The organism is Bacillus sp. UNC125MFCrub1.1, assembly GCF_000701305.1.
In the GTDB taxonomy this organism is placed as follows: Bacteria; Bacillota; Bacilli; order Bacillales; family Bacillaceae; genus Bacillus; species Bacillus altitudinis.
Genome location: NZ_KL370769.1, coordinates 717,657 through 775,327, shown reverse-complemented (window position 1 = coordinate 775,327; position 57,671 = coordinate 717,657). Strand labels below are relative to the sequence as shown.

Sequence of the window (57,671 nt, the reverse complement as noted above, 5' to 3'; positions counted from 1 at the left end):
TTGCCTCAATTATGCCAGCAGCTCTTTCACTCATCTCAAACGGTGCAAGAAACGGTATGCTTGTAAAAGGAAGTGTTTTTTTAGAAAAACTGGGCACAAGTACGATGATTGCATTTGATAAAACGGGTACGATTACAAGTGGAAAACCAGCTGTTGAAAAAGTGGTCTTGGCAAAAGGGCAGGATGAATCGACCTTTTATCAAACGCTCTATCAAATTGAAAGTCAGTCAAACCATCCATTAGCTAAAGCCATTTCTGATATGGCAAAAGAGCATCATACAGGGCGGTCAGCCCACGTAACCATTGAAGAAACATCAGGTTTTGGTGTGGAAGCACAATTAAATGAGGACACATGGCGGATTGGGAAGAAAGATTTTGCCGGAAAAGCTTCAATGGATCGTGACATTGAAGAGAATGGTGATGTTCTTTCATCCAAAGGATATACAGTTGTCTATGTTCAAAAAAATCAAGAAGTTGTCGGCTGTCTCGGTTTGAAGGATCAAATCAGACCTGAAGCCAAAAAAATGATTCAGGAGCTGAATGATTTAGGCATCCAAACCGTCATGCTCACAGGGGATCAGCAAAAAACAGCTGAAGCGATTGCAGAGGAAGCAGGCATCCAAACCGTTGTCGCTGAATGTCTTCCAGATGAAAAGGTACATGAAGTCAATCAACTGAAAAAACAAGGTGATTCGATCATTATGGTCGGAGATGGAATCAATGATGCACCTGCACTCGCCACAGCAGATGTTGGCGTCGCAATGGGCGGAGGCACAGATGTTGCTTTAGAAACAGCAGATCTCATTTTAATGAAAAATAACTTAAACAACTTGACAAAGATGATCCGTCTTTCAAGAAAGATGAACCGAATCATTAAACAAAACATCATCTTTTCATTAACTGTTATTTGTTTGTTAATCTGTGCGAATTTCTTACAAGTTCTTGATTTACCTTTTGGTGTCATTGGACATGAAGGCAGTACGATTTTGGTTATTTTAAACGGACTTCGTTTGCTTCGTGCTTCTTAAGCAAATCACAAAAGCGCACTGGCTTTAGGTCAGTGTGCTTTTGTGCGAAATACAGTGAAAACTGATACAATAGATCAGTAGTCAAACGTGTGAGGAGGATCACGATGAATCGAATGAAAAACTTGTCTTCTTGGCTTAAGAAAAAAGACATTCAAGGTGCATTTATACATACAAAGGAGAATGTATTCTATCTATCTGGATACTTCACAGAGCCGCATGAAAGAGTGATGGGGCTGTTTGTTTTTCAGGAAGCAGATCCATTTTTCATTTTGCCTAAGATGGAAGTTGAGCAAGCAAAAAATGCGGGATGGGCTGGAGACCTCATTGGATATGAAGACCATGAAAACCCCTTTGATTTCATACAAAAGGCACTAGAAAAACGAGGAGTAAAAGCGACTCGCCTAGCGATTGAAAAAGAATCCATTCCTTTGCAAAGAGCAGAGCAGCTTCAAGCTATCACTGGGGCAGAAACATTCGTCCGGGCAGAAGATGTGCTCAATCAGCTAAGACTAATTAAAGACGAAGCTGAAATTGAAACATTGAAAAAAGCTGCTCAATTGGCAGACGAAGGCGTCAAAATTGGGGTTCATGCTTTAAAAGAAGGGGTGACGGAAACCGAAGTTCTTGCTGTCATCGAATATGAACTGAAGAAAAAAGGCATTCAGGGCATGTCCTTTTCAACCATGGTACTATTTGGAGAAAAATCAGGAGAACCTCATGGGAATCCGGGACAGGCAGCCTTGAAAAAAGGTGATTTTGTTTTATTTGACCTTGGCGTGATTGTGGATGGCTACTGTTCAGATATTACAAGAACCTTCATCTATCAAGAAGCGTCTGAACAACAAAAGGATATTTACAACACCGTCTTGAAAGCCGAATTGGCAGCACTTGATATGAGCCAGCCGGGTGTGAGAATTGGTGACCTTGACTTAAAAGCAAGAGGGCTGATCGCAGAAGCAGGATATGGCGAATACTTCCCTCACCGTCTAGGGCATGGACTCGGGGTTTCTGTTCATGAGTTCCCTTCTATGAGTCAAGCAAATGATGACCTTCTAAAAGAAGGGATGGTCTATACAATCGAGCCGGGTATTTATGTACCAGGAGTCGGCGGGGTTAGAATTGAAGACGATGTTCTCATTACAAAAGATGGCCCAGTCACCTTAACCAATTATCCAAAAGAGTTGACGATCATCAAGTAATGAAAAAAATCACGATGAACGTCCAAGTATTGGGAGCGTCATCGTGATTTTTTTGTCACTCTTTGCGATCCTTATCAACAAAAAAATCATCAATTGATTGAAACGGCTTGATTTTATGTTCTTTTCCTAAAGGATGTAGTGCGAATCGAGCAGAAAACAAAATAGTCAAACATAATATGATCCATATGATAATACCCATCTTGAATTCCCCTTTCCACCCAGTGATTTGTTCAGCTCACATACATCTTAAAGTATGAAACGCTTACCATATCAAGAGAAAGTAGGAGAAAAAATGCCTAACATAAGGGATATTGCGAAAAGAGCGGGTGTATCTGTTACCACCGTATCACGAGTGATGAATGATCATCCTTATGTCAAAGAAGAAAAGCGAGAGCGCGTACTTAGTGCGATGAAAGAGCTCAAATATACACGGAATATTCAGGCAGTACATTTAGCAAAGGGATATTCCAATATGCTTGGAATTGTACTTCCGACAATTGATCACTCCTATTTCAGCGGAATTGTCACAGGGATTGCAGAGAAAGCACAGGAGTGCGGAATGCATTTTGCCTTGTTTCAAACAGGATATGACCCAGTAAAGGAAAAAGAAGCATTAATGAGCTTAAAAGAGCAACGTGTGGATGGTTTAATCTTTTGCTCAAATGCGTTAAGTGATCGAGACATTTTAAAGTGGCAGGAATCTGGTCCTATTATCTTTTGTCATCCTACTCCGCATGATCCATGTTCATCGGTATCGATTGCGCATGATCAGGCTTTTAAGGAAGGGCTTGAACACTTAGCGGCATGCGGTCATGAGCGAATCGCAATCGTTCTTGCTAGAACAGAAGGGGAGAATAGCCAAGTTCGCATTCAGACTTATCAAGAAATGATGCGGTCGCTTGGGCAGGAGATTGATGAGGAATGGATCATTGAAGGAAAACTGACCATTTTTGATGGCAAGCAATTATTTACAGAATGGAAAGAGATGAAAAATCGTCCGACAGCCTTACTGATTACAAACGATGATGTCTCAGCAGGTTTTTTACTAGAAGCACAGCGTCACCAAATAAACGTTGGAGAATCACCAGCCATACTTGGCTTTCAAAACGATCAATTGAGTGAAGCATTGGGGATTTCTAGTATAGACATTCCTCTTAAACAAATGGGGCAGGAAGCATTTGACTTGTTCAAGCAAGCATTACAAGGTGAGGCACCAGAAAAAAGAGTGCTGTCATATCGACTCGTTGAGCGCACAACGACTATTTTGAAAAACAATCGTTGACGCACGTTTCATCTGTTTTGTACGATAAGAAGGATTGAATAAGAAGGAGGTGGGGATGTTCATGGAATCCTTCACCGTTGATAAAGCGTTAAATAATAATGTCATCATCGCAAAACACCCTTCTTTAGGCGAAGTGGTCCTGATTGATAAAGGGATCGGCTTTGGGAAAAAATCGGGTGACGTTCTCGATCAAGCGGCATTTGAGAAAATGTTTGTGTTAAAGAACACAAAAGAGCAAACAGAATACAAACAATTGCTGCACCACATAAATGAGGACATGATTGAGCTTGCCAATGACGTCATTTATCATATACGAGAAAAAATGGGGCATCGTTTAAATGAGCATATTCATATTGCACTGACAGATCATATTGCCTTTAGCTTTAAGCGAGTTAAGCAAGGCTATGATATCACCAATCCTTTTATGCTTGAAACGAAATCCTTATACCCGAAAGAATACGAGGTCGCAAAGGAAGTCGTGGAACTGATAAATGCGCGGCCAGATGTTGAAACAAAGCTGCCCGAAGGAGAAATTGGGTTTATTGCGCTCCACATTCACTCTGCTTTAACGAACCGGCCTTTATCCGAGGTCAACCGTCATTCGCAGCTCATGACACAAATGGTCCAAGTCATAGAAGATGCATTTCATATGAAAGTAGATAGAGAAAGTATTCATTATTTACGCTTACTGCGCCATATTACGTTTTCGATTGAGCGTATTAAAAGGGAAGAATCATTAGAGGAGCCAGAAAAGTTGCTTCATCTATTGAAAAATGAATATCCTTTATGCTACAATACTGCTTGGAAAATGATCAAAATTTTGCAACATGCATTGAAAAAGCCTGTACAAGATGCCGAAGCTGTCTACTTGACACTACACCTGTACAGATTGACGAATAAAATTTCATAGTTTCCTTGAAACGTGTAACTGATTCGATCAGGCATGAGTGACTTAAGGTAAATACAGGATAAGATCCTGTTATTTGCGCAACCTTATATCACCATGCCTTTTTTGTGTTCTGAAAGTGAAATGTAAACGGTTAATTATGAAATGTACGTCAATATGTGATTGGAATGTATGTTGTAAGCGAAAACAAAAGGAGGTTCAACCAGTGTTTAAATCACTTTTTGGTGTGTTGCAAAAAATTGGACGAGCACTTATGCTTCCAGTTGCGATCCTTCCTGCTGCTGGTATTTTACTAGCACTCGGAAATGCGATGCAAAATCCGCAGCTGATTGATGTCGCTCAATTTTTAAGCAATGATACAATTCAGCTTGTTGCTAGTGTTATGGAGAATGCGGGGAATATTGTCTTCTCGAATCTTCCGCTCCTATTTGCTGTAGGGGTTGCCATCGGTCTTGCCAATGGAGACGGTGTGGCAGGGATTGCCGCGATCATCGGTTACCTTGTCATGAACGTAACGATGAGTGCCGTATTAATGGCCAACGGTTCCATTCCATCCGATTCAATCAAATTGGCTAAGTTCTTTAAGGAAAGTCATCCAGCATATGTGAATATGCTCGGCATACCGACCTTGTCTACCGGCGTGTTTGGCGGGATTATTGTCGGGGTATTAGCGGCTTATATGTTTAATAAATTTTACAAAATTGAGCTCCCGCAATATCTTGGCTTCTTTGCTGGTAAGCGTTTTGTTCCAATCGTTACGTCGATTTCAGCACTTATTTTAGGGCTTTTGATGCTCGTCATTTGGCCGCCAATCCAAGGTGCATTGAACTCATTTTCAACAGGATTGCTTGCAGCGAATGAGCCGCTAGCTGCCTTTGTATTTGGTGTCATTGAACGCTCATTAATTCCGTTTGGTCTACACCACATATTCTACGCACCATTCTGGTATGAATTTTTTAGCTATAAGAGCTTATCAGGAGATATTATCCGTGGTGACCAGCGTATTTTCATGGCGCAAATCAAAGATGGTGTTCAGCTGACAGCCGGGACATTCATGACAGGGAAATATCCGTTCATGATGTTTGGACTTCCAGCAGCAGCACTTGCGATTTACCATGAAGCAAAACCTAAGAATAAAAAACTTGTAGCAGGAATTATGGGGTCAGCGGCCCTTACTTCTTTCCTAACAGGGATCACTGAACCGCTTGAATTCTCATTCTTGTTTGTTGCACCGATATTATTTGCGATTCACTGTGTATTTGCTGGATTATCCTTTATGATAATGGATATTCTAAACGTGAAAATCGGGATGACCTTCTCAGGAGGGTTAATCGACTTCTTCCTATTTGGTATCCTGCCGAATAGAACCGCTTGGTGGCTTGTTATTCCAGTCGGTCTCGTACTGGCTGTCATTTACTACTTCGGATTCAGATTTGCGATTCGCAAGTTTAATCTGAAAACGCCAGGACGAGAAGATGAAGCAGCTGACGGTGCAAGCAGCGCTCAATCTGGAAAAGGCGATGACTTACCTTATGAAATTCTTGAAGCAATGGGTGACCAAGAAAACATTAAACACCTAGATGCTTGTATTACGCGTTTACGTGTCACTGTAAATGATCAGAAAAAAGTGGATAAAGACCGCTTGAAAAAGCTTGGCGCTTCAGGTGTCCTTGAAGTCGGGAATAACATCCAGGCCATCTTTGGACCACGCTCTGATAATTTAAAAACACAAATGCAGGACATTATTGCAGGGCGCACACCTCGACCAGCGAAAGACCCTTCTGCAAAAGAAGAAGTCAGTCAGCAGGTTGAAGAAGTTATTGCAAAACCGCTTCAAAACGAACAAGGGGAAGAAATGTTTGCTTCACCAATTACAGGGGAGCTGCATCCAATTACAGATGTGCCAGATCAAGTATTCTCAGGGAAAATGATGGGTGACGGGTTTGCTATCTTGCCAAAAGAGGGAACAGTGGTTTCACCAGTAAGAGGAAAAATCTTAAATGTGTTCCCAACAAAACACGCCATCGGCCTCCAGTCTGATGGTGGACTTGAAATCTTGATTCACTTCGGGATTGATACAGTCAGCCTCAAAGGAGAAGGATTTGAAGCATTTGTACAAGAGGGAGATCAAGTAGAAATCGGTCAAAAACTTTTAGAGGTTGATATTGATAAAATTAAGTCAGAAGTACCATCTTTAATGACACCAATTGTATTTACAAACTTAAGTGAAGGACAATTTATTGACCTTCAAGAATCCGGTGAAATCAAAGCTGGCCAAGAAAACATCATGAAAATTTCAAAATAATTTTCATAACTGCCGTTCTTGTTAGATGACAAGCTCGGCAGTATGATATAATATTGTGGATGTATGAAATGTATAAAAAGGAGATTGATAAAAATGGCTCAACAAACATTCAAAGTAACTGCAGATTCTGGAATTCACGCACGTCCTGCAACAGTTCTTGTACAAACTGCTAGTAAATATGATGCTGATATCAACTTAGAATATAATGGTAAAACAGTGAACCTGAAATCTATTATGGGTGTAATGTCTCTAGGAATTGCGAAAGGTGCTACAATCACAATCTCTGCTTCTGGTTCTGATGAAAATGATGCACTTGCTGCGCTAAAAGACACAATGAAAAGTGAAGGCCTAGGCGAGTAATGCAACAACTGAAAGGAATCGGTGCTTCAGCAGGCGTTGCGATTGCAAAAGCATATCGTCTAGAAGAACCAGATTTAACAGTTCACCAAAAAGACATCAATGATCCAGAGACAGAAGTGAAACGCTTTGAAGAAGCAATTCATGTTTCAAAGCAAGAACTTGAAGCAATTAAAGAACATGCGCTAAAAGAACTTGGCCAAGATAAAGCGGATATTTTTTCTGCACACCTTCTTGTGTTAAGTGATCCAGAGCTGCTCAACCCAGTGAAGGATAAAATCACATCGGATAAAGTAAATGCTGAATTTGCTTTAAAAGAAACAGCAACAATGTTTGTTACAATGTTTGAAGCAATGGACAATGAATACATGAAAGAACGTGCAGCGGATATTCGCGACGTTACAAAACGTGTCACTGGTCATTTGCTAGGCGTTGACATTCCAAACCCAAGTATGATTTCTGAAGAAGTCATTATCATTGCTGAAGATTTAACACCTTCTGATACAGCTCAGCTGAACAGACAATTCGTCAAAGGTTTTGCGACAGATATCGGTGGTCGTACTTCTCACTCAGCGATTATGGCTAGATCAATGGAAATCCCAGCAGTTGTTGGAACAAAAGAAGCAACAAAAACGGTGAAAAACAATGATCTGATCATTGTTGATGGTATTAGTGGAGACGTCATCATTCAGCCTTCTGAAGATGAAGTGAAAGCGTATCAAAAAAAGCATGAAGACTACTTAGCTCAAAAAGCGGAATGGGCGAAACTTGTTGACCAGCCAACGGTCACAAAAGACGGCGTTCACGTAGAGTTAGCTGCGAATATTGGAACACCTGAAGATGTGAAAGGTGTACTTGAAAATGGCGGCGAAGCAGTTGGATTGTACCGTACAGAATTTTTATACATGGGCAGAGATCAGCTCCCAACAGAAGAAGAGCAGTTCGATGCGTATAAAACCGTTTTAGAGAAGATGGAAGGCAAAGCTGTGGTTGTCCGCACACTAGATATTGGTGGCGATAAAGAACTTCCTTACTTGCAGCTTCCAAAAGAAATGAACCCGTTCCTTGGCTATAGAGCGATCCGCCTTTGCCTTGAAGAGCAGGAGATTTTCAGAACACAGTTACGCGCGTTACTTCGTGCAAGTACATACGGAAACTTGAAAATCATGTTCCCTATGATCGCGACGTTATCAGAATTTAGAGAAGCAAAAGCTATTTTACTTGAAGAAAAAGAAGCATTGGTTGCTGCTGGTACAGAAGTATCTGATTCCATTGAAATCGGAATGATGGTAGAAATTCCATCAACAGCTGTTATCGCAGATCAATTTGCAAAAGAAGTAGATTTCTTCAGTATTGGAACAAATGATTTGATTCAATACACAATGGCTGCTGATCGAATGAACGAACGAGTGTCTTATCTTTACCAGCCATACAATCCAGCTATTTTACGCCTCATAACGCTTGTGATTGAAGCAGCGCATAAAGAAGGTAAATGGGTTGGCATGTGCGGTGAGATGGCAGGAGATGAAATCGCAATCCCGCTCCTACTTGGATTAGGATTAGATGAATTTTCAATGAGCGCAACATCGATTCTTCCAGCAAGAACGCAGTTAAGCAAGATTTCTAAGGAAGAAGCTGCATCATTTAAAGAGCATATTTTATCACTGAGCACAACTGAAGAAGTGGTTGATTTCGTGAAAAAAACGTTTCAACATAACTAGGTGATGTAAACCAGACAGGTCAAACTGTCTGGTTTTTTTGTCGAATTTTATCATAATCAGTCATATCGCTTGCAGAGAAGGGCATCCTAACATAAAAAATGGAGGTGACCAGTTTGTCTTTCTCTGACTATAAGCCAGGTGATCAAGTATATGTGATTTATCGAAATCCACATGCAGCCAATGTCGCACAAATTAAAGAAGCGGAAATCGTTTCACACCCTTACAATGAACAAGAGCTTGCGCTATTTCTACTTGAAACATATCACCCATTAGCCCCTGATGATGCCGTATTTCCAACATACGAAGAAGCAGAAGCTCTTTATCAAGATCTGTTTGAATAAGGGAGATTTTAGAAAGGATAGAAGCCATCCTGAGAGGTTAAAGTAACGGTATGAACCTATAAGGTAAGGATGTGCTAATTATGATCAAACCGTTCGTTCCCCAGCTTGTGTATATTGAACCTCGGGCGCTAGAGTACCCATTAGGACAAGAGCTGAAAGAAAAGTTTGAAGGTATGGGAATTGAAATTAGAGAAACAACCTCACACAACCAAGTGAGAAATATTCCGGGGAAAAATGATTTGCAAAAGTACCGTAATGCAAAGTCGACGCTCGTTATCGGCGTGAGAAAAACCTTAAAATTTGATACATCTAAACCATCTGCAGAGTATGCCATTCCGTTTGCGACAGGATGCATGGGGCATTGCCATTATTGCTACCTGCAAACGACTATGGGGAGTAAGCCGTACATTCGCACATATGTCAATGTAGAAGAGATCTTAGATCAGGCTGAACAGTACATGAACGAGCGTGCGCCTGATATCACGCGATTTGAAGCCTCGTGTACATCTGATATCGTAGGAATTGACCATTTGACTCACACACTCAAACGAGCGATTGAATACTTTGGTCAAACCGATCTTGGCAAACTACGCTTTGTTACGAAATTTCATCATGTAGACCATTTGTTAGATGCAAAACACAATGGACGAACAAGATTCCGTTTTAGTATCAATGCCGATTATGTCATTAAATATTTCGAACCTGGCACATCACCACTCGATCAGCGGATTGAAGCGGCTGTAAAGGTAGCAAAAGCAGGCTATCCACTTGGCTTTATTATTGCCCCTATTTACATTCATGAAGGGTGGCAAGAGGGCTATAAAGTCTTATTTGAAAAACTCGATGCAGCTCTCCCTGAAGAAGTGAGACAAGATATCACCTTTGAAATGATTCAGCACCGTTTTACAAAACCGGCGAAGCGTGTCATCCAAAAAAACTATCCGAAAACAAAACTAGAACTAGATGAAGAAAAGAGAAGATATAAGTGGGGTAGATATGGAATTGGAAAATATATCTATCAAAAAGATGAAGAACAAGAACTTAGACAGACATTAGAATCATATATCGAACAGTACTTTCCGTCTGCAAAAATTGAATATTTTACTTAAAACAAGTCATTATGGCTTGTTTTTTCTATTTAAATTTTCTTACAACTATTGAATGCGGTACCAATTTTGCCGATATACACATTAAGATGCGAAAGTAGGATGTAGGGGTGATGAGATGTTTAAGAAACTTCAAGTGAGAATAGCTGTTTTCATCTCAGTTATTTTAATTTTAACCGTTGTCGCAGTTCAAGTGGGTTCCAATTTAGTATTAAGACCATTGATTGAACGAGATGCGAAAACAACGACAGCAGCAACGGCAGAAAGCATGAGAGACATCATAGCACTAAAGCTTGAGAATTACGGTGATACGATTAACAAATTGGCAACAAGTACACTTACTGAAGATTTTGCACAAAAACAAACAAAGCAGACATTGGCATTTGAAAACGATGAATTAAAAGGATTGCAGGAGCAGGATGAACTCATCTCGCTTGCCTATATAGGAACAAGTGATGGTAAAATGTTCGCTTTCCCGGAGTCCGATTTTGGTGAAGGGTATGATCCGTCTAAACGAGACTGGTATATTCAAGCAGCTGAAAAGCCTGACGAAGTCCTATGGACAGATCCGTACATTGATAAAGCAACAAATGAAATGGTCGTTTCAGCCACGAAGGCGATCGTACGAAATGGGAAAGTAGTCGGTGTCGCTGGACTTGACTTGAAACTGGCTTCCATTCAGTCTTATATAAAAGAACAAAAGATTCCTTATATGGGAACGGCTTTCTTAGTTGACGGCACAGGGACCATTTTGGCACATCCAACAGAGCAAGGAAAAAATATCTCAAAAGTCGCTTCTGTGAAAAAAGCGATCGACAACTCGGGTATTGATGATGACAAACAGCTGACCGTCATCTCAAAAATTAAAGAGGCAAACTGGACGATCGGTGTGAGCTTCGAGAAAAAGAAACTTCTTTGGATCACTGAACAAATGAATCAGACAAGTATCATTATTTCTGTCATTGCCATTATACTTGCCATGATTCTAAGCTACTTATTGGCTAGAAGCATTACAACACCAATTAAACGCCTCATCGAGCATGTTCGTAAAGTGTCTGAAGGCGATTTAACCAGCTCGCTTGAGTCGAAGTCTCAGGATGAGATAGGTTTCCTCACGAAAAGCTTTAATCAAATGACTGAAGGTATCAGGGATTTAATTGAAAAAGTGAAAGAGTCTTCAGATCAGGTTGTGAAATCAACGGATGAAGTGACACAAATTTCAAACGAGACCTTGCTATCTAGTGAACAGATTGCAACGGCTATTCAAGAGGTCGCTGTAGGAGCGACGAAACAAGCATCAGAAGCGGAAACCATTAATGAAAAATCAGAGCATTTGTATGAAAAAGTTCGTCATATGGGTGAGCTTGCCACGCAAATGCAAACCAACTCAAAATCATCGGAAGATGCAAGCTATAGAGGGCTTGATGCTCTTGGTCTGCTCGTCCAAAAATCAACACAAGCGAATGAAGAATCGAAGAAGGTAGAGCAAATGCTGCTTGACCTTGAGCATAAAACGAAAAATATTGAAAACGTCGTAACAGCGATCTCTGAAATCTCAGATCAAACGAATTTACTCGCACTGAATGCAAGTATTGAAGCAGCGAGAGCAGGAGAAAGCGGAAGAGGATTTGCTGTTGTTGCAGAAGAAGTCAGAAAGCTGGCTGAACAATCTGCAGAATCAACGAAACATATTAGTGAAACCGTAAAACTCATTCAAGATGAGTCGAAAAAGGCAGCTGAAGCGATGACAGCAGCAAGCAAAATGAATGAAGAACAAGGTGATGCCATCAATTCAACAGGAGAGGCACTCAGCAGTATCACAATGGAAATGCAGGCACTTGTCGGCTCCATTGACAGCATTCATACACAAATCAATGAAATGACTGAAGAACAGCAGAAAATGAATGATTCCATTCAAAGTATTGCGGCCATTTCACAAGAATCCGCAGCTTCAGCTGAGGAAGTACATGCTTCCACAGACGAACAAGTACAAGCTTTAGAAAGAACGAAAACTTCAACAGAAATGTTGAACGAATCAAGTCAGGCACTGCGTCAGGCAGTCAATCGGTTTAAACTATAATCTTGCAGAAAAGAACCTTGCCATGTGAGCAAGGTTCTTTTTGTATGATAAAATATGAACAGAGGAGGGTGCCAACATGCATGTTAATCTATCTGGAAAAAAAGCATTGGTCGCTGCAAGCAGTCAAGGTATCGGTAAAGCCATTGCCTTTCATCTTGCAAAAGAGGGAGCAGATGTGATGCTCTCGGGAAGACATGAGCACACGCTGCAAGAAGCGGTCAAAGAATTATCCCCGCTTGTAAAAGGGAAGCTGACGTATCAAGTATGTGATGTATCTGACGCCGAGCAAATTAAAGCGCTTGTCGTCGCAGCAGCAGGTGATGAAAAACGTCTTGATATACTCGTGAACAATACAGGCGGTCCTCAAACAGGAACACTTGAAACCTTAACAGATGAAGATTGGATGGAATCATTTCAGCTTCATTTACTCAGCTATATTCGGTTATTAAAAGAAGCCTTGCCGTATTTAAAAAAACAAGGTGCACGTGTGTTAAATATTGCATCTATGTCGGTCAAAGAACCGATCCCAGGCTTGATGCTGTCGAATACATTTAGACCGGCCATTACCGGCTGGACAAAAACAGCTGCCCAGGAGCTTGCCAAAGATGGCATTTTGATCAATACCTTAGCCCCGGGGAAAATTGAAACAGAGCGCGTGAAACAGTTGGACAAACACCGTGCACAAGAGGAGCAACAATCGGTTGAAGAGATCAAAGCTCAAGCTGAACGTATGATTCCGCTGGGCCGTTACGGACAGCCAGAGGAATTTGCAGCATATGCGGCTTTTCTTTTATCTGAAGCCAATACATATATGACAGGTCAAACCCTCATCATTGATGGTGGATTGACAAAGTCTCTATAAGGAGGAATTCTTGATGGCACAAATCAAAACAGTTGGTTTTATTGGAATCGGTGTAATGGGACGTAGTATGGCAGGACATTTAATGGATGCTGGCTACGAAGTTCTCGTTTATACAAGAACAAAAGCAAAGGCAGACACATTGATTCAAAAAGGTGCTCTTTGGAAATCGACCGTAAAGGAGATCGCAGAGGAGGCAGATGCCGTCATCACAATGGTCGGGTATCCATCAGATGTAGAAGAAGTCTATTTAGGAGAAGATGGACTCGTGGCACATGCTGCGCCTGGTACATACCTCATTGATATGACCACATCGAAACCTCAGCTGGCAAAAGAAATTGAAGCGAAAGCGAAGGAAAAAGGACTATTTGCATTAGATGCGCCGGTCTCTGGCGGAGACGTAGGAGCCAAAAATGGCACGCTTGCCATTATGATTGGTGGAGAAAAAGCAGCCTATGAAGCGTGCCTGCCGCTATTTCAGCAAATGGGAGAAAATATTCAATATCAAGGACCTGCAGGAAGTGGTCAGCATACAAAAATGTGTAACCAAATCGCTATCGCAGCAGGGATGGTAGGTGTGGCAGAGGCAATGGCTTATGCGGAAAAATCAGGACTTGATCCAGAGCAGGTACTTAAAAGCATCACAACAGGAGCAGCCGGCAGCTGGTCTTTGTCAAACCTTGCGCCAAGAATGCTGAAAGGTGATTTCGAGCCAGGATTTTATGTGAAGCATTTTATTAAGGATATGGGCATTGCACTTGAAGAAGCAGAGCTGATGGGAGAAGAGATGCCAGGCCTTTCACTAGCGAAGTCATTATATGAAAAGCTCAGCGAACAGGGCGAAGAAAACAGCGGAACACAAAGCATCTATAAATTATGGGTGAAATAAAAAAACTGCCCCGCCTAGGTGGAACAGTTTGTAGCGTGTAAACAAGCCCTCACATGGCTGAAAAAAGAAGACAAACTAAAAACCTGTCCCAAATAGAGACAGGTTTTTTTGATCTTATTTTCCGATGAATTGCTGCGTCCAGTAGTTACCAGATTTCACATAACCTACACCGATATGTGTATAGTTTTTGTTTAAAATGTTCGCTCTGTGACCTTCACTGTTCATCCAAGCTGTTACTACTTCTTGAGGTGATCTTTGACCTTGAGCAATGTTTTCACCTGCTGTTTTGTACGTGATACCAAATTGCTTCATTTGATCAAATGGAGATCCGTAAGTTGGGCTTGTATGAGAGAAATAGTTTTTATCTTTCATATCTTGTGATTTAGCGCGAGCAGATTTGCTTAATTTAGAATCAACGGAAAGAGCTTTTAAGCCTTGTTTTGCACGCTCTTTATTTGTCAACTCAACCACTTCTTGTTCAAATGCATTTAAGCTGCTGTCTGCTTTTGTTGCAGTTGTGTCTTTTTGATCAGATTTTGAGCTGTTATTCGTTGTGTTTTCTTTTGCTGGTGTGCTTGGTTTAGAAGTAGCTGGTTTTTTCACTGATTCTTGTTTTTGCTCATTTTTTGCTTTGTTTACTTCTTTCACCACTTTTGTACCAGTAACAGGTTGACCACTTTTGATCAGCTTGTTTAATAGAGCTTCGATCTCTTTTTGATTTGAAGTGCTTAGCTTGTTTACATCTGAAGAGATATGTAATTTTGCAGCTAATGTATGAAGATCAATGGCTTGATGCTGTACGTTTATGACTTGTTTCAGGTTAAGCTCTTTCGCATCAGCTGAATGCCCTCCAGTGAACGTGATCAATGCAGCAGCTGTCAGCGCTGAAAAAATGAATGATTTCTTTTTCATTTTGTAACTCCTCCTAAAATCTTTGTTTTGTTTTCTCACAGAAAATCATAACATGGACTTTTTGTTATAAACGTACCAGCATCCTCCATTGACAACGCCCATTTGTCATTTTTGTTAAAGTCATAGAAAGAATCTCCTCATATCAATGAATGGAGAATCTTTCTATTTAAAGAAAACGACATAAACATACCAATATTTTAAAGTGTTAGTATATTTTTTTGCAGAATAGGGATTGACAGCTTTTTTTCACTTGTTTCGCTGTAACAACTATTACAAAAGTGTTACAATAATGAGTGGTAATTGTAAAAGATTGAAAGGATGAGAGGAGCTACATAAGTGGGAGAGAAACAGCATCAAGGTGCTGCCGAGCAGAAAAAAATGAAGCGCCGGAACGCCTGGAGAATTAATCTCTTTTTCTTCGCTGTATTTAGTTTATTTGCTGGACTTGTCATCAAGCTCGGCGTGCTGCAAATCGTCAATGGTGAGGATTATAAAAAGCAAGCCAACCGAACTGAGGTCAAAACAGCATCATACCCGTCTCCAAGAGGAAAAATGTATGACGCGAGAGGAAGAGTCGTTGTTGATAACGAAAGTGTACCTGCCATCGTTTATACATCAGAAAGCGGTGTGAAAGCGGAGGATAAGATTAAAGTAGCAAGAAAACTTGCGACTTATATAAAAATGGATACAGATTTTTTGAGAGAGCGTGACATTCGAGATTTTTGGCTGGCAAGCCATCCGGAAGAAGCGGATAAGCTCATTTCAAAAACAGAGCAAAAGAATCTTAAATCAAAAGATGTCTATCCACTTCAAGTAGAGCGTGTGCCTAAGAAAGAAGTCAAGGCGATCGAAAAAGATGCAGAGGAAAAAGCAGTTGCAGCGATCTATCGCAGGTTTACAGGCGGATATGCCTTTGAACCTCAAATCGTGAAAGCGATGGACCCGAACGAAGAGAAAAAAGGGGACGAAAAAGTTGCGCTGCTTGATGAAACAAAAGAATCAAAACAGACATCATCCGTAAGTTTGACATACGAAGAGATCTCACTTGTATCAGAGCATCTTGATGAACTGCCTGGTGTAAATGTCATCAATGACTGGACAAGGAAATATCCGTATGAAAAAACCCTTTATAATGTTCTTGGCGGTGTCACCACCCCAGAGCAAGGCATTATAAAAGAGCGTGAAGATTACTATATGGCAAGAGGTTACTCGAGAAATGACCGAGTAGGAAAAAGTTATTTAGAATATCAATATGAGGATTTTCTCAATCCAGAAAAAGCAACTGTTCAATATACACAGGTCGGTGGAAAACTGCTTGATGAAATCAAGCGGACAGAAGGACGAAGAGGACTTGACCTTGCACTCACATTTGATATGGAGCTGCAAAAGGAAGTCGACAAAATCGTTGAATCAGAGCTAAGATCCGCTAGTGCAAGAAACTATATGATGGACCGTGCCTTTGTTGTGATGATGGACCCAAACACAGGTGATGTTCTCGCGATGTCAGGGAAGAAAATGGACGGCAGAGACGTCACAGATTATGCGATCGGAACATTTACGACACAGTATGAAATGGGCTCTGTTGTCAAAGGAGCTACTGTCCTCTCTGGTTATCAAGATGGCATGTCACACAACCAATCCTATACGGATACACCGCTGTATTTTGCGGGAAGTGGAAAACCGAAGAGGTCTTACAAAGATCTTGGATGGGTTAACGACCTTCAGGCACTCCAAAAAAGTTCCAACGTTTACATGTTCCAAGTGGCGATGAGAATGGCAGGAATCACCTACCAAAAGAATGGCCCGTTACCGGCAAGACCTGAACACTTACAAAAAATGAGAAACTACTATGCGCAATTCGGACTTGGCGTAAAAACAGGGATCGACTTGCCGCAGGAATCAAGCGGAATGCAGACGCATCCTAAGACAGTCGGCGGACTCTTGCTTGATGAAGCGATTGGCCAGTATGACACGTATACACCGCTTCAAGTCGCACAATACATGTCGACCATCGCAAATGGAGGTAACCGTATTCAGCCAAGAGTGGTGAAAAGTGTTCACTTTCCAACGAATAAGGAAGAAGTAGGCCCTGTTGTGAAGAAATATGAGCCAAAGGTGCTGAACACCATTAACAACTCGAAAGCAGATATCGACCGCGTCAAAATGGGACTAAAAATGGTCACATCAACAGGCGGGACTGCCGCTGGCCGGTTCGGTCAGCATGATGTCGCAGGGAAAACGGGTACAGCCCAAACCTTCTACTATGGTGCCAACCGGAGCTGGTGGGGGAATGCCACGTACAATTTAACCTTTGGAGGATATTATCCTTCTTCCAATCCGAAAGTGGCATTTAGTGTCGTCACACCGTATGTATCAGATAAAGATCCTGTCATTAAAACCATTCCAAGTAAAATTGTTGATAAGTACGTTGAATTACAAAAGAAATATGAAAAGCAATAAACAGCAGGGAGCACAGCAAGAGAAAGTGCTCCCTTTTTGCTGAAAATATGGACGTTTCACACGAGATTGGGAGGAAAATACGGTTTTTCTAGCGAATCCTTTTTATACATCAAACTAAGGACAACCCTAAAAAAATTAAAGGAGGGTCGGACGACGATGGAACAAAAAATGAAAGATTCGAATCAGCTGTACTCGAATATTGATTTACATGCCGTTCTTTCTTCTAATGGCCGCTTTCTCTACATTTCTTCCAATTGTAAGCAGCTTTTGCTCTATGAACAAAAGGATTTACTAGGGTGTTTTTTGAAAGACTTTGTTCATACCGAAGATCAATTTCTCGTCGAAAGTTATTTCTATAATCAGCACATGCTAGAGATTTGCCACTTTAGACTGCTTAGAAGTGATCTTACAGCTGTATGGGTAGAAGCAAGCATTGATTTTGTTGCTTGTGATGGGTTAGACAACGATTTGAGTAGAGAAATGATCCTGAAAATGAGGGTAATGAATACAGAGCCTCAAAAAGCAGTATTTCAACCAACAGAAGTGTCAGAACAGTCGTTAGGCAGTCTACCGGCTTTCCAAGATGTCAGTGAAGCTGAAAATCTGATTGCCATGCTGCCAAATCCGTTATGTATTACGGCACTTGGGAAAATTGTGTATGCCAACGATGCGATGCTGCAATTAATGGGTGTATGTACAAAAGATGAAATGATCGGCAAGTCTGCGTTTGATTTTATTGCCGAGGAGTACCATGACATTGTGAGAAGCCGAATCAACAGACTGCAGCAAGGCCTTCCAGTCGGAATGATTGAACAAATATGGAAAAGGAAAGACGGGAGCATGATTCATATTGAAGTGAAGTCATCTCCGGCAATTTATCAAAATCAACGGGCAGAACTTTTACTATTAGTGGACATCTCTTCCCGTAAAAAATTTCAAACCGTTCTTCAAAAAAGTAGAGAGCGGTATCAGCTGCTTATCCAAAATTCCATTGATACCATCGCCGTCATCCACGATCATAAATGGGTATTTATGAATGAATCAGGTATTAAATTATTTGAAGCCGAACATTACGATAAATTAATCGGAAAAGATATCTTTCATCAAATCCATTCATGTGATCAGCAAAAAGTCAAAAAGAGCATATCACGTATTATCGAAAGAGCATCAGATTCTGAGATTGTGACGATGAGCTGCCATACGTTTAAACACCGGTTGATTTATACAGAAATGGTTTGTATCCCTACCACATTTTTTGGTGAAACAGCCGTTCAAATTATTTTAAGAGATATATCTGAACGAAAACAAACAGAAGAACTCATGCTGCGCTCTGAAAAATTATCAATCGCAGGTCAATTGGCAGCAGGCATTGCACATGAAATAAGGAATCCACTGACGGCGATTAAGGGCTTTTTACAGCTCATTAAACCAAAAACAAAAGACCGTGATCAATATTTTGAAATTGTCTTCTCTGAGCTGAGCCGGATTGAAATCATCTTAAGTGAGCTACTAATGCTTGCAAAGCCGCAGCAAACGGCATCCATGCAGACGCTTGATTTGAAAAAAATCATTAGCGAAGTCACCGCTCTGCTAGAAACACAGGCCAACTTAAATGGAATTTTGATGAACACAAGTGATATTGAGGAGGATCTCCTGATGAATGGGGATCAAAACCAGCTGAAGCAGGTGTTTATCAATTTAATCAAAAATGCCGTCGAATCCATGCCAGACGGAGGGAAGGTAGACATTACCGCCAAAGCCGAAAAAGAAGGGATACTTGTCACGATTAGAGATGAAGGAATTGGTATTCCTGAATCGGTCATGAAGCGGATCGGTGAACCTTTTTTAACGACAAAAGAAAAGGGAACAGGGCTTGGGCTCATGGTGACATTTAATATTTTAGAAAATCACAACGGAACCATCCGGGTAGATAGCCACCCAGAGAAAGGGACTGTGTTTCACATCATGTTTCCCGCAAAATAAAAACAACGGCAAGAGAGCCGTTGTTTCATCCGTCTGTTGATTGTATGGAACGCTTTTCAAGAACAAATTGTTCGAGACGGTCAAGTCCTTCTTTTAACGTTTCAAGTGAATATGCATAGGAAAGGCGCACATATCCTTCTCCGAGTGAAGAGAAAGCAGAACCAGGTACGACCGCAAGTTTTGTACTTTCTAACAACTCCATGCAAAAATCAAATGAACTCATCCCAAACGATTCAATGGAAGGGAAAATATAAAAAGCGCCGGAAGGCTTAATGACCGGAAGCCCCATAGAAATGAGTCGATCATATACATAGTCGAGTCTTTTCTTATATTGCTCTCTCATGATCAGTGCATCATCCACACCATTTGTCACTGCTTCAAGTGCCGCCTTTTGTGAGATAGCCGAGGCACAAGACACGTTATATTGATGTACTTTTAATACATGTTTAGCAATAGGAGCGGAAGCAAATAAAAAGCCGATTCTCCATCCGGTCATGCTATGAGATTTTGACAGTCCATTGATGACAATCGTCTGTTCCTTTAAGAAAGAAGCAATGGAATGATGTGGACGATCAAATGTCAGCTCACTATAAATTTCATCAGATAGAATAAAAATATCCTTTCCTTCAAGAAGCTGTGCAATTTCTTTCAATTCTTCTTCTGATAGCGTGACCCCAGTTGGATTTGAAGGGTATGGAAGGACAACACACTTTGTCTTTTCCGTTAATGCATCTTCAATCAGCTTGGCATTTAATTTAAAACCGGCATTTGTTGTGTCAATATGCACGGGCACCGCACCGCACATCCGAATGATCGGTTCATAGCCAGGGTACACAGGGCCGGGCAGGATGACCTCATCGCCTTCAGTCAAAATGGTTCGAAACGCAGCATCAATTGCTTGACTCGCACCTGTTGTCACAATGATTTCTGTCTCTGCATCATAATCAAGATGGACTTTCTTTTTGATGTATTGCTGGATCGCTTGTCTTAGCTCTAGAAACCCAGCGTTATGAGTATACGAGGTGAAATTCTCGTCAATGGCTGTTTTGGCAGCTGTTTTGACATGATGCGGCGTATAAAAATCGGGCTGACCTATGGTCAATGAAACGACATCCTCATATGAAGATACGAGATTTGAAAATGTTCGAATGCCTGAAATTTCAATATCCTTTACTCTTGGATTCAGCAAATGCTCCATTTCTCATCACCTTAAAAATTTATGTTTTTATCCTATTTTACCATTCACTGCATAAATGTCACCTGCGGAAAGGCTTCGGATATCGTTATATGTAGTCTATTCTCCTATCCATCACAGCATGAGTGATAGATGAAGAAAGAGCAACATTTATTATAGCGTAACCTGCTCGGAAAATACAGCTCTGCTTAAGATGATTAGAATAAGGCAAAACGGTATAAACTGAAAGAACGAGAGAATCGAGTCATGGGAATTGCTTTCACAGGCATACGATCTCCTGAAGGAGGACGATAATAGATGGATCAATCAGCAAAGACATCGAAAATAGCCTTTTTATCCGTCATGAGTAATACGTTTGTTGTGGTCCTTAAAATCATTGTAGGGGTGTTAACTGGATCTGTTGCGGTTTTATCAGAAGCCATTCACTCTTTTCTCGATTTAATGGCCTCTTTTATTGCATTTATCTCTGTTCGTATTTCAAGAAAGCCGGCAGATTCAAAACATCCTTATGGACATGGGAAAGTTGAGAATATTTCTGGAACGATTGAAACTTTGTTGATTTTTGTTGCTGGGATTTGGATCATTTATGAATGTGTTCATAAATTAATGCATCCAGAGCCTGTTAAACTGCCGGTACTTGGTATTGTGGTCATGCTGATCGGGGCACTTATCAATTTTGTTGTGTCGAGAGTTGTGAACAAAGAGGCAGAGCGAGTACATTCTGTTGCCATGAAATCGAATGCGCTGCATCTTTTAACAGATGTGTTTACGTCACTAGGGGTCGCTATTAGTTTATTGCTTGTTGCATTAACGGACTGGTATTTCCTCGATCCGATTATTGGAATGGTGCTAGCGCTCTATATTATGCGTGAAGCGTTTAAACTCATGAAGGAAGCCTTCCCGCCGCTTGTTGACGCCCGGTTAACCGCGGAAGAAGAACAAGCAATAGAGGCCATCATTCAAACATTCAGCCAAGAATTCATTGAATATCATGACTTTCGAACAAGACGATCCGGTGCTGAAGAATATATTGACTTCCATTTGATTGTTCATGGAAAAACAACCATTGAAGATGTTCACCAATTATGTGATCGAATTGAAGAGAACATCCAGCAGGCGTTTCCGCATGCACAAATCTTTATTCATGTAGAACCTGAAAGTGAAAGAAGCACGCAAACGTAAAAAGGCGATACCACCTCTTTGAAGGTTGTATCGCCTTTTTTTACGCTTCATCTATGAAATGAAATCAATATCCATAAGCAGTATCGTAATCTTCATACCAAGAGATATAAGCAGCATCTTCATTTGATAAACCATGTTTCATATCTAAAAAATCAGCTTCGCAAATATCTTCAATCACAGTCATTTCGTTGTTCTTTAATAGTACGACAGTTCCCATCATGAACACCTTTCTTTAAAAAATCCTTGACTATTGTACCATGTGAAACGTGATTGTCAACAGAAGAATCGAAATGAGAGGAAAATATCACAAAATGTTAAAAAATCAGGCGTTGAAAGAACTAGATGTGCCATAATTTTCGTGAATTTTCAGTATTTATTCACATAAATCATCATTTAAAAATGATCTAAAATTCATGTAAAAATGTAAAGCTCCATTGATCTTGCGATATTCATAAGATATAATAACGAATGATTATAAGAAATTTATAGAAAACATACATAATAAAGGAGAAATAGGATGGAAACAAACATGTCAGAAGCACCTATTCAAGAAGAAAAACATCCTGAACTAGCTGGAGTAGGTTACCGTTTTCTTGCTCATCTTTTAGACGGTGTCATTATTAGTGTACCATTTTCAATCATTGTATTTATTCTCGCAACACTCTTTTTTGTCTCAAGCCCTGAGGCGGCATTTTTAATGTATGATGATAGCTATTACTATTCTTCAACGGTGATCACGGATGAAGAATGGGCAGTCATTGTGGGCCTTCTCTTTTTCTATGGCGTAACGACCTTAATCGGTATCGCGGTGACTTGGCTTTATTATGCGATCATGGAATCATCAAAGTTGCAAGGAACTCTTGGCAAGATGGCTCTTGGCATCAAAGTGACAAAAGTAACGGGTGGAAAAATAACATTCGGGCGCGCGACAGGCCGCTTTTTTGCAAAAGGCTTTTTGTCTCCAATCTTATTCATTGGCTACATCATTGCGTTTTTCACAGAAAAAAAACAAGCACTTCACGACTTGATTGCAAGTACCATTGTCGTAAAGAAATAATGAAAAGAAGCACCTCTGCTAAATAGTAAGGGGTGTTTTTTGTATAGATTGCTTGTATGGAAGAGGGAAACGTCACATAAAGTAGAATGATAGTGAAAATAAAAGCAGAGAAGGGAGTCAATCTATTGAAAAGAGGGAAAATGACCGTTCAGAAAAAAGGGGCAAGCTTCGGGCTCTTTTTCACAGCACCTGTTTTGGCCTGGGCATTGTATGATTTTGCAAATACGATATTTTCATCGAATATGATCACCATTTTCTTCCCGTTTTACTTGCAGGAGACGATAGGCGACAGTGCGAGGATGGATCAAATCGCTAGTACATTTATTTCTTATGCGAACGCACTTGCAAGCTTTTTCCTCGTCATTTTTACGCCTTTATATGGTGTGCTGATTGATCGTACAGGGAAAAAGAAGCGGTATATCACGGTGTTTACCCTGATTTGTATTGCCTGTACCTTTATGATGGGGATCTTTGCTGGGATTGATTTCTCAAGCGAATGGTTTGGTCTTCCTGTCTCCTTATTGGTGGTGGTTACCTTGTTTGTTATCGCCAAATTTTTCTATCACTCTAGTCTTGTTTTTTATGACACCATTTTGCCCGATCTTGGGACAAAGGATGAAATCCCCCTCATTTCTGGATTCGGTATTGCTGTCGGCTATTTAGGTACACTTGTCGGCCTTTCTGTTTATTTACTTGTAGGAAATGACCAGTTTCATGAAGCATTTATTCCGACAGCCCTTTTATTCTTTCTCTTTTTTCTGCCCTTTCTCTTTATTATAAAAGATCCTCAACCTCTCCCGCAGCAAGAGAAAAAGTCGTCTTTTTTCAGCGGGTATAAAGAGATTATTCGTACATTTAAAGAGATGAAGCAGTACAAACCGGCCTTTATTTTTATGATCGCCTTCTTTTTTATGAATGATGCGTTGCAGACAGCGATTGCGATGATGGCTGTTTATGCAAAAATTATCATTGGTTTTACCGCAGGTCAATTTATTTTGCTTTATCTTGTGTCCACGATTTCAAGTATCATTGGCTCGTTTCTATTCGGATATGTCACAAAGGCCATCGGGGCAAAGCGCTCGATTACAGTCGTGTATGTCATTTTAATTGTGGCGCTCATTCTAGCTGTGACAGCGACAACGGAATGGGTCTTCTGGGTAGCAGGCAGTTTATTTGGCATTTCACTTGGCGCGAGCTGGGGATCATCACGAATCCTCATTATTGAGCTGACGCCTAAAGAAAAACGAGGACAATTTTTTGGTCTCTTTGCGTTTTCGGGAAAGGTGTCTTCAATTGTTGGTCCCATCATTTATGGCTCCGTCACACTTCTATTTGCATCACATGGGAATCTCGCAAGCCGTCTTGCATTAGGGTCTTTGCTCATCCTTGCAGCCATAGGACTTGTGATTCATCAATTCGTGCGAGAGAAAGCGTAAAGAAACGTCAACTTTTTACCCATGCTGCCGATATAAAAAGTACAATCTTATATTGAAGAATAGAGGGATTTCCGTGGCTTTAAACAAACAAGAAATTTTACTTGACTCTGGTACTAATGAATTGGAAATTGTGAAGTTTGAAATTGGTTCAAATCAATTCGGCATTAACGTCATGAAAGTAAGAGAAATTATTCAGCCAGTTGAGGTGACAGTTGTACCGCACTCTCACCAAGATGTAGAAGGGATGATTAGTTTACGAGGCGAGATTTTACCAGTCATCAATCTATTTTCCTTTTTTAATGTCGAGTCAGATCAGTCAGAACAAGAGAAATACATTGTGACTGAATTCAACCAACGGAAATTTGTGTTCCATACAGGAACGGTATCACAAATTCACCGCGTCAGCTGGGAAGAGATTGAAAAACCAACTGCACTCAATCAAGGAATGGACCGTCATTTAACAGGGATCATCAAGCTTGACGAGAAAATGATTTTCCTTCCAGATTACGAAAAAATCATCTATGATATTGAATCTGCATCTGGTGTAGACACATATCATATGTTTGACGGTGAGAAAGACGAGAGAAGAACAGGGAAGAAGCTGTATGTTGTTGAAGATTCTCCGCTTCTTATGCGCTTATTAACAAATGAATTAACCGAGGCAGGCTATAAAAACATTGTGACCTTTGAAGATGGAAAACAAGCATATGACCATGTCATGGATCTTGTCAGTAAAGGCATTAGTGTGACAGAAGAAATTGATATGATTATTACAGATATAGAAATGCCAAAAATGGATGGACATCGATTAACAAAGCTGCTGAAGGACAATCCTTTAACACAGTCCATTCCAATTCTCATTTTCTCTTCATTAATTACGGACGATCTGCGTCATAAAGGGGAAACCATCGGTGCAGATGATCAAATTAGTAAACCAGAAATTCATCAGCTGATTGAAAAAGTAGATCATTTTATTATCTAAAGAAAAAACCACTCGCTTTGAGTGGTTTTTCAGCGTGTAGACAAACCCTCGCATTCTTTGTCAGTCCTGCGCTCTGGTGCTCACGAATGCCAAATTCGCTCCGCGCCAGTACTTGTCCTTCCTAGGGCTGCAAAGGTTTTCTTTCACGCTGAAAAGAAGACAAAGAGCTAAAATAAACAACATTTTAGCCCTTTGTCCATAATCTGAAAAACCACTCGCTTTGAGTGGTTTTTCTGTTTAAAAATAACTTTCCCCGAGCCGTTTGAAGACGGGTTTTGTATAATGTGATTTTTGTTTTGTGGCGGCAGGTTTTTCTTTTAAACCGACATACGTTTGAAGTATTTGTTTCGCTCGATTTAATGACATATTCGCTTTTGGATTGCGATATGATTGATTTAAATTTCCTAAGTGTGGCAAAAATTCGAAGTCTTCTTTGGTTGGTGGCAGATGAAAATAATAATCTCCAATTTCAATCAGCACGTCGGACTGTTGTTGACTATATCTGGGATTGTTAGAGAAATGTAGGCCCACTTTTCTTCCTTTACCTTCTTGCAATAGTTTTTGCAGCGCACGTTTTTTCAAAAGATAAAGAAACTTGGGATTTGGTGCGGTTTTAGCATGGCGGTTAACAGTATAAATGGCTTTTGCGATGTTTTCTGCTGTAGGTTCTATGTCTTTAGTATGAGCATAATCGTCCATTTTTTCTCTCCTTTGTCTTTCGTCTTCCTGTGCTTAGTATAAATTATACGTTTTTATTAGTAAATTGCAAATAGACTTATTGTAAAAACCATTAGATTTTCATCACTCTTATTTACAATAGCCATTCATGATGATTCTGAAACGTGAAGAAGAACAATGAATGAATCCTTCTTAGCAAGAGCACCATCATTTATCCGGTATCCTTTCCAACTAGGCGTTTCAGTTGGATGTAAACGATGCCTTTGATTTTCTATATGATAAAGGTGTTGTATTTTTTACTCTTTTAAAAATACTAATAAAATAACTAGTGCTGCTGAAGCCAACTTGGTAGGCGATTTCTGTTATGTTTAAGTCCGTCTTTTGAAGCAAAATGAGGCTTTGTTGAATTCGATATTCATTCACATAATGTATAGGAGATTTCTTTAAAATATCATTGAAATATCTACAGCATTCAGAGCGGCTTAATTGTCCTTCACGAGCGATATCTTGAAGAAGAACCTTTTCATGATAATGTTCATGAATCCAATTCAGCATATGTTTCATACGTTCATTTCTATCGTGCTTACGAGCATCATATGTCAGTTGAAAACGATTTTGTAAAAGGCATTTCCAAATCGTGATGAGCTGTATATTAAGTTCGAGTTCATAATATGCCGGAGTTTGTTCGATTAATCGTTGAATGATTTGTATACATTGATAGATTCGGTTTGGCCATCCGTCTTTTCGGTTGAATAAAATAAAAGGTGTTTGACTCGCATGCATATATGGATGAACGAACGTGGTGAATAACTCATTGGCTGTGATGAAGTGAGGTGAAACGTTTAAACAAATATAAGTACATGTCGTCCCATTTGCATCCTTTGCCATGTGTAAGCAGCCACTGTTGATGAATACACCATCTCCTTGCTGAATGTTCAATATCTTCTCGTTAATGTGAAACTCAGCCTCTCCCTCTAAAATAAAGACGAATTGAAATTCGTCGTGCCAATGAAGAGGGATATATCCGCTCATATGATCACGAATCTTTGTATGATATAGAGCAATAGGCCATGTGGTGGTTGAATGCTCCGTTAATTCTTTCAGATTGTTGTCAATAAGAAAATGATGATTGTGCATGGTTCTCCTCAATATTCTTTTATTTTTATGTTCAATTGATATATCAATATGTAAAAAATTGAACTACTATCAACTATATTATCATGATTTTTTTAGAATTGAGGAGAATAAAAATGAAGAGGAGAAAGGGAATCTTTCTTGTACTGATAGGAGCTATCTGTTGGGGAGTAGGAGGAACCGTTTCACAAAAATTGTTTCAGCAATATGGAATTGACGTCCATTGGCTGGTCACTGTCAGGCTGCTCATTTCAGGCGGGTTGCTTTTATTTGTTCATTACATGACGAAAGAACGCACGCAATTGATTGGCGTGTTGAAAATGAAGAGTACGGCCATTCAAGTGCTGATATTTGGACTAATGGGCATGTTAGCTGTTCAATATACTTATATGGTGTCCATTCATCATGGGAATGCTGCGGTAGCTACATTGCTACAGTATACAGCACCTGTCATGATTATCGTGTATCTAGTATTTCGCCGGCAATCCACTTTTACAAAAAGAGATATGTTGACGGTCGCATTGGCTTTGGTTGGCATGTTTCTCTTATTGACGAATGGTTCCGTTTCCACATTAACTGTTCCAGCTGTCGCGGTATTTTGGGGAATACTATCAGCCGTGGCATTGTCCTTTTATACGTTATATCCAATCAACCTGTTAAAACAATTCGATTCACTTGTTGTTGTTGGCTGGGCGATGCTTATAGGGGGAGCTGCCCTTAGCTTGGTCCATCCTCCATGGAAGGTGAATCTGTCTCAATTACCTTTTGAAGCGTATATCTATTTATTATTTGTCATTGTATTTGGAACGATGGTCGCTTTTTGGTTTTACATCGAAAGTTTGAAGTATTTATCTCCGAAGGACTCAAGCTTAATTGGAAGTGTCGAACCCCTTGCAGCAGTGATAACCACTGTTTTCTGGTTAAAAGAGCCATTTGGTCTTTTCCAGTGGATAGGGACAGCGTGTATTGTATACATGATATTATTCATGGCATTATACCAGCCTAAAATAAGAGGGGAAAAGAAGAAATTGGGTTCATTGATAGATGATAAGGTAAATTAAATATGTGAAATGTATATAAAGTGAACTATTAAACATAGATAACTACCTATTTTAAAATAAATGGGTAGTTAATGACTTATATGAGAACGGGATTGCCGGATAAAATCTACCATATGCAAGACAATCATGGTCGAACATATGGCTTAAGATCATGGACTATTTCGTATGGCTAGAATAAGCACAGTAAAAACAGCCGTTAAAATCAGTTTCACTCGTCATTTTTTTGGCTTCATCCATGGCGCTTTCACTGTTCATGTGTAGACCAATCAATGTACGACTTGCTGCATCACCTAAAAATGCGCAGTCTTCTGTATGTACAACGTATTGTCCTTGATCATTTTTTGTATGAATAAAATAATAGCTTTTTAGCATACCCCTCACCTCCAACCTGACTATATTACTATAAAACTTCCAATATTGTAAAGAATTTTTATTAAAAATGTTGCATTTATAAACATTCCTTTTATTTCATAAAAAGGAAAATTGGTTGTAAGATAAGAAGATCAAAGTCAATGAGAACAGAAAGGACGGTTTAGATTGAAAGATATTTTAACGCCTTTATTGGTCGCTTTTGTGGTTGGAGGCATTGTGTATATGATAGATGATCGGCCGATTCATCCTTTTCTTCTTTTTATCATCTTATTTATCAGCATTTATACAGTCGATAGAATCGTTCATTTTGCTTCAAATCATTTCGATGAGCAGAAAAAATAATCGTCGTTTATGTTACTGCCATGAAAAAAGGACTTTCTATAGAAGAAAGTCCTCAGCGTGTAGACAAACCCTCGCATTCTTTGTCAGTCCTGCGTGCTGGTGCTCACGAATGTGAAATTCGCTCCGCGCCAGTACTCGTCCTTCTTAGACTGCAAAGGTTTTCTATCACGCTGAAAAGAAGAAAAAGGGCTAAAATAAACATTATTTTAGCCCTTTTTGCTTCATCTATTGTACTCCCTGTCCTTTTAATTCACGTTGCACATCTAAATCGGCAGCTTCTCTGCTGAACTTTGGCAGTGTAATGAAGTAAAAAAGGAAGACGAGTAAAATAATAATACCCATTCCGTAATAAATGTAAGAAACATTGGTGATGAGCTTTGGAAATAACACGGCAATTAAACCTAGCGTCATTGATTGTGCAAACATGGTAAGCGGATCAACCCACCCTGATACGCGTCCCATCAGACGAGGGTGAACAATTCTTGGGAGCCAGCCTCCAATGACAATGTTGACTGGACCAATACATGTACCAATGACAAATGATGTGACATAAAATAACCATAATGTATGGGTAGAACCAAGGACAAAAATTAAAATACCTGCAACTAGAATTGGAATCGACATGAGATATTGCATCTTTACCTTTTTCGCAAGAATAGAGCCAAGTAAGCTTCCAACTAGAAGTCCGGCACCGATTGCGATCGTAAAAAAGGATGTATGCAGTTCAAAATGGTCCGGTGAAAGACCGTATTTCATTGTAAACATCGGAAGAACGGCAAATGCGCCATTCACAAGACCAAAAACAAAAAAGCCGAAAATTAAAGAAGCCAATAATTTATTTTTTAAAATATAGAGAATGCCTTCTTTAAAATCTTTTAGAGACGTCTTAACGGTCATGCCTTTCCAGCCTGCTTGTCCATTTGGCTGTCGTGCTTCAATTGGAATATTGCATGATCGAATGAGAATACCGGAAATAATAAAACTGACCAAATCAATGGTAATAGCACCGTGAAGTCCAATCGTTTTATACATAATGGCACCTATTCCAACACCAAATACCATAAACAAACTAAACAGCATCTGATTTAAACCAGCAGCTTTTGCATATTGATCTTTATTTAAAATGGCCTGAACGAGAGAGGCTTCAGCTGGATAGAAGAACTTCGTAATGGCGCTTCGTATAAACAAGATCAAGAAAATAAGCGGCAGTGAATTAAAATAAATGACGATAAATAAAACGATCGTCAGCCCAGCTCGTATCCAATCACAATTCTCTGCGACTTTTTTACGATCAAAACGGTCTGCGACCACACCGACCATAAAAAAGACAAAGATCGTAGGCAGTGAATACATTAGCTCTGCTAAAGTGGCGTAAGCGGGCTGATGACTAAAATGATCGAGCAAATAAAAGGCAAACGCCATATTGCCTACTGTTGTCCCCATTTGCGAGGCAAGTGCTGCAAAAAAGAGACGAACAAAATTTCTGTTTTTAAAAATATCCATAAATACGCTCCTTAACCTGAAGATCCCACTTTCTATCATATAAAATTTTAACCATTCGTACAATTGATTTCTCCTACTGGCTAATGGTCACAGGTGTTCCATTTGGAACTATTGAAGCAAGTTCGATGACATTCTGATTGTACATGCGAATGCACCCTCTAGACACAGCTTTACCAATTGAAGACGGGTTATTCGTTCCATGGATGCCGTAATGAACTTTTGAAAGGCTCAGCCAATAGGCGCCAAAGGGACCTCCTGGGTTTGGCTGTCTGTTGACAATATAATAAGAACCTGTCGGTGTCATGTTTAATATTCTGCCAGTTGCGATCGGGTATGAGCGCAAGAGCTGTGATCCAGAAAACAGTACGAGACGTTTCGCTGAAATTGACACAGATATGCGGTAAGGGATCGTGTTAGGATCCGGTAACCCAGGGATGATGATGACTTCATTTTGTTCTGGCTCGCGGGTTTGAAGTGACGGATTTGCAGCCTTTAAAGCATCTGTCGTTGTTCGAAAATCAAGTGCTATTGAAGCAAGTGTTTCTCCACTTTTTACCGTGTATCGCAGCACGAAAGCACACTCCTTTTACTCAAATAAAAGAAGCCATGATCCCCGCCTCACATATACTATATGGACGGGATCAGGCCCAGTAAGGTTTCTCCTAACATTTGTCATGAGAATGATCTTTGTTTATACATATGCAGGAAAAGGTGATTTGGCTTCTCTTTACACGTGAGATGTTAAGGTGAAAAAAGTGATTTCAGGTTTGGCTAAAAACCGAAGCGGCAGTCTAGTTGTCCCAAGCCCGCGGTTGACATAAATACGGTGCTGATAGCTACCGTATAAGCCTTCGACATATGTACGCCCAAAAGGTGCTGTGAGAATCGGTCCATAGAAAGGAAACTGTATTTGACCACCATGCGTATGCCCAGAAAGCTGCAAGTTAATAGGTATTGTTTCAAGCTCTAGTGCGGCATCAGGCTCATGCACAAGCAATAACGTAAAGAGATCAGAAGAGACTTCTCGTTTGATGAAATGGTAATCAGGCATACTCATCATGAGGTCATCCAGTGTAGCGATCTGTATGCGTCCGCCTTCTTTTTCTAAGTGAAACACTTCATTTTTACATAATGTAAAACCGCAAGCTTTCATCGTTTCCTCATATAGATCGATGCCAAAAGGTCCGTAGTCATGATTTCCGCATATGGCAAACTTTCCAAACGGAGCATCAAGCTTAGACAAAGAGGCTTTGGCTTTTTCATGTTCTTCAATCGATGATTCAAAATCAACAAGATCACCTGTAAACACAATGAGATCGGGAGATGCAGCGTTGATTTTTTGGACAACAGTCTCTAAATCTTTTGCCGAAAATGTATCACTTAAATGAACGTCACTAAATTGCGCAATTTTAAATTGGTCAAAAGAAGCCGGTAGCTGAGCATCATGAATAGTGAGTGATACGGTGTCGATCATGCGCGGTTCAATGTACCGAGCATAGCCATAACCGGATGTAGTCGCCAAAAGTCCGAGAATACTCGCACCAGCTGCTCCTTTTAAAAATTGCCTACGGGAAAGTTGCTTCATATAAGACTCCTTTAAAAATAAAATTAAGTATAGCATGATTTTTGATGAATCTCCCATATGGTGTATGGAGGGGAAATCATGATATGATAGATGGATAATGAATGAATAGTCATTCAAAACACACAAAGGAGGAGAACAAATGACGAAGCAAACAGTGATTGTCACAGGGGGATCAAGCGGAATGGGAAAGGCGATGGCGACTCATTTGGCACTCGGGGGCTGGAATGTTTTGATTACTGGAAGAACAGAAGAGACCCTTGAAACAACGGCAAATGAAATCAAACAGCAAGGTGGTTCGATCGCTTATTTTCAAATGGACGTGCGACATCCAGAAGATGCTGATCAAATGGTGAAGTTTGCAGTAGATACATTTGGTGATGTGGATGCACTCATCAATAACGCAGCAGGCAACTTTTTAGTTCCAGCAGAAAAACTGTCTCCTAACGGCTGGAAAGCGGTCATTGATATTGTGCTAAATGGCACCTTTTTTTGCAGCCATGCAGTGGGCAACTATTGGATTCGTCAAAAGAAAAGCGGAAGTATGATCAACATGGTCGCCACATATGCATGGGGGGCTGGTGTTGGTGTAGCGCATTCAGCAGCCGCAAAAGCAGGCGTACTATCACTTACCAGAACGCTTGCAGTCGAATGGGGAAAGCAATATCGCATTCGCGTAAATGCCATTGCGCCGGGGCCAATTGAAAGAACAGGTGGTGCAGATAAACTGTGGGAATCAGAAGAGGCTGCCCAAAGAACATTAGATAGTGTTCCGCTCGGTAGACTTGGCACACCAGAAGAAATTGCAGAACTTGCGAGTTTCTTATTATCTGAGCATGCATCTTATATTAATGGAGATTGTATCACGATGGATGGGGGGCAATGGCTCAACCAATCACCATTTTGAATGACCGTGTAAGACCTGCTTTTGATATGGTATAATCACACAAAGAGAGAAGCAGGTGATGAAAATGGTCGATCCATTGGATATTTTAACGAATATTGAAGATGTTTTCCCGCACTATCAAGCGATCTTCAGTGCGGAGGAACAAAAAGTGATAGGCTATGAGATTCTTGGAAGAATGAAGCTTGAGTCGGGAACAGTTAGTCTAGGCTCCTTCTTTACGGATTCATCTATTCCTGACGAATATAAATTGGAAGTAGATCACAAAGTATTAAGTCAAGCGCTTGATCTCTTCACAACCGCAGATGAAGATTTGCTCATCTTTATTAATCATGATGCGAACGTCCTCATGCTTGATCATGGCGAAAGTTTTTTAGAACTTTTAAAAGAATATGAAGCAAAGGGTATTCAGCTTAGCCGGTTTGTCATTGAAATTACTGAACATACGTTTAGCGGCGACATTGAACAGCTTTACCATACGTTAACGTATTATCGTACATATGGGATCAAAATCGCCGTATCTAATATAGGAAAAGAAAGCAGCAATCTTGACCGGATTGCTCTGCTTTCACCTGATCTATTAAAAATAGATCTACAGGCTTTAAGAGCTTCGTCTCCATCTCCTTCCTATGAATATGTGTTATACAGCATTTCACTTCTTGCAAGAAAAATAGGAGCGGCTTTAATCTATGAAGACATTGAAGCGAATTTTCAGCTGCAATATGCATGGAGAAATGGCGGAAGATATTTTCAAGGCTTCTATCTTCACGAGCCTGCGGCACAATTAATTGACCGGAACAAACGAAAAGAAAAGCTTAAAGAAGAATTTCAGCAATTCATTGCCCATGAGAAAAAGAAACTCCAAGCTGTCTATGAACATTCTGAAACCTTTTATAAGCGAATACATCAAGCCGTCAGTACGTTAAAAAAATCATGCAGCACAAATGATGAACTTATACAAAAACTGGCACATGAACTAACCGATTGCAGCTTTCGCATTTATATGTGTAATGAAGAAGGGTTTCAAATCACTGGGAATGTGTTTAAGAAAGAGAAAGAATGGCTGTTTCAGCCAGAGTATATAGAGAAAAACTGGAGCTGGCGCCCTTATTTTCTAGCGAATATTCTTCAAATGAGAATTAGCGGAAAAGGATTCTTCAGCGATATCTACAGTGATTTAGAAACTGGAGAACGAATACGTACGTTTTCTTATCCGTTAGAGGGAGACGTGTATTTGTTTGTAGATCTTCCGTATGCTTATCTATATGAGCAGGAAGGATTAATTTAAAAACAGCCGTCATGGCTGTTTTTTTTATTAGAAAAAAGATAGAAAAAATGGTTGACAATGAAACTGATAATCATTATCATTTAGTTATAGAGAGAAGCTACTCTCTGTTCCCCAACCCCTCTATCAGATCAAGATCCAAAAAACTTGGCGCTACCCCCGCCAAGTTTTTTTTGTGCGCCAATCATTCCCTTCATGCATAGGACATCCCAATTCATCCATACACCTTAAATGATGATAGTTAGACAGTAGGAGGGAAAAGTCATGATCAAACGTGACAAGCGGCTGCTGATTGATTTACCAATGCCTGATCACCCAGATGCAAATGGTGCAGCGGCTGTGCAAGAATTACTCGGCGGAAAATTTGGTGAAATGTCCACATTAAATAACTACATGTTTCAATCGTTTAACTTTAGAGGGAAACGAAAGCTCAAACCATTTTATGATCTTGTATCAAGTATTACAGCTGAAGAATTCGGTCATGTAGAGCTTGTGACAACTGCAGTCAATCTCATGATTACGGGAACCACCCATGGGGGCGATCCAGATACGACCCCGATGAAAGCGGCTGTTGATAAACGAAATACGCAGCATTTTATCCAAATGGCACAAACAGGCTATCCGTTTGACTCCATGGCAAAGCCGTGGACAGGTGAGAATGTGTTCTCAAGTGGTAATCTGATTCTGGATCTTCTTCATAACTTCTTCCTAGAGTGCGGAGCTCGTACGCATAAAATGCGCGTATATGAAATGACGGATCACCCTACGGCAAGAGAAATGATCGGTTATTTACTTGTCAGAGGCGGCGTACATGTTGTGGCGTATGCAAAAGCCCTTGAGGTAGCGACAGGAGTAGATGTTGGGAAGATGCTGCCGATTCCAAATCTCGACAATAAATACTTTGATTCTGCAAGAAAGTTTGAAGATCAAAATGTTCATACAAAGCTGTATACATTTAGTGACACGGATTATAAGGATATCAATCAAATTTGGAAAGGAAACCATCCGATTGATGGAAAGCCGCTGACAGTTATTGAGGGCACGCCAAAAGGTGCACCCGTGCCAGATTATAGAGATTTGCCGGAAGAGTTTGCTCCAGGTATTTCAAAAGAAGATTTTGACGAAATTGCGAAACGCCTGATGAGATCGGCCGGTTTATAAAAAACAAGATGCATGAGATAAGAAAAAAGACTCAAAATAAAAAAACAGATTCTTTTTCTTTTTTTGAATTCAAGAGGAAAAATATCATCTGAGAACACTTTATGGTATGATGCTTTGTAGGACTTGTGTATAATCAATACGGGTTCATCTTGAGTTGTTTTTTTGAAAGGAGTCTTTTTTTAGAATGTCACAATTAATGGGTATCATTACAAGGCTGCAAAGTCTTCAAGAGACAGCAGAAGCTGCAAACGAGCCGGCACAGCGTTATTTCGAAGTGAACGGTGAGAAAATCTGTAGTGTTAAGTATTTCGAAAAGAATCAAACGTTTGAATTGACTGTTTTTCAACAAGGGGATAAGCCAAACACTTTCCCATTTGACAACATTGATATGATTTCGATTGAGATTTTTGAGCTTCTACAATCCTAAGCTGAATCGTATGAAATGTTTTTTCTAAGAATTCCTTCGTTGATTGCGGAAGCATACACTTCATAGGTGATAAGCAAAAGGAAGATGATCATTCAGTGCAATATTCGGATAAGAGACCATTTAAAAGGAGTTCCTTTCTGTGAGTGATTCTTTTTTCTTTAATCTTTCTGAAGAGCATTTAGCGTTTTCTGATGTTGTCATGAGAATGAAAGACTTTATTCAAAAAGACCCGAGATCTGTTTATGTACTATCAATTGGTACGGACTCTCAGGTCAATCAGAATGTCACAACATTTATGACTGCAATTCATCTTCACCGGATCGGCAAAGGAGCTTGGGGCTGTCTCACGCAGCAAGTGTTGAATCGGCCTGTACAAAGTCTTAGAGAAAAAATTTCATTAGAGACAGCGTTTAGCCAAAAGGTATGTGCAGACATCCTTGAGGGACCTTTAACAGAACTGATGGATTTGCTTCTTCCGTTTGCTGAGGAAGGGGCAGACCTTCGTTTTGAAGTCCATCTAGATATTGGCAAAAAAGGAAGTACAAAAGAGCTGATCCAGGAAATGACCGGAATGATCACAGCCATGGGAATTGAAGCAAAAATAAAACCCGACTCATACGCAGCATTTTGCTACGCCAATCGATACACAAAATAAATTCCGTCATTTTTCTCCAAACGTTGTCGAAACGTGCGGTTGACGATTCGATTCTAGTTCCTTATTCTAGCTGTATAGAGAGGAAGCAGACATTCAAACGCCTGCTAATCAATATAAAAGCATATATGAAACAGGGGGCCTGATGTTGAATGAGCGTCATCGAAAATCGTTTTAATGAAGAAGAGAAAAAGCTATTATTAAACGTATTACTGAATCAGGAATATGCTGTCGAATTACTAAGCAGTGAGATCAATGATATAGAATGTGGAACAAAAAATGTCGACGACAATACGTATAAGAAATTGATCACATTGTATGACAGAGTAAGGTTTGAGAATTAATATCGATTGAACATTCTATTAGATACTCTACGCTGAGTATCTTTTTTATGCAGAAAAAAATCTTTCGACAAAATTCGTTTTAGTTTATGCTTAATGTTAAAGGGGAATGTATGATTGATGATTGAGAGAAAAGGGGTCGAAGAAACATGATAGAGATAGAACCGGCTCAATTACTTGAGTCAACAGTAGCTGAGCATATGATTGATGCAGATAAAGTGGCACACGTTCAAATTGGAAATAATCTTGAACACGCCCTATTGGTCCTGACAAAAACAGGATATACAGCCATACCTGTTCTGGATGCTTCTTATCACCTTCATGGGTTAATTGGAACAAATATGATTATGGATAAAATCTTTGGCTTAGAACGAATTGAATTTGAAAAGCTCGACCAATTGAAGGTAGAAGAGGTCATGCTATCAGATATTCCAAGACTGAAAACGACCGATCCTGTTTTAAAAGGTGTTCACGCTGTGACGAATAATGGATTTGTTTGTGTGGAAAATGAAGAGCAAGTATTCGAAGGGATTTTCACTCGGCGTGTTGTATTAAAGCGCTTAAATGAAGTCATTCATTCCGCAAAAAAATGAGCTGCAGCCCAGCTTATTTTTTTTGCCTTCATAAGCTATTATTTATATAATGACTATATAAAATAAGAAAAACTTATCGAGAGAAGGAGGGCGCCCATGCAGCTTCAAGAGTTACATATGCTTGTTGTACTTAGTGAGGAATTGAATATGAGAAAGGCTTCAGAGCGGCTCTTTGTCTCTCAGCCTGCCTTATCTCAAAGGCTGCAAACGATTGAAAAAGAGTGGGGAACCAAAATCTTTTTTCGTTCACAAAAAGGCTTGACAGTCACTTCAGCTGGCGAACAGATCATTCAATTCGCCAAAGAGGTCACGACTGAGCAGGATCGAGTGCGAGAGAGAATTGACGAGCTTGAAGGAGACATTCACGGTACACTCAAGCTTGCAGTTGCGTCCATTATTGGTCAGCACTGGCTGCCAAAGGTGTTGAAGCGGTATGTCGAGAAATACCCAAATGCCAAAGTATCTCTTGTGACAGGCTGGAGCAGTGAGATGCTTAAAAGTCTGTATGAAGACCATGTCCACATCGGCATCATTCGCGGGAATCCTGATTGGAAGGGCACAAAGGAATACTTAATGACCGATCATTTATATTTAGTCGATTCTGTCATCAAGGACGTGGATGAGTTAATTGAGACAGAACGCCCGTTTATTCAATTTAAAAGTGATAGCACCTATTATCAAGAAATTCAGCACTGGTGGCATCAAAAGTTTAAAGTGTCGCCAAAACAGACGATTCTTGTGGACCAGATTGAGACATGTAAACAAATGGCCTATCACGGTATCGGCTACGCCATTTTGCCTTCGGTCACCCTATATGATCATGAGAAAAGCGTACACAAAACCCCGCTCGTAGACGCAAATGGAGAGCAAATCGGACGTGACACGTGGCTGTTAGGATATGAAGCCTCTTTTCAGTTAAAACAAGTTCAAGCATTTGTTGGTGTGGTGAAAGAAATGCTTGAAAGTGAGGCAGTGTAAGTACTTCTGGAAGAGGAGGTGCTTTTTTAGGATAAGTAGTTTGATTAGGTTTCTAATAGATTTACCCGTTCCATACTGAAAAAACAGAAAGCTGGAAGAAATGATGAGAAATCAACGAAAAAAGAAGACGGATATACCGAAGTGGGGAACTTATTTACGCGAGAGATGGCGTGGACGTTTTGCAAGTCATCTTTCTTTAGAAGAACAAAAAGAGATTGGGATGGATGGCTTCCTATGGCACTTATGTAGCTGGGGAAAAGTTGAATGCCTTGAAAAAGAGGCAGCGATCAACGCCTTTCATCAGCAATCAAAGCATACATGTACTCTTTTTTATCAATTTACTCAAGAAGCGTATCTGTTTGAAAACGCCGCTGACCTGTCAGTGAAGGAATTGCCATATACAGACGGACACATGGACTATAGCGATCTGTATGTCATGGATTGGGAAGAAAATTGGACATTTGTGATGACGCACGAAACCGATTGCGGTCCATATTTTATTCAGAAATAAAAAAAGAGTACATCACAAAGAGATAGAGTGATGATCAATTAAAGCCGCCTTCCAATTGGAATGAGCGGTTTTTTGATGTACGTCATGTGTATTTTGAACAGCACCTTTTCATAAAACATTTGACAATGAAAATCATTATCATTTAAAGTGTACATATAATAATTGAAAATGATTATCATTTAGATGAGGTGACCAATAGATGAAAGCACTAATTGCATTTGCGAGTATGTCTGGCAATACGGAAGATATGGCAGCGATCTTAAAACAAACGCTTGAAGGAAAAGGGATAGAGACAGAGATGATGGAATTTGACGACACAAGTGCAGAAGATCTTTCTTCATACGATTATGTCATGATCGGCTCTTACACATGGGGTGACGGTGATTTACCTTATGAAGCTGAAGATTTTTATGAAGAGGTCTCATCCCTTGAACTTTCTCACATCAAAGCGGCGGTATTTGGATCAGGCGATTACAGTTATCCGAAGTTTTGCGAGGCTGTTCATACCTTTCATGACATGCTGAAATCGACAGGTGCATCCGTATTTCCTGAAACATTGAAAATGGAACTTGCGCCAGATACAGATGAAGATGTGGCGTGCTGTGAGGAGTTTGCAACGAGCTTTTTAACGTGGGCATCATTGTCTGAGAAAAGAGTTGAAAATCATGTTTCATAAAGGTGCGACAGCTGTTGCTGCGTCTAAAAGTGGCGGCTACTTTGTTGCTGTCAAACGAGAAGGTATTTTTCATTACAGTGTGGAGGGCGGATGGCAGCAGCTTTTTAAGCTTAAGCATAAAATCCATGCTATCAGTTATATTGGTCCTTATTTGTTCGGTGTTGGTGAAAATGGAACTGTCATACGATCAGGAGATGAGGGCCACACATGGGCGCTATCATCTTTTCCGACAAATGCAGTTGTTTGGTCTATTACAGGACGCAAAGATGGGTTTGTATGCGCACATGGAAAGCATAGTATTTATGTGTCAACCGATTTCGGAATTTCCTGGGAAATTATGAAGCCATTTGCTCATGTAAATCACCCCCCTGTGATTCGCTCATTATGTGTAGCGGGCGATTATCTTTATATTGGAACACAGATTCATGAGGTGCATGGAGGAATATGGGTGTATGACTTGCAAAGTGAACAGGTTTTTCTCCTAAACAGAGAAGAGCACCGAATGACTGCTTCTATGCTGCTTTGCGGGGAACACCTCCTTGTCTGTGCGTTGGGATCTAAAAAAGGGAAAAGAGGGTCTGTTCAAATTTTAGACTTACATACAAATATGCTGCATGATATTCAATCACAAGCTTTTGCGCGAGAGGAATCATTTTTGGATGTGTCAGAGGATAACGGCATTGTGTATGTGACCACCTCACAGGACGAGCATGGATTTTCTAAGGTGTATCAGCTTGATATAGAGCAAAAAGAGCTCAAGTGGTTTGATACGATCAAAGGGCATGGTTTTCGTGTCGCCAATCAAAAGGAGAATTTTTTCTGTGCGGGTTTATATGAAAGTAAGTTTGTCAGGCCTTATGAGGAACCTGCACTGATTCATTAATAAGGAGGAAGAAAAAGTGACGAAAAGAGTTTTATTGGTGTATGCCACAATGTCAGGAAATACAGAAGCAATGGCTGATTTAATCGAAAAAGGATTAAAGGAAGCTGGGGCTAGCGTGGACCGGCATGAAGCGATGGATATTGATGCTGAACTTCTTCATGATTACTCGCACATTCTGTTAGGTGCATATACTTGGGGAGATGGTGATCTTCCAGATGATTTTATTGATCTATATGAGGAAATGGAAGAGCTTGATTTGACGGGTAAAGCATTTGCTGTATTCGGTTCTGGAGATACATCTTATGAACATTTTTGCGGAGCTGTGGATTTAATTGAAGAAAAAGTGAAGGAGCTGGGCGGTGATATCGTCCTGCCATCCATCAAAATTGAGCTGAATCCAGAAGGAAACGAGGAAGAGGAATTGATTTCTTTTGGTAGACAATTTGTTCATCTTCACCAGCAAGAAGCGGGATAAAGAGGCCCGCTTGTTTTATTTGCCAAGGCGCAGACGATTCTTTCACTTGTCATTAAAACTCTCCTTTGGTACAGTAATGAAGTATAAATTAAGAGGAGGACATACATACATGAAACAAATGGACGCTAATGAAATTATTTCATTTATTCAAAATAGTACAAAATCAACACCTGTTAAAGTTTACATTAAAGGTGACTTAGAAGGTATTGAATTTGGTGAACATGCAAAAACATTTATTACAGGCAATACAGGTGTTGTCTTCGGTGAGTGGAGCGAAATTCAAGAAGCTCTAGCATCAAACAAAGACAAAATTGAAGATGTTGTCGTGGAAAATGACCGTCGTAACTCTGCGATTCCTATGTTGGATTTGAAAAACATCAAAGCACGTATTGAGCCAGGTGCAATTATTCGTGATCAAGTGGAAATTGGCGACAATGCAGTCATCATGATGGGTGCTTCTATTAATATCGGTTCAGTCATCGGTGAAGGTACGATGATTGATATGAACGTTGTTCTTGGCGGCCGTGCGACAGTAGGTAAGAACTGTCATATCGGTGCGGGATCTGTTCTTGCAGGTGTCATTGAGCCGCCTTCTGCTAAGCCAGTTGTAGTAGAAGATGATGTTGTCATTGGTGCAAACGCTGTTGTTTTAGAAGGTGTGACAATTGGGAAAGGTGCGGTTGTAGCAGCTGGAGCGATCGTTGTGAACGATGTCGAGCCTTACACGGTTGTAGCAGGTACACCTGCAAAGAAAATTAAAGACATTGATGAAAAAACAAAAGGTAAAACTGAAATCAAACAAGAACTGCGTCAGCTTTAATTGACACAATTCGCAGCTGAAGACATAGACGTGGATGATATATCCACGTCTTATTCGTATAGAGGAAAGGAAGCGAGTTCACTTGTTAAATCGTGAGCAATTAATATCCATTCGAAGAGATTTGCACCAAATTCCTGAGCTTGGTTTTAAGGAATTTAAAACACAAGCTTACCTCATCAAGCATCTCGAATCGTACCCAACAGATCGAATCGAGATGGAAACATGGCGGACTGGACTTTTTGTGAAAGTAAAAGGGACAAATCCTACGCGCGTCTTTGCGTATCGTGCAGATATGGACGGATTATCTATCCCTGAAGAAACGGGCTATCCATTTCAATCGGTACATGAAGGCCACATGCATGCATGTGGACATGATCTTCATATGACCATTGCTCTTGGTATCATTGATCATTTCGTGCATCAGCCAATCAAAGAAGATCTGCTATTTATTTTCCAACCGGCAGAAGAAGGGCCAGGCGGAGCTGAACCAATGCTTACAAGTGATGTTCTAAAAAAATGGACGCCAGACTTTATTACAGCACTGCATATTGCACCTGAATATCCAGTCGGCACGATTGCAACAAAGCCGGGCCTATTATTTGCTAATACGAGTGAGCTTGTGATCGATCTTGAAGGAAAAGGCGGGCATGCCGCATACCCTCATTTAGCAAATGATATGGTGGTGGCTGCAAGTGCACTAGTAGGGCAGCTGCAATCGGTGATTTCACGTAATGTGGACCCGCTTGATAGTGCCGTCATTACAGTTGGCACGATTACAGGTGGCACTGCTCAAAATATCATTGCGCAGCACGCAAAGCTTGATGGAACCATTCGCACGCTCTCGCCAGAGTCTATGGAAAAGGTGAGAAAACGAATTGAAGCACTTGCAAAGGGAATTGAAATTGGCTATGAATGCAAGGCGACAGTTCGATACCCTTCATCTTATTACGAAGTGGACAATTCAAAGGATTTGACAGAAGAATTTATGTCATATGTAGCCGAAGAAGGTCTTGCAAATGTCATTGAATGCAGAGAAGCGATGACAGGAGAAGATTTCGGCTACATGCTGAAAAAATATCCCGGGTTCATGTTTTGGCTAGGGGTAGATTCAGAATATGGTCTGCACCATGCAAAACTCACGCCTGACGAAAATGCGATTGAAACTGCTGTAAACGTCATGACAGCTTATTTTAAAAAGCAAGCAGGTGAATGAATAATCAAATGGTCTCCTGTACACCTTATGAACAGGAGGTGTTCTTGATTATGACAAGAATTGGTGTAGAACCATCTTTATCCGATGTAGAAGAACTTTTGAAGCAAAAAGGGTATGATGTCGTACGTATTCAAAATGAACAGCAAATGGATCAGTGTGACTGTTATGTGGTCACAGGGTTAGATTCAAATGTTCTTGGCATTTCAGACACAACGACAAAGGCATCTGTCATTACAGCGTCAGGTATGACGGCTGATGAAATTTGTCAAGAAGTAGAACAGCGTGTTCAATAAAACTAACAAAAAAGAACCAGGATATTATGATCCTGGTTCTTTTTGCTCTTTGGCTAGATCAAGTGCTTCTTTCATTTTTTTGCGCAGAATTCGTTCGACACGCCACTGCTCCATCGTTTCAGTTTTTGCAATGATACGAAGGACGAGAGATGAGGAGCCAAATGCCTCCACTCCAACGACTTGAGGACCTTCGATGATTTGTGGCATGCCCTCACGAACTTCATCACAGGCTGCCTGCAAAGTGGTGATCATCTGATCCACATTTTCATCTGGGGATAATTCGATATCAACGAGTGCCTGCATCGTCCCTCGTGAATGATTGCTCACATTGAGTATACTTCGGTTCGGAATGAAATGAAGAGTGCCATCAAAGCTTCTAAGCTGTGTTGTTCTCAGTCCAATTTGTTCAACGATCCCATCAAAACCAGCAACCGTTATATACTCACCGACATCAAATTGTTTTTCGAGCAGTATGAAGAATCCTGTCACAATATCACTCACTAATCCCTGAGCGCCAAATCCAATGGCAAGTCCTACAACACCTGCGCCAGCCAGCAAGGCGGTTGGGTTATAATGAAATAAGTCGAGGATCATGACAACTAGAATAAAAATTAACAAGTAGGCGAAGATATTTAAGGTAAGACTTTGCAGCGTTTGAGCTCGTGATAAAGAGACATCGTGCTTCTCAGAGAATGCTGAATAGGCACGCTTAATCATCTTGTTTCCAATCGCTCTGATGATAAAATAAATCACAAAAATAGCAATGAGTTTTAGAAAAATCATACTGATATTCATGATGATGGAAACCCAATCTACTTGTTCAAGTGCTTTCATGATCTTCAAAACCTTTCTATGTATGTGCGAAATGAGAAGCTAATCATTTGTTCCCTTATGCAAGTCATGTTAAACTTTTAATAGTTGGAGCGAAAGATTGTGACAAATCGTTAATTAAATTTATTATTAATTAATATTGACTAAAAATCGCTTAAGTATTATAATTATATTTGTGAAGTTATTAACTAAATGAGAATTTAACCTATTGATTCTCATTTTATATACAGCTAAGAAGTCTGTATAAAGATATTATTTTTGGAGGGATTTACATATGGCAGAGCGTTTTGTAGGAAAACAAGCTCCACGTTTTGAAATGGAAGCAGTACTTGCTAATAAGGAATTTGGTAAAGTGAGTTTAGAGGAAAACATCAAGAATGACAAATGGACAGTTCTTTTCTTCTATCCAATGGATTTCACTTTTGTTTGTCCAACTGAAATTACAGCAATGAGCGATCGTTATGATGAGTTTGAAGATTTAGATGCAGAAATTATCGGTGTATCTACTGATACAATCCATACGCATCTTGCTTGGATCAACACAGATCGTAAAGACAATGGTCTTGGAGAATTAAAATACCCACTAGCTGCTGACACAAACCACACAGTATCTAGAGAATACGGTGTTTTAATTGAAGAAGAAGGAATTGCACTTCGTGGTCTATTCATCATTAACCCAGAAGGCGAACTTCAATATCAAACAGTATTCCACAACAATATCGGTCGTGATGTAGATGAGACACTACGTGTTCTTCAAGCATTACAAACTGGTGGACTTTGCCCAGCGAACTGGAAACCTGGTCAAAAAACACTTTAATTGATAGTTGAAGAAACAGTCTAACGGGTGTTAGACCTTCAGATTGTTGACAAAGGGCTAAAATGTTGTTTATTTTAGCCCTTTGTCTTCTTTTCAGCGTGATAGAAAACCTTTGCAGCCCTAGGAAGGACGAGTACTGGCGCAAAGCGAATGTGACATTCGTGAGCACCAGCACGCAGGACTGACAAAGAATGCGAGGGTTTGTCTACACGCTGGGGTCTAACTGATGTTAGACCTTTTTGTTTCGAGACATACAATGGATGGAGGCGCTTCAAAATGAAATTACGTCAACCAATGCCAGAACTAACTGGTGCAAAAGAATGGTTAAATGGAGAAGTAACAAGAGAAGAATTAATTGGTGATAAACCAACATTGATCCACTTCTGGTCAGTTAGCTGCCACCTTTGTAAAGAGGCGATGCCGCAAGTGAACCAATTCCGTGATGAATACAAGGATCAACTAAACGTGATCGCAGTTCATATGCCACGTTCAGAGGATGACCTAGATCTAGAAAAAATCAAAGAGGTTGCAAATGAGCATGAAATCACACAGCCAATCTTTGTAGACAGCGACCATAAACTAACAGAAGCATTTGAGAACGAATATGTACCAGCTTATTATGTATTCGATAAAACAGGTGCTTTACGCCACTTCCAAGCTGGCGGAAGCGGTATGAAAATGCTTGAAAAACGCGTCAATCGAGTTCTTTCTGAGTCTGAAAAGGCTGCAGAATAGGCTTTCCCCCCATGAATGGGGGTTTTTTCATGGGGAAAAATAGGAGACATATTGCACTGGATGAATATGATTGTAGGTGGAATGCCTAAGAAAAGAGAAAATGAGGGATTTCATTAAAAAAATTTCCTGAAACAAAAAGGTATTATGACCTATTTACATTTTTATTTTGAAATGAAAATGTAAAGATTTTAACTTTTTACTATTCAGAACGTTTTTGCACAAAAGAAATTTCAGTTTGGTAAATAACTATATAAATCAAGTAGTATAAGCATTTATTCAAAATTTTTACAATATTTTAAAGGTGGTCAAAAGCCTATAGTGGCAATGAAATGGGTGCCGATTTTTCTTCTTTGGCAAAATTTTAGTTGGAAATACCTATCTGATAGCAAACTGTAAAATGATAAAAAAATAGTTGATAAAATTAGTTTTCTAATCTAATATTTACTATAGAATATTTTTTATATGATGAGGGGGAAATCCATTGTTTAATGAGAGGGAAGCGTTACGTTTACGATTGGAACAATTAAACGAAGCAGAAGTAAAGGTCATCCGTGAATATCAAATTGAACGAGATGCGATTTACGCAAAACTAAGAGAATTAGACCGTCAAGGTACAGGTCTCGTCACAGATACAAAAAAAGAAGTGCGTACAGAGAGAAAAACGGATTCATTGCCTGTATTAGCTGAGCTGGCTGCACAAGAAATGAGAAGCTACCAGCAGCCTGCGCAAACGCAGTCAAACGTTACATCATCTTTAGGAACAGGTCAGTTAAATGGTGCACCTGTAGGTATTCCTGAAGGATCTACAAGACGCAGAAGAGGCACAGCTAGACCTGGATCAAAGGCAGCTAAGCTTCGTGAAGCTGCAATCAAAACATTAAAGCGTCATAATGCGGCGATTAAAAGCTCTGAACTTCAAAAAGAGATTGAAAAAGAGAGCGGTCTTGAAATTCCAAATATGACAACGTTTATGCAAAGCTTAATTAAAATGTACCCAGAAGTGAAGAAACCTTATCGCGGACAGTATATTTTAGAAGGCGACATTCAAACAGAAGACGAATAAATAAAAAAAAAACTGCTGGGCGTAAATGCCAGCAGTTTTTTCTTGCGTACATGATGAACTGATCACTTTTTTTGATCAACTGTATAGACAATCTTTCGTTCTTTGGGCATGTTGTCACGCTGTTTTTTAAATCCATCGATCTTCACTGTCATGACTTCTCCATTCCGCTGCACCGCATCAACTTTTGCCTGGAGCGTTTCTACTTGTTCGTTTAGTTTCTTCAAAATCGGTCCTATTTCTTCGGTTGTTTGCAAAATAGGGTCTTGTGAGAACGGCTCGGCATTTGTTTGGGGTGACTGGTCGATATCAGCAAAATGAGAAGCGATCCATTCCTCGCTTTCGGCTAACTGTTTTTGATAGCTCGTGAGCGTTTCATAAAAAATGGCTTCTTTTGCTTTTTCGATTTGCAGTAATTTTTCTTGTGTTTCATAAAAACGCTCCTGTAGATGCCGGACGCCTTCTTGTAATAAATGAAGCTCTGCGTTTTTATCGCCTAGAGTTTGCTGCAGTTTTTCAATCACAGCGGATAAAGTATTTCCTTTTTTCTCCTCTTTTGCAAGCTGTTTATCTTGGGCTAGTAATCGCTCCTGTAGTTGCTGAGACATTTCCTTATATTTTACAACCTTCAAATGCAATCGGTGCTTTTCCTCTGTTTCTTTTCGTCTATGATAGGTTTCCTTTTGCAGCATTTCATGAAGAAGGACGATTTTATGTAATAATTCCGATTTGCTATAAGAGAGATCCTGTATTTTAGATGATGCTTCGTCTTGGTCAATGGTCATTTCATCCAATTGCTGTTTTAATTGAGTGAAATCCTTTTTCATCTCATGATATTCTTGAGATAGCTTCTTGTTTTTAGCATAGGTATACGTGGACTGTAAATCTGAAATCATCTGTTGATATTTGGCCGTTTCAGCTTTTAAAAATAGATTTTCTTGAGACAGATCATGGAATAGGGGAGAAGCATGGCGCCGGTTCATAGGTAGACCCTCCTTATTCATGTTATCAATAAAGTATGCGAAATGAGTGCGATTAGAACAACCATATCAAAGGGGATGAGATGATGAGAATAGTGAATGTGATACTAGCTGGAGGTGCTTCTAGGCGTTTTGGAGAGCCAAAGGCAAGTCATGTCTATCAGGGGAAACCACTATATGAACATGTGAAAGAGCAACTTTTGAAAGGGGAAACCATCATCATCAGTCACCCGAAGCTTCTGCCTTTTTTCAAAGCAAGAGGGGAACAAGCTGTTTGGTTAGATGATGAACAGGTGCGTGGGTATGGCCCGCTTGCAGGCATATATACCGCTATGCAAAAGCAAGAAGCAGATTGGTATTTAGTGACGGCATGTGATATGCCATTCATACGAAAAGAGACAGCCGTCGCTTTATCTTCTTATTGCCATGAAAATGTAGATGCTGTGGTCCCGATGGTGCAGGAAAGATTACAGCCGTTATTTGCGCTTTATCACCGCCGCAGTCTTCCGTTTATTTCTGCGTGCTTAAAAGAGAATCAATTAGCTATCAAAGATTTATTACAAAAACTTCACGTCCAGGTTGTTCCAGCCGACGAACTGAACGTGGCACCAAATGAATTTCACAATATCAATAAAAGAAGCGATTTACCTGAAAACGGTATGATATGATACATAAAAACGAGAAGGAGAGAACAATATTGAACGAGCGATATTCAAGGCAAATCTTGTTCCCTCCGGTAGGCGAAAAAGGGCAATCTGCGCTTGCCGAAAGTCATGTCCTTATTGTTGGAGCTGGTGCACTTGGAACAGCGTCTGCTGAAGGGCTTGTCCGATCTGGAATTGGTACTTTGACAATTGTAGATCGTGATTATGTCGAATTCTCAAATTTACAGCGGCAGCAGCTGTACACTGAACGCGATGCAAAGATGCATGTGCCAAAAGCGGTAGCAGCTAAAAAACGTCTCCAAGAGATCAACCATGAAGTGACCATTCACGCCCTTATTGAAGATGCAGGAGTAGAGCTGTTAAGACCTTTATTCCGAAAAGCAAATATCGTCATTGATGCGACTGATAATTTTGAGACAAGAATGGTGATGAATGACTTATCTTTAGAAACAAATACGCCTTGGATTTACGGTGCCTGTGTGAGCAGTCAGGGAATGTATATGACCATTTTGCCGGGCAAAACACCTTGCTTATCCTGTGTGTTTACCTCAGTGCCTGTTGGGGGTTTGACATGTGATACAGCTGGTATTATTTCTCCTGCTGTCCAAATGGTGTCGGCTTATCAGCAAACAGAGGCATTAAAATATTTAACTGGGCATGAAGAGCAAATGGAGCGAAAGTTTGTCACGTTTGATTTGTGGCAGTCGTCTTCGTTTAAAATGGATGTATCTCGTACGAAGCAGGAGAGCTGTCCATCTTGCGGCATAAATAGAACGTATCCATATTTAGATGAACAGCGAAAAAAAACAGCGATTCTTTGCGGGCGTGACACCATTCAGATCATATCGAAGGATTTAGAAAACCTTTCATTTCAGCATGTAAAAGAGCGTCTGTCATCTATTTGTGAGGTGGAAGTGAACGATTTTTTAATTCATATAAGCTATGAAAGACACCGTATCGTTTGTTTTAAAGGAGGACGTGTATTAATCCATGGGACAAATGATGAAAGAGTAGCCAATTCATTACTAGCAAGACTGCTAGGCATATAGGAGTGAGAAGTGATGGAAAGACGACAGCCAATTCCAGTAGAAGAGGCAGTAAAGAAAGTCCACCAATTTCAAAAACATGGACAAGTCGAATGGGTTCCTTTAAAGAACAGCCTTGGAAGATATATTGCAGAGGATATTTTAGCAGACCATGATGTTCCTGCCTTTGATCGTTCTCCGTATGATGGTTTTGCACTTCGAGCAGAAGATACAAAGGATGCATCGAGCGAGCATCCGGTTGAATTTGAGGTCATTGATCATATAGGGGCAGGTATTGTTTCTGCAAAAACGATCGGTCCTTTTCAAGCGATTCGCATCATGACAGGAGCGAAGATTCCAAAAGGAGCAAATGTTGTGATCATGCTCGAATTGACGAAAACGTTTGAAAAAGACGGTAAATCAATGATGTCACTTAAAAGACCTCTGAAAAAGGGTGACAATATTTCTCGGCAAGGAGAAGAGACCCTCAAAGGGAACGTCATGATCAAAAAAGGCTCAAAAGTAACCCCAGGCGTGACGGCGATATTAGCAACGTTCGGGTATGCGGTTGTGCCAGTCGTCAAAAAACCGGTGATCGGTATCATCTCAACAGGTACCGAGCTCCTACAAGTAAGTGATGCCATGGTGGACGGTAAAATTAGAAATAGTAACCTAAGCATGGTATACGCTCAGGTTCTTGAAGCTGGAGGAGAACCGCTTGATTTAGGCGGTGTATCCGATGATTTTGATCAAAGCTATGAAGCAGTAAAAGCAGCCTTAAGCAAAGTTGATATGCTCATCACAACAGGTGGTGTATCGGTAGGTGATTTTGACTTTTTACCTGCTATTTATGAAAAACTAGGTGCAGAGGTGTTGTTTAATAAAGTCGCCATGAGACCTGGAAGTGTGACGACCGTTGCGGCGTTGCCAAATGGTCAATTGCTTTATGGGCTGTCAGGAAATCCGGCTGCCTGTTTTGTTGGCTTTGAACTATTTGTCAAACCGATCATTTATAAATGGTGTTTGAAAGAAAATCCATTTCCCGTTTTTGCTGAGGCGAAGCTGACACATGATTTTCCAAAAGCCAATCCGTTCACACGATTTGTTAGAGCATCACTTGATTTCGCTGGCAGCCAGCTGAGTGTGACGCCAACCGGTCTTGATAAATCTAGTGCGGTGACATCTATTGCTCATGCTGATTGTTTCATTGTTTTGCCTGGAGGAACAAGAGGGTTTAGTGCAGGTGACCAGGTCAGCGTTCTGCTATTTCACCACGAAGGCGGTGCTCCATGTTGGATGACAAATTAAACATTCTACAAGTCGTGGGCTATCAAAATAGTGGTAAAACGACGCTGATCGAAAAATTATGTCAGCTGGCGGATGAAGAAGAAATGCAGCTAGGCTGCTTCAAACATCACGGACATGGTGGAAAGCCAGACCGTCTGTTCAAACAAAAAGATACGGACCGATATGTTCAAGCGGGTGCATTTGCTGCTGGTGTGGAGGGAGAAGGTGAATGTCACTTTTTCATACGGCACATGACATTCACACAACTAATCAACATGTGTCAGCATCTTCCTTTAGATGCCGTCTTGATCGAAGGATACAAACAAGCGCCTTACCGCAAAATCCTGTGTGTCAAAGACGAACAGGAACTCATTGATCTTTCGACACTTTCTCATATACAAGCAGCCATTTATTTCGATAAAGAAATACAGTTCACCGAGAAATACCCGTTTCCTGTGTTTTCAGCATTTGACAAGCACGGGATCACATTTGCTTTTAATTTATTGAAGGGGGAAGCCTCGTATGAATGAACTTTTTAAGATCACAAAAGAGCCAATTGATGTGAATGAATTGATTCAGCATGTCACAAGGCGCAAAGCGGGAGCCATTACGACATTCATAGGCACGGTAAGAGAATGGACAAATGGCAAAAAAACGCTGCGTTTAACATATGAAGCATACATACCAATGGCGGAAAATATGTTGAGTCAAATTGGACAAGAAATTAAAAAACGCTGGCCCGATACAGAAGCTGCTATTGTGCATCGTATTGGCACTCTTGAGATATGTGACATTGCAGTGGCAATAGCTGTTTCATCACCTCATCGGAAAGCTGCATACGAAGCCAATGAATATGCGATTGAACGAATAAAGGAAATAGTTCCTATTTGGAAAAAGGAATACTGGGAAGATGGTGAGGCTTGGATAGGTGATCAGCTTGAAACCGTTTCTTACCCTGAAGGAAAACCTAGTACTCTCCAACTTAACGAGAAAGAAGGGAAGCGGCATGATTAGCGTATTATTGTTCGCCGGCCTTGCTGAGAAGGCCGGTAAACAACAAATCATCATTCAAAAAGATCAAACAACGGTTGATGAGATTAAAATAGAATTACAGGAGGTATATGGTGTTGATACTGCACAAAACGTGATGGTTGCAGTCAACGAAATATATACGAGGGGAAATGCTGAAGTGCGTAGCGGGGACACTGTTGCACTCATTCCTCCTGTAAGTGGTGGATAATAGATATTAGAGGATTTGGTTATGGCCAGCGGCTGTAACCAATTTTTTATGTGTGAAAAGATTGTAGAGGTACTTGGGTATGATCTTCGTAAATAAAACATCCCCGGCGTGCTTTAGAAATGTGAGGATCGAGCTGTTGAATGAGATCATACAATTCGCTGATTCGTCTCACATTGAAATCTGTTTGAGCTTGAAGCTGTTCTTTTAGTTCTTTTGTGCTCACGATGCTTCCCTTTTTTTCTTTAATAATATCTACACACCTTGCTGCGTAGTATATTTTGTCATTAGAAGGTCTGCTCTCTTTCATATCAAGTAATTTGAGCTCATGATAAATCAGTTCTCTTTCCTTTCTAAAGTATTGCCATGCTTCTTGTTCCTTTTCATAAAGTAAAATCAATTGCATTTTCAATTTTTCTCTTAACATTCACTTGACTCCATTTCCACTATCATTTAACCTACCTCTATTTTACATTATATGAAAAAATAACATTTGATCAAGTAAAATCCTTTTATTTTTATTTTTTTAATATGAAAGTATTGATACTAAAGGCTCATCTGTTCTATAAAAGGCGCTAAACATAGTCCTATAAAGCCGGGATTCATTGAAATTACTAGGAATATTTTAACAAAAAATTGTTGTGTCTAACTGAGATCATCTGAATCCAAAGGAAAAGGATATTTATTCCGAAAGACATGTTGTTTACTTCATAAAATGTTTTTCAGTCAGTAAAATCATGATTTTTTCATATGAATATGGTCGGATCAAGGTATCATTTGAAAGATGTCGTTCATGAAAATAGAATAATAGATTCAATCCTATCACTATGAAAATAAGAAAATCAAATGATCTATCACTTATTGGCAATCTTTTGATAAAATAGAAACAACAAGAGTATGAAAAAACGATTCCATACTTACAGCACATGGAGAGGATGACATTTGATGAAAGAAACAACGCAAAAACCCACAATAATAGGCGTAAGCACAAGACCATCAGAGCATTTAAAAAGAGTGTGGGAGCAGCCATTCGTTTGGTGGCCTTTATCATGTGTGCTTGTATTAACAGTTGTTGTCACTTATTTGTCTCAGCTAGTGAATGAAGGATTGTGGGCAGATTTAATTTTACCAATCCCTTTCGTTTATGTGATCACGCTCATTGGTCTGGTCATTGGGATTGTCATTAATACTGCTGTATACAAGTTCATCGTCTTTTTGGCAAAAGGTGATGCAACATTTCATCAGCTGTTTTCAGGTGTACTGTATATCACGCCTATTACGATCATTGGTACGATTATTTCTCATTTGGCGATCATTTTTTTTCATGTGCCAAAAGATATCACGGTTACCTCATTAAACGCATTCATTCGAATGTCTGGTCCATGGCATGCCGTGTTAGCCAATATCGATCTTTTTGTGATCTGGAATCTTGTTTTAACAGGCTTTTTATTGATCAAAGTCGGCCGCATTTCGCCAAGAATATCTTGGATTATTGTGAGTGTCTTTTATGTATTATCTTTAATTTTTCAATATCTAGGAACTACGATCACCATCAACATGCAGTAAGCTGGGGGTAGAATGTTTTTATGAGAAAGAAAATCATTATCGGATCCATTATCATTATTGTGATTGGTCTATTCATTGGATTTAATATTGCAAAAAACCAATCAAAGCCTGCCTCTACGGCATCATTTAAAACAGTCCAACTTGCATCAAAAGAAATAACTTCTACGGTGATGACGCCTGGAACACTTTCATTCTCGGAGGAGCAATTCATTTATACAGAAGAGGAGAAGGGAAGCCTGAATCATATCGCTGTGAAAGAAGGAGAAAAGGTGAAAGCTGGAACACCGCTCCTTACATATGAAAATAAGGAACTGGAGCTTGAAGAACAGCAGCAAGCACTTGCGGCTGAATCAAGTACACTAAAGCTTGAACAATTACAAAATAGACTCAATACATTAGATGAAAATCAGGGGAAAAAGGCGGGCTCTGATTCGAAAAACGAGCGAGATCAGCTTGAACTCGAACTCAAAGCTGCTGAATTAGAGCAAAAACAAGCGGAGCTTAACCAAGAAAAAGTAAAGGCACAAATAGAAGATTTAACGATACATAGCAAAATTGAAGGAACAGTCATCTCCATCGAGCAAGATGCTGGCGCAGGGAAGCTAGAAGAGAGACAGCCGGTGATCCATATTGGCAATGAGAAAAAAATGATCGTACGAGGCTTAATCACTGAGTATGACGCTATGAAAGTCAAAAAGAAACAAAAAGTAAAGGTAACGTCTGATGTCATTCGCGGAAAGAGCTGGCAAGGAGTGGTGAAAAAAGTGGGCGCTGTGCCTGCCCAGTCAACAGCAGAAACAGCTGCAAGTGATCAAACGGTACAATATCCAGTCGAAATTGAAATAAAAGGGAAAAAACCGGATGCAAAACCAGGCTTTAAAATGATCATGGAAATTGAAACGGACAAGCGTCAAGTGCTCACAATTCCTGAAACAGCCGTGAAAAAAGAGAAAGATGGTTCATACGTTTATGTTGTTGAAAAGAATGCATTGAAGAAAGTAAGAGTGACATTAGGTGAAACGTCAGGTCATGATCTTGAAGTGACGAAAGGTTTAACAAAAGAAGATCAAATCATTGCAGAGCCATCAGATGAGATGTATGACGGAATGGAAGTGAATGCTGAATGATTCAGCTTTCAAACGTGACAAAAAGCTACGAAGTCGCTGAGGAGACATTTGATGTATTAAGTGATGTGGACCTTGTCATTGGTAAAGGCGAGTATATGTCCATTATGGGCCCGTCCGGCTCTGGAAAATCAACGTTAATGAATATCATCGGCTGTTTGGACCACCCGACCTCCGGACAGTACCATTTTCAAGGTATGGAGCTGTCGGCAGCAAAGGATCAAGAACTGGCAGTGATTCGAAATCGATCCATTGGTTTTGTTTTTCAACAATTTTATTTACTGCCTAGATTAAATGCGAGGCGAAATGTTGAACTTCCAATGATTTATGCTGGTATCAGTCAAAAGGAAAGAAAAGAACGTGCGGAAATGGCACTTGAAAAGGTTGGTTTGGCAGATCGAATGAAGCATATGCCAAACGAGTTGTCAGGGGGTCAAAAGCAAAGAGTAGCCATCGCACGTGCGATTGTCAATGAGCCGAAGCTCATCTTGGCAGATGAACCAACAGGCGCTCTTGATTCAAAAACGAGCGGCTCGATTATGGAACAGTTTACAAAGCTCAATGAGGAAGGAACAACGGTTGTGCTAGTTACTCATGAAGAAGAAATAGCTGCGTATACAAACCGGATAGTCGTTGTAAGAGATGGACGCCTCGTTCAAGATAGATTGATACAAGGAGACGCAATGAATGAAACTCTTTGAAAATATCAAAATAGCGCTGAATTCTGTCTTAGCTCATAAATTGCGGTCTATTTTAACAATGCTTGGCATTATTATTGGGGTTGGATCAGTGATTGCAGTCGTTGCCATCGGTCAAGGCGGAGAGCAAATGCTGAAAGAATCAATTTCAGGGCCAAACAATACCATTGATATGACCTATACACCCTCTGATGAGGAGTTAAATGCGAATCCTAATGCGTTATTTGAAGCCACATTTACTGAAGAAGACATTCAAAGTGTTCAAGCATTGAATGGGGTTAAACAGGTTGCCTCCTCCACTGCACAAGGCATGCAATTAAGATTCCAAGATACAACAATAGATGCAACGGTCAATGGGATTAATGAAGGCTACACGAATGTACACTCATTACATATAGCAGAAGGACAGGACTTACGTGAAATCGATTTTAGGAGCGGAAGAAGGGCAGCTGTTATTTCAGAAGGGATACAAAAAGAATTGTTTAATGGAGAGAAGGCAGTAGGCGAGTTGATTTGGATGAATGGACAGCCGGTTGAGGTGATCGGAGTTTTAGCAAAACAGGAAGGGCTGTTTTCATTTGATATGAATGAAATATATGTCCCTTTTGCAATGCTGACAACTGCATTTGGTGTGAAAGAATATGATAAGTTGTCTATTCAAGTCGCACATGCTGATCAAATGAAAGAAGTGGGAAAGAGTGCGGCTGCACGCTTAAATGAAAATCACCATACAGAAGATGCTTACGAAATGATCAATCTGGAAGAGATTGCAGCAGGCATTGGTCAAATTACGTCAGTCATGACAACAATCATTGGCTCAATTGCTGGAATCTCATTACTTGTCGGCGGCATTGGTGTCATGAATATTATGCTCGTATCTGTCACAGAAAGAACAAGAGAAATCGGAATTCGAAAGGCACTTGGGGCAACTAGGGCTCAAATACTCGTTCAGTTTTTAATTGAGTCTGTCGTCCTTACACTGATCGGTGGGTTACTTGGAATTGCGCTTGGCTTCGGAGGTGCTTCACTTGTGTCACTGTTTGCAGGGTGGCCTTCTCTTGTATCGTGGCAAATCGTATGTGGAGGCGTCCTATTTAGTATGCTCATTGGTATTATTTTTGGACTGATTCCTGCCAATAAAGCAGCGAGGCTCGATCCTATTGAATCACTTAGATATGAATAATCCTAAAGTTAACTTTCAAAGTGCTGACAAGAAGGTAGAACGAGATATATTGCCTGCTGCTCCACACCTGAAGCTTTTATGCAAAACGCATAAAGGCTTTTTTTCGTTCAATTGAATGAAATGAAAAATGATAGAAATGCTAATATCATGACTTTCTTCTCAATGTCACATATTTTTCAGTTTACAAATGGTACATATAAAGGTAAGATGACCATTGTGAAAGATTTTGATAGTTATTGAATGTATTTGATTGTTTTGTATTGATAATGTTGAAAAAAGCGATTACAATAAAGGTGCGCGCAAAATGAATACGTTTTCAAAAGGGGGTGTTTTCAATGCTCACACCAGAAAGACATCAACTCATTATCGACTATTTAGAAGAAAACGATGTCATCAAAATACAGGACTTAACGATTATGACGGATGCGTCTGAATCTACAATTAGAAGAGATTTATCAGCCCTCGAAGAAAAAGGCTTTCTTAAAAGAGTTCACGGAGGAGCTGCTAAAATATCTAGTATTCGTCTTGAACCAGATGTGTTTGAGAAATCTGCCAAAAACCTTCATGAAAAGTCATTGATTGCAGAGGCAGCTGCATCACTTTTAAAACAAGGCGATTGTATTTACTTAGATGCTGGTACGACAACACAGCAAATGATTGACTTTATCGATCCAGATCAAGATATCGTGGTGGTGACAAATGGTGTCATGCACATTGAAGCACTCATGAGAAAAGGCATTTCTTTTTACCTGATAGGCGGATCAGTGAAACATCGAACAGGAGCCATGGTGGGAGCCGCAGCTTTGACAGCTATGGAAAATTACCGTTTTGACAAAAGCTTTGTTGGGACGAACGGCATTCATCCCGAGGCAGGGTTTACAACACCTGATCCAGAAGAAGCGCTCATTAAAAAAAGAGCCATGAAGCAGGCGAAAAAAACCTACATCTTAACAGATGCCTCAAAGTTTGGCGAAATATCGTTTTCAACCTTTGCTAGTTTACAGGAAGCCACCATTATCACAAACGACGCAAAAGAGGATTCATTCGATAATTACCATGAAAAAACGGTTATAAAGGTAGTGAAAACATGATTTATACAGTTACTTTAAACCCATCAGTTGATTACATCGTACACGTGGAGGATTTTGCGGTCGGCGGTTTAAATCGTTCAACCTATGACAAAAAATATCCAGGTGGTAAAGGAATCAATGTCTCAAGGCTTTTAAAACGGCACGGTGTTGAATCAAAAGCACTTGGATTCATTGGCGGTTTTACAGGCAAATATATTCAAGACTTTT

At 40.1% G+C, this 57,671-nt stretch carries 62 protein-coding genes (2 of these 62 cut by a window edge); 50 read left to right on the top strand and 12 right to left on the bottom strand.

The features are described 5' to 3' along the window. From N521_RS16675 to N521_RS16620, 12 genes are all read left to right on the top strand, one after another. Nucleotides 1-1,028, top strand: partial view of a heavy metal translocating P-type ATPase gene (locus N521_RS16675; RefSeq protein WP_035392241.1) — the 3' portion only. Its footprint begins 892 nt before the window's first position; 1,028 of the gene's 1,920 nt are visible here — the last part of the coding sequence; its start codon lies off the left edge, out of view; the stop codon is at nucleotides 1,026-1,028. Between the two features lie 104 nt (nucleotides 1,029-1,132). Then, nucleotides 1,133-2,227 (top strand): M24 family metallopeptidase, encoded by a 1,095-nt coding sequence (locus N521_RS16670; protein WP_008348072.1) that lies wholly within the window; start codon nucleotides 1,133-1,135, stop codon nucleotides 2,225-2,227. 292 nt (nucleotides 2,228-2,519) lie between these two features. Next, nucleotides 2,520-3,509, top strand: coding sequence for a LacI family DNA-binding transcriptional regulator (locus N521_RS16665; RefSeq protein ID WP_035392239.1), 990 nt, complete (start codon nucleotides 2,520-2,522; stop codon nucleotides 3,507-3,509). 55 nt (nucleotides 3,510-3,564) lie between these two features. Continuing rightward, nucleotides 3,565-4,419 (top strand): glucose PTS transporter transcription antiterminator GlcT, encoded by an 855-nt coding sequence (glcT, locus tag N521_RS16660; protein ID WP_017359435.1) that lies wholly within the window; start codon nucleotides 3,565-3,567, stop codon nucleotides 4,417-4,419. Between the two features lie 202 nt (nucleotides 4,420-4,621). Then, nucleotides 4,622-6,721, top strand: coding sequence for a glucose-specific PTS transporter subunit IIBC (gene ptsG, locus N521_RS16655; RefSeq protein WP_017359434.1), 2,100 nt, complete (start codon nucleotides 4,622-4,624; stop codon nucleotides 6,719-6,721). 93 nt (nucleotides 6,722-6,814) lie between these two features. After that, a complete protein-coding gene (locus tag N521_RS16650; protein ID WP_003211078.1) occupies nucleotides 6,815-7,081 on the top strand; it encodes a phosphocarrier protein HPr in 267 nt (88 codons plus the stop codon). Continuing rightward, a complete protein-coding gene (gene ptsP, locus N521_RS16645) occupies nucleotides 7,081-8,799 on the top strand; it encodes a phosphoenolpyruvate--protein phosphotransferase (RefSeq protein WP_035392237.1) in 1,719 nt (572 codons plus the stop codon). Before N521_RS16650 ends, ptsP begins: the two co-directional genes overlap by 1 nt. 113 nt (nucleotides 8,800-8,912) lie before the next feature. Further along, nucleotides 8,913-9,140: a transcriptional regulator SplA domain-containing protein gene (locus N521_RS16640; RefSeq protein WP_008348056.1), complete on the top strand. Its 228-nt coding sequence runs from the start codon at nucleotides 8,913-8,915 to the stop codon at nucleotides 9,138-9,140. Between the two features lie 80 nt (nucleotides 9,141-9,220). Then, nucleotides 9,221-10,249, top strand: coding sequence for a spore photoproduct lyase (splB, locus tag N521_RS16635; RefSeq protein WP_007498710.1), 1,029 nt, complete (start codon nucleotides 9,221-9,223; stop codon nucleotides 10,247-10,249). A gap of 115 nt (nucleotides 10,250-10,364) precedes the next feature. Next, a complete protein-coding gene (locus tag N521_RS16630; protein ID WP_035392234.1) occupies nucleotides 10,365-12,326 on the top strand; it encodes a methyl-accepting chemotaxis protein in 1,962 nt (653 codons plus the stop codon). Nucleotides 12,327-12,402: 76 nt separating this feature from the next. Continuing rightward, a complete protein-coding gene (locus tag N521_RS16625; RefSeq protein ID WP_017367137.1) occupies nucleotides 12,403-13,188 on the top strand; it encodes an SDR family oxidoreductase in 786 nt (261 codons plus the stop codon). A 13-nt stretch (nucleotides 13,189-13,201) separates the two neighbouring features. Beyond that, nucleotides 13,202-14,074, top strand: coding sequence for an NAD(P)-dependent oxidoreductase (locus N521_RS16620; RefSeq protein WP_035392231.1), 873 nt, complete (start codon nucleotides 13,202-13,204; stop codon nucleotides 14,072-14,074). Nucleotides 14,075-14,188: 114 nt separating this feature from the next. Here the strand turns inward: N521_RS16620 and N521_RS16615 are convergent, their stop codons facing one another. Then, nucleotides 14,189-14,986 (bottom strand): CAP domain-containing protein, encoded by a 798-nt coding sequence (locus N521_RS16615; RefSeq protein WP_017359431.1) that lies wholly within the window; start codon nucleotides 14,984-14,986, stop codon nucleotides 14,189-14,191. Between the two features lie 336 nt (nucleotides 14,987-15,322). On the opposite strand from N521_RS16615, the gene N521_RS16610 reads away from it, so the two are divergent. Next, complete coding sequence (locus tag N521_RS16610) at nucleotides 15,323-17,446, top strand: peptidoglycan D,D-transpeptidase FtsI family protein (protein WP_019743912.1); 2,124 nt, start codon at nucleotides 15,323-15,325, stop codon at nucleotides 17,444-17,446. A gap of 156 nt (nucleotides 17,447-17,602) precedes the next feature. Next, complete coding sequence (locus tag N521_RS16605) at nucleotides 17,603-19,429, top strand: PAS domain-containing sensor histidine kinase (protein WP_035392228.1); 1,827 nt, start codon at nucleotides 17,603-17,605, stop codon at nucleotides 19,427-19,429. Nucleotides 19,430-19,454: 25 nt separating this feature from the next. On the opposite strand, the gene N521_RS16600 is transcribed toward N521_RS16605, so the two are convergent. Beyond that, the gene (locus tag N521_RS16600) at nucleotides 19,455-20,627 is read right to left on the bottom strand and encodes an aminotransferase A (RefSeq protein WP_035392226.1); all 1,173 of its coding nucleotides are present in this window, start codon (nucleotides 20,625-20,627) and stop codon (nucleotides 19,455-19,457) included. Nucleotides 20,628-20,921: 294 nt separating this feature from the next. Here N521_RS16600 and N521_RS16595 point away from each other — a divergent pair, with 294 nt between their 5' ends. Next, nucleotides 20,922-21,806, top strand: coding sequence for a cation diffusion facilitator family transporter (locus tag N521_RS16595; protein WP_035392224.1), 885 nt, complete (start codon nucleotides 20,922-20,924; stop codon nucleotides 21,804-21,806). 64 nt (nucleotides 21,807-21,870) lie between these two features. Here N521_RS16595 and N521_RS19715 read toward each other — a convergent pair whose 3' ends face one another. Further along, a complete protein-coding gene (locus N521_RS19715) occupies nucleotides 21,871-22,023 on the bottom strand; it encodes a hypothetical protein (RefSeq protein WP_017367142.1) in 153 nt (50 codons plus the stop codon). A gap of 300 nt (nucleotides 22,024-22,323) precedes the next feature. On the opposite strand from N521_RS19715, the gene N521_RS16590 reads away from it, so the two are divergent. From N521_RS16590 to N521_RS16580, 3 genes are all read left to right on the top strand, one after another. After that, nucleotides 22,324-22,863, top strand: coding sequence for an RDD family protein (locus tag N521_RS16590; protein ID WP_007498690.1), 540 nt, complete (start codon nucleotides 22,324-22,326; stop codon nucleotides 22,861-22,863). Nucleotides 22,864-22,988: 125 nt separating this feature from the next. Continuing rightward, nucleotides 22,989-24,299 carry an MFS transporter gene (locus N521_RS16585; protein ID WP_035392222.1) on the top strand — a complete coding sequence of 437 codons (1,311 nt, stop codon included), beginning with the start codon at nucleotides 22,989-22,991 and terminating at the stop codon, nucleotides 24,297-24,299. A 73-nt stretch (nucleotides 24,300-24,372) separates the two neighbouring features. Further along, entirely contained in the window at nucleotides 24,373-25,281 is a 909-nt protein-coding gene (locus tag N521_RS16580) for a chemotaxis protein (RefSeq protein ID WP_008348035.1), read from the top strand. Nucleotides 25,282-25,518: 237 nt separating this feature from the next. Here N521_RS16580 and N521_RS16575 read toward each other — a convergent pair whose 3' ends face one another. Both N521_RS16575 and N521_RS16570 read right to left on the bottom strand, forming a co-directional pair. Beyond that, entirely contained in the window at nucleotides 25,519-25,980 is a 462-nt protein-coding gene (locus N521_RS16575; RefSeq protein WP_007498684.1) for a YkyB family protein, read from the bottom strand. 219 nt (nucleotides 25,981-26,199) lie between these two features. Continuing rightward, the gene (locus tag N521_RS16570; protein ID WP_035392220.1) at nucleotides 26,200-27,096 is read right to left on the bottom strand and encodes a helix-turn-helix domain-containing protein; all 897 of its coding nucleotides are present in this window, start codon (nucleotides 27,094-27,096) and stop codon (nucleotides 26,200-26,202) included. Nucleotides 27,097-27,209: 113 nt separating this feature from the next. On the opposite strand from N521_RS16570, the gene N521_RS16565 reads away from it, so the two are divergent. Then, the gene (locus N521_RS16565) at nucleotides 27,210-28,154 is read left to right on the top strand and encodes a DMT family transporter (protein WP_035392217.1); all 945 of its coding nucleotides are present in this window, start codon (nucleotides 27,210-27,212) and stop codon (nucleotides 28,152-28,154) included. Nucleotides 28,155-28,310: 156 nt separating this feature from the next. Here the strand turns inward: N521_RS16565 and N521_RS16560 are convergent, their stop codons facing one another. Then, nucleotides 28,311-28,526, bottom strand: coding sequence for a hypothetical protein (locus N521_RS16560; protein ID WP_008348016.1), 216 nt, complete (start codon nucleotides 28,524-28,526; stop codon nucleotides 28,311-28,313). 165 nt (nucleotides 28,527-28,691) lie between these two features. Between N521_RS16560 and N521_RS19710 the strand changes: the two genes are divergently transcribed. Further along, nucleotides 28,692-28,868 carry a hypothetical protein gene (locus N521_RS19710; protein WP_164071367.1) on the top strand — a complete coding sequence of 59 codons (177 nt, stop codon included), beginning with the start codon at nucleotides 28,692-28,694 and terminating at the stop codon, nucleotides 28,866-28,868. A gap of 225 nt (nucleotides 28,869-29,093) precedes the next feature. Here the strand turns inward: N521_RS19710 and N521_RS16555 are convergent, their stop codons facing one another. The 3 genes from N521_RS16555 to N521_RS16545 all read right to left on the bottom strand — a co-directional run bounded on the left by N521_RS16555 (nucleotide 29,094) and on the right by N521_RS16545 (nucleotide 31,956). Continuing rightward, a complete protein-coding gene (locus N521_RS16555; protein WP_008348012.1) occupies nucleotides 29,094-30,371 on the bottom strand; it encodes an MFS transporter in 1,278 nt (425 codons plus the stop codon). 73 nt (nucleotides 30,372-30,444) lie between these two features. Next, complete coding sequence (locus N521_RS16550; protein WP_019743906.1) at nucleotides 30,445-30,942, bottom strand: L,D-transpeptidase family protein; 498 nt, start codon at nucleotides 30,940-30,942, stop codon at nucleotides 30,445-30,447. A gap of 156 nt (nucleotides 30,943-31,098) precedes the next feature. After that, on the bottom strand, nucleotides 31,099-31,956 hold the full coding sequence (locus N521_RS16545) for a metallophosphoesterase (RefSeq protein ID WP_035392214.1): 858 nt from the start codon (nucleotides 31,954-31,956) through the stop codon (nucleotides 31,099-31,101). 139 nt (nucleotides 31,957-32,095) lie between these two features. Here N521_RS16545 and fadH point away from each other — a divergent pair, with 139 nt between their 5' ends. From fadH to N521_RS16470, 15 genes are all read left to right on the top strand, one after another. Next, nucleotides 32,096-32,860 (top strand): 2,4-dienoyl-CoA reductase, encoded by a 765-nt coding sequence (gene fadH, locus N521_RS16540; RefSeq protein ID WP_007498678.1) that lies wholly within the window; start codon nucleotides 32,096-32,098, stop codon nucleotides 32,858-32,860. A 64-nt stretch (nucleotides 32,861-32,924) separates the two neighbouring features. Beyond that, nucleotides 32,925-34,145 (top strand): EAL domain-containing protein, encoded by a 1,221-nt coding sequence (locus N521_RS16535; RefSeq protein WP_025207260.1) that lies wholly within the window; start codon nucleotides 32,925-32,927, stop codon nucleotides 34,143-34,145. 261 nt (nucleotides 34,146-34,406) lie between these two features. After that, complete coding sequence (locus N521_RS16530; RefSeq protein ID WP_035392211.1) at nucleotides 34,407-35,303, top strand: manganese catalase family protein; 897 nt, start codon at nucleotides 34,407-34,409, stop codon at nucleotides 35,301-35,303. 184 nt (nucleotides 35,304-35,487) lie between these two features. Continuing rightward, nucleotides 35,488-35,730 carry a YkuJ family protein gene (locus N521_RS16525; RefSeq protein ID WP_003212254.1) on the top strand — a complete coding sequence of 81 codons (243 nt, stop codon included), beginning with the start codon at nucleotides 35,488-35,490 and terminating at the stop codon, nucleotides 35,728-35,730. Nucleotides 35,731-35,869: 139 nt separating this feature from the next. Next, nucleotides 35,870-36,385 (top strand): ribonuclease H-like YkuK family protein, encoded by a 516-nt coding sequence (locus N521_RS16520; protein WP_008348001.1) that lies wholly within the window; start codon nucleotides 35,870-35,872, stop codon nucleotides 36,383-36,385. 149 nt (nucleotides 36,386-36,534) lie between these two features. After that, nucleotides 36,535-36,726, top strand: coding sequence for an antirepressor AbbA (gene abbA / locus N521_RS16515; RefSeq protein ID WP_008347999.1), 192 nt, complete (start codon nucleotides 36,535-36,537; stop codon nucleotides 36,724-36,726). 146 nt (nucleotides 36,727-36,872) lie between these two features. Then, entirely contained in the window at nucleotides 36,873-37,316 is a 444-nt protein-coding gene (gene cbpB, locus N521_RS16510) for a cyclic-di-AMP-binding protein CbpB (protein WP_007498671.1), read from the top strand. Nucleotides 37,317-37,412: 96 nt separating this feature from the next. Continuing rightward, on the top strand, nucleotides 37,413-38,294 hold the full coding sequence (locus N521_RS16505; protein ID WP_007498669.1) for a LysR family transcriptional regulator: 882 nt from the start codon (nucleotides 37,413-37,415) through the stop codon (nucleotides 38,292-38,294). Between the two features lie 103 nt (nucleotides 38,295-38,397). After that, on the top strand, nucleotides 38,398-38,805 hold the full coding sequence (locus N521_RS16500; RefSeq protein WP_017367152.1) for a DUF4275 family protein: 408 nt from the start codon (nucleotides 38,398-38,400) through the stop codon (nucleotides 38,803-38,805). 199 nt (nucleotides 38,806-39,004) lie between these two features. Continuing rightward, the gene (locus tag N521_RS16495) at nucleotides 39,005-39,481 is read left to right on the top strand and encodes a flavodoxin (protein ID WP_017367153.1); all 477 of its coding nucleotides are present in this window, start codon (nucleotides 39,005-39,007) and stop codon (nucleotides 39,479-39,481) included. Then, complete coding sequence (locus N521_RS16490) at nucleotides 39,471-40,364, top strand: hypothetical protein (protein ID WP_035392208.1); 894 nt, start codon at nucleotides 39,471-39,473, stop codon at nucleotides 40,362-40,364. Before N521_RS16495 ends, N521_RS16490 begins: the two co-directional genes overlap by 11 nt. 16 nt (nucleotides 40,365-40,380) lie before the next feature. Next, the gene (locus N521_RS16485) at nucleotides 40,381-40,839 is read left to right on the top strand and encodes a flavodoxin (RefSeq protein ID WP_035392205.1); all 459 of its coding nucleotides are present in this window, start codon (nucleotides 40,381-40,383) and stop codon (nucleotides 40,837-40,839) included. Between the two features lie 109 nt (nucleotides 40,840-40,948). Beyond that, nucleotides 40,949-41,659, top strand: coding sequence for a 2,3,4,5-tetrahydropyridine-2,6-dicarboxylate N-acetyltransferase (dapD, locus tag N521_RS16480; RefSeq protein ID WP_008347987.1), 711 nt, complete (start codon nucleotides 40,949-40,951; stop codon nucleotides 41,657-41,659). A gap of 34 nt (nucleotides 41,660-41,693) precedes the next feature. Next, nucleotides 41,694-42,872: an N-acetyldiaminopimelate deacetylase gene (locus tag N521_RS16475; protein WP_046527697.1), complete on the top strand. Its 1,179-nt coding sequence runs from the start codon at nucleotides 41,694-41,696 to the stop codon at nucleotides 42,870-42,872. A 50-nt stretch (nucleotides 42,873-42,922) separates the two neighbouring features. Beyond that, nucleotides 42,923-43,165, top strand: coding sequence for a YkuS family protein (locus N521_RS16470; protein ID WP_003211408.1), 243 nt, complete (start codon nucleotides 42,923-42,925; stop codon nucleotides 43,163-43,165). 24 nt (nucleotides 43,166-43,189) lie between these two features. On the opposite strand, the gene N521_RS16465 is transcribed toward N521_RS16470, so the two are convergent. After that, on the bottom strand, nucleotides 43,190-43,999 hold the full coding sequence (locus N521_RS16465) for a mechanosensitive ion channel family protein (protein WP_035392203.1): 810 nt from the start codon (nucleotides 43,997-43,999) through the stop codon (nucleotides 43,190-43,192). A gap of 271 nt (nucleotides 44,000-44,270) precedes the next feature. Here N521_RS16465 and ahpA point away from each other — a divergent pair, with 271 nt between their 5' ends. The 3 genes from ahpA to N521_RS16450 all read left to right on the top strand — a co-directional run bounded on the left by ahpA (nucleotide 44,271) and on the right by N521_RS16450 (nucleotide 46,611). Further along, nucleotides 44,271-44,813 carry a biofilm-specific peroxidase AhpA gene (gene ahpA / locus N521_RS16460; protein WP_007498654.1) on the top strand — a complete coding sequence of 181 codons (543 nt, stop codon included), beginning with the start codon at nucleotides 44,271-44,273 and terminating at the stop codon, nucleotides 44,811-44,813. Between the two features lie 276 nt (nucleotides 44,814-45,089). Next, nucleotides 45,090-45,548, top strand: a complete 459-nt coding sequence (locus tag N521_RS16455; RefSeq protein WP_008345174.1) for a TlpA disulfide reductase family protein — start codon at nucleotides 45,090-45,092, stop codon at nucleotides 45,546-45,548. Nucleotides 45,549-46,029: 481 nt separating this feature from the next. Further along, entirely contained in the window at nucleotides 46,030-46,611 is a 582-nt protein-coding gene (locus N521_RS16450; protein ID WP_017367156.1) for a Rok-like winged helix domain-containing protein, read from the top strand. A 62-nt stretch (nucleotides 46,612-46,673) separates the two neighbouring features. On the opposite strand, the gene N521_RS16445 is transcribed toward N521_RS16450, so the two are convergent. Next, a complete protein-coding gene (locus tag N521_RS16445; RefSeq protein WP_035392200.1) occupies nucleotides 46,674-47,591 on the bottom strand; it encodes a coiled-coil domain-containing protein in 918 nt (305 codons plus the stop codon). An 83-nt stretch (nucleotides 47,592-47,674) separates the two neighbouring features. On the opposite strand from N521_RS16445, the gene N521_RS16440 reads away from it, so the two are divergent. Genes N521_RS16440 through moaD form a run of 6 tightly spaced genes read left to right on the top strand, consistent with a single transcriptional unit; the run spans nucleotide 47,675 to nucleotide 51,805 of the window. After that, complete coding sequence (locus N521_RS16440) at nucleotides 47,675-48,256, top strand: molybdenum cofactor guanylyltransferase (RefSeq protein ID WP_035392197.1); 582 nt, start codon at nucleotides 47,675-47,677, stop codon at nucleotides 48,254-48,256. A gap of 29 nt (nucleotides 48,257-48,285) precedes the next feature. Further along, nucleotides 48,286-49,302, top strand: coding sequence for a MoeB/ThiF family adenylyltransferase (locus tag N521_RS16435; protein ID WP_035392194.1), 1,017 nt, complete (start codon nucleotides 48,286-48,288; stop codon nucleotides 49,300-49,302). Between the two features lie 9 nt (nucleotides 49,303-49,311). Continuing rightward, nucleotides 49,312-50,586, top strand: coding sequence for a molybdopterin molybdotransferase MoeA (locus N521_RS16430; RefSeq protein ID WP_035392191.1), 1,275 nt, complete (start codon nucleotides 49,312-49,314; stop codon nucleotides 50,584-50,586). Next, the gene (mobB, locus tag N521_RS16425; RefSeq protein ID WP_035392189.1) at nucleotides 50,568-51,095 is read left to right on the top strand and encodes a molybdopterin-guanine dinucleotide biosynthesis protein B; all 528 of its coding nucleotides are present in this window, start codon (nucleotides 50,568-50,570) and stop codon (nucleotides 51,093-51,095) included. Before N521_RS16430 ends, mobB begins: the two co-directional genes overlap by 19 nt. Next, nucleotides 51,088-51,579 (top strand): molybdenum cofactor biosynthesis protein MoaE, encoded by a 492-nt coding sequence (locus N521_RS16420; protein WP_008345161.1) that lies wholly within the window; start codon nucleotides 51,088-51,090, stop codon nucleotides 51,577-51,579. Before mobB ends, N521_RS16420 begins: the two co-directional genes overlap by 8 nt. Continuing rightward, nucleotides 51,572-51,805: a molybdopterin converting factor subunit 1 gene (moaD, locus tag N521_RS16415; RefSeq protein WP_008345159.1), complete on the top strand. Its 234-nt coding sequence runs from the start codon at nucleotides 51,572-51,574 to the stop codon at nucleotides 51,803-51,805. Before N521_RS16420 ends, moaD begins: the two co-directional genes overlap by 8 nt. Before the next feature lie 46 nt (nucleotides 51,806-51,851). Here moaD and N521_RS16410 read toward each other — a convergent pair whose 3' ends face one another. Beyond that, complete coding sequence (locus N521_RS16410; protein ID WP_008345156.1) at nucleotides 51,852-52,229, bottom strand: Rok-like winged helix domain-containing protein; 378 nt, start codon at nucleotides 52,227-52,229, stop codon at nucleotides 51,852-51,854. 518 nt (nucleotides 52,230-52,747) lie between these two features. Between N521_RS16410 and N521_RS16405 the strand changes: the two genes are divergently transcribed. The 6 genes from N521_RS16405 to pfkB form a co-directional block, all read left to right on the top strand. Continuing rightward, the gene (locus tag N521_RS16405; RefSeq protein WP_035392187.1) at nucleotides 52,748-53,368 is read left to right on the top strand and encodes a YknW family membrane protein; all 621 of its coding nucleotides are present in this window, start codon (nucleotides 52,748-52,750) and stop codon (nucleotides 53,366-53,368) included. Between the two features lie 20 nt (nucleotides 53,369-53,388). Beyond that, nucleotides 53,389-54,495, top strand: coding sequence for an efflux RND transporter periplasmic adaptor subunit (locus tag N521_RS16400; RefSeq protein WP_035392185.1), 1,107 nt, complete (start codon nucleotides 53,389-53,391; stop codon nucleotides 54,493-54,495). Beyond that, complete coding sequence (locus tag N521_RS16395) at nucleotides 54,492-55,193, top strand: ABC transporter ATP-binding protein (RefSeq protein ID WP_017367165.1); 702 nt, start codon at nucleotides 54,492-54,494, stop codon at nucleotides 55,191-55,193. The genes N521_RS16400 and N521_RS16395 overlap by 4 nt, the downstream gene beginning before the upstream one ends. After that, nucleotides 55,180-56,373: an ABC transporter permease gene (locus N521_RS16390; RefSeq protein WP_035392183.1), complete on the top strand. Its 1,194-nt coding sequence runs from the start codon at nucleotides 55,180-55,182 to the stop codon at nucleotides 56,371-56,373. Before N521_RS16395 ends, N521_RS16390 begins: the two co-directional genes overlap by 14 nt. A gap of 335 nt (nucleotides 56,374-56,708) precedes the next feature. Beyond that, nucleotides 56,709-57,464 (top strand): DeoR/GlpR family DNA-binding transcription regulator, encoded by a 756-nt coding sequence (locus N521_RS16385; protein ID WP_008345143.1) that lies wholly within the window; start codon nucleotides 56,709-56,711, stop codon nucleotides 57,462-57,464. Next, nucleotides 57,461-57,671: the beginning of a 1-phosphofructokinase gene (gene pfkB / locus N521_RS16380; protein ID WP_017367166.1), read on the top strand. 701 nt of this gene lie beyond the right edge of the window; the window shows 211 of its 912 coding nt (coding positions 1-211); the start codon lies at nucleotides 57,461-57,463; the stop codon falls past the right edge of the window. The genes N521_RS16385 and pfkB overlap by 4 nt, the downstream gene beginning before the upstream one ends.

Excerpts from the sequence above, each read along its gene's own strand:
- N521_RS16670 (WP_008348072.1), top strand. The coding sequence starts at position 1,133 with ATGAATCGAATGAAAAACTTGTCTTCTTGGCTTAAGAAAAAAGACATT.
- N521_RS16665 (WP_035392239.1), top strand. The coding sequence starts at position 2,520 with ATGCCTAACATAAGGGATATTGCGAAAAGAGCGGGTGTATCTGTTACC.
- glcT (WP_017359435.1), top strand. The coding sequence starts at position 3,565 with ATGTTCATGGAATCCTTCACCGTTGATAAAGCGTTAAATAATAATGTC.
- N521_RS16650 (WP_003211078.1), top strand. The coding sequence starts at position 6,815 with ATGGCTCAACAAACATTCAAAGTAACTGCAGATTCTGGAATTCACGCA.
- ptsP (WP_035392237.1), top strand. The coding sequence starts at position 7,081 with ATGCAACAACTGAAAGGAATCGGTGCTTCAGCAGGCGTTGCGATTGCA.
- splB (WP_007498710.1), top strand. The coding sequence starts at position 9,221 with ATGATCAAACCGTTCGTTCCCCAGCTTGTGTATATTGAACCTCGGGCG.
- N521_RS16630 (WP_035392234.1), top strand. The coding sequence starts at position 10,365 with ATGTTTAAGAAACTTCAAGTGAGAATAGCTGTTTTCATCTCAGTTATT.
- N521_RS16625 (WP_017367137.1), top strand. The coding sequence starts at position 12,403 with ATGCATGTTAATCTATCTGGAAAAAAAGCATTGGTCGCTGCAAGCAGT.
- N521_RS16620 (WP_035392231.1), top strand. The coding sequence starts at position 13,202 with ATGGCACAAATCAAAACAGTTGGTTTTATTGGAATCGGTGTAATGGGA.
- N521_RS16615 (WP_017359431.1), bottom strand. The coding sequence starts at position 14,986 with ATGAAAAAGAAATCATTCATTTTTTCAGCGCTGACAGCTGCTGCATTG.
- N521_RS16605 (WP_035392228.1), top strand. The coding sequence starts at position 17,603 with ATGGAACAAAAAATGAAAGATTCGAATCAGCTGTACTCGAATATTGAT.
- N521_RS16600 (WP_035392226.1), bottom strand. The coding sequence starts at position 20,627 with ATGGAGCATTTGCTGAATCCAAGAGTAAAGGATATTGAAATTTCAGGC.
- N521_RS16595 (WP_035392224.1), top strand. The coding sequence starts at position 20,922 with ATGGATCAATCAGCAAAGACATCGAAAATAGCCTTTTTATCCGTCATG.
- N521_RS19715 (WP_017367142.1), bottom strand. The coding sequence starts at position 22,023 with ATGGGAACTGTCGTACTATTAAAGAACAACGAAATGACTGTGATTGAA.
- N521_RS16590 (WP_007498690.1), top strand. The coding sequence starts at position 22,324 with ATGGAAACAAACATGTCAGAAGCACCTATTCAAGAAGAAAAACATCCT.
- N521_RS16575 (WP_007498684.1), bottom strand. The coding sequence starts at position 25,980 with ATGGACGATTATGCTCATACTAAAGACATAGAACCTACAGCAGAAAAC.
- N521_RS16570 (WP_035392220.1), bottom strand. The coding sequence starts at position 27,096 with ATGCACAATCATCATTTTCTTATTGACAACAATCTGAAAGAATTAACG.
- N521_RS16565 (WP_035392217.1), top strand. The coding sequence starts at position 27,210 with ATGAAGAGGAGAAAGGGAATCTTTCTTGTACTGATAGGAGCTATCTGT.
- N521_RS16560 (WP_008348016.1), bottom strand. The coding sequence starts at position 28,526 with ATGCTAAAAAGCTATTATTTTATTCATACAAAAAATGATCAAGGACAA.
- N521_RS16555 (WP_008348012.1), bottom strand. The coding sequence starts at position 30,371 with ATGGATATTTTTAAAAACAGAAATTTTGTTCGTCTCTTTTTTGCAGCA.
- N521_RS16545 (WP_035392214.1), bottom strand. The coding sequence starts at position 31,956 with ATGAAGCAACTTTCCCGTAGGCAATTTTTAAAAGGAGCAGCTGGTGCG.
- fadH (WP_007498678.1), top strand. The coding sequence starts at position 32,096 with ATGACGAAGCAAACAGTGATTGTCACAGGGGGATCAAGCGGAATGGGA.
- N521_RS16535 (WP_025207260.1), top strand. The coding sequence starts at position 32,925 with ATGGTCGATCCATTGGATATTTTAACGAATATTGAAGATGTTTTCCCG.
- N521_RS16530 (WP_035392211.1), top strand. The coding sequence starts at position 34,407 with ATGATCAAACGTGACAAGCGGCTGCTGATTGATTTACCAATGCCTGAT.
- N521_RS16525 (WP_003212254.1), top strand. The coding sequence starts at position 35,488 with ATGTCACAATTAATGGGTATCATTACAAGGCTGCAAAGTCTTCAAGAG.
- abbA (WP_008347999.1), top strand. The coding sequence starts at position 36,535 with ATGAGCGTCATCGAAAATCGTTTTAATGAAGAAGAGAAAAAGCTATTA.
- cbpB (WP_007498671.1), top strand. The coding sequence starts at position 36,873 with ATGATAGAGATAGAACCGGCTCAATTACTTGAGTCAACAGTAGCTGAG.
- N521_RS16505 (WP_007498669.1), top strand. The coding sequence starts at position 37,413 with ATGCAGCTTCAAGAGTTACATATGCTTGTTGTACTTAGTGAGGAATTG.
- N521_RS16500 (WP_017367152.1), top strand. The coding sequence starts at position 38,398 with ATGAGAAATCAACGAAAAAAGAAGACGGATATACCGAAGTGGGGAACT.
- N521_RS16495 (WP_017367153.1), top strand. The coding sequence starts at position 39,005 with ATGAAAGCACTAATTGCATTTGCGAGTATGTCTGGCAATACGGAAGAT.
- N521_RS16490 (WP_035392208.1), top strand. The coding sequence starts at position 39,471 with ATGTTTCATAAAGGTGCGACAGCTGTTGCTGCGTCTAAAAGTGGCGGC.
- dapD (WP_008347987.1), top strand. The coding sequence starts at position 40,949 with ATGAAACAAATGGACGCTAATGAAATTATTTCATTTATTCAAAATAGT.
- N521_RS16475 (WP_046527697.1), top strand. The coding sequence starts at position 41,694 with ATGATATATCCACGTCTTATTCGTATAGAGGAAAGGAAGCGAGTTCAC.
- N521_RS16470 (WP_003211408.1), top strand. The coding sequence starts at position 42,923 with ATGACAAGAATTGGTGTAGAACCATCTTTATCCGATGTAGAAGAACTT.
- N521_RS16465 (WP_035392203.1), bottom strand. The coding sequence starts at position 43,999 with ATGAAAGCACTTGAACAAGTAGATTGGGTTTCCATCATCATGAATATC.
- ahpA (WP_007498654.1), top strand. The coding sequence starts at position 44,271 with ATGGCAGAGCGTTTTGTAGGAAAACAAGCTCCACGTTTTGAAATGGAA.
- N521_RS16455 (WP_008345174.1), top strand. The coding sequence starts at position 45,090 with ATGAAATTACGTCAACCAATGCCAGAACTAACTGGTGCAAAAGAATGG.
- N521_RS16445 (WP_035392200.1), bottom strand. The coding sequence starts at position 47,591 with ATGAACCGGCGCCATGCTTCTCCCCTATTCCATGATCTGTCTCAAGAA.
- N521_RS16440 (WP_035392197.1), top strand. The coding sequence starts at position 47,675 with ATGAGAATAGTGAATGTGATACTAGCTGGAGGTGCTTCTAGGCGTTTT.
- mobB (WP_035392189.1), top strand. The coding sequence starts at position 50,568 with ATGTTGGATGACAAATTAAACATTCTACAAGTCGTGGGCTATCAAAAT.
- N521_RS16420 (WP_008345161.1), top strand. The coding sequence starts at position 51,088 with ATGAATGAACTTTTTAAGATCACAAAAGAGCCAATTGATGTGAATGAA.
- moaD (WP_008345159.1), top strand. The coding sequence starts at position 51,572 with ATGATTAGCGTATTATTGTTCGCCGGCCTTGCTGAGAAGGCCGGTAAA.
- N521_RS16410 (WP_008345156.1), bottom strand. The coding sequence starts at position 52,229 with ATGTTAAGAGAAAAATTGAAAATGCAATTGATTTTACTTTATGAAAAG.
- N521_RS16405 (WP_035392187.1), top strand. The coding sequence starts at position 52,748 with ATGAAAGAAACAACGCAAAAACCCACAATAATAGGCGTAAGCACAAGA.
- N521_RS16400 (WP_035392185.1), top strand. The coding sequence starts at position 53,389 with ATGAGAAAGAAAATCATTATCGGATCCATTATCATTATTGTGATTGGT.
- N521_RS16395 (WP_017367165.1), top strand. The coding sequence starts at position 54,492 with ATGATTCAGCTTTCAAACGTGACAAAAAGCTACGAAGTCGCTGAGGAG.
- N521_RS16390 (WP_035392183.1), top strand. The coding sequence starts at position 55,180 with ATGAAACTCTTTGAAAATATCAAAATAGCGCTGAATTCTGTCTTAGCT.
- N521_RS16385 (WP_008345143.1), top strand. The coding sequence starts at position 56,709 with ATGCTCACACCAGAAAGACATCAACTCATTATCGACTATTTAGAAGAA.